General features: G+C 59.6%; 53 protein-coding genes (2 of these 53 only partly in view). 26 read left to right on the plus strand and 27 right to left on the minus strand.

Annotated elements, in window-relative coordinates:
• The 8 genes from AC07YV_RS03660 to ffh form a co-directional block, all read right to left on the minus strand.
• A protein-coding gene (locus AC07YV_RS03660) for a homoserine dehydrogenase (RefSeq protein ID WP_008053502.1) crosses the window boundary here: on the minus strand, positions 1–1,167 show its 5' portion. 138 nt of this gene lie to the left of the window's left edge; 1,167 of the gene's 1,305 nt are visible here — the first part of the coding sequence; it begins with the start codon at positions 1,165–1,167; its stop codon lies off the left edge, out of view.
• A gap of 133 nt (positions 1,168–1,300) precedes the next feature.
• Entirely contained in the window at positions 1,301–2,032 is a 732-nt protein-coding gene (gene dsbC, locus AC07YV_RS03665) for a bifunctional protein-disulfide isomerase/oxidoreductase DsbC (RefSeq protein ID WP_102698466.1), read from the minus strand.
• A gap of 252 nt (positions 2,033–2,284) precedes the next feature.
• Positions 2,285–3,181 carry a site-specific tyrosine recombinase XerD gene (gene xerD / locus AC07YV_RS03670; protein WP_102698467.1) on the minus strand — a complete coding sequence of 299 codons (897 nt, stop codon included), beginning with the start codon at positions 3,179–3,181 and terminating at the stop codon, positions 2,285–2,287.
• 98 nt (positions 3,182–3,279) lie between these two features.
• The gene (gene rplS, locus AC07YV_RS03675) at positions 3,280–3,630 is read right to left on the minus strand and encodes a 50S ribosomal protein L19 (protein WP_003175895.1); all 351 of its coding nucleotides are present in this window, start codon (positions 3,628–3,630) and stop codon (positions 3,280–3,282) included.
• 45 nt (positions 3,631–3,675) lie between these two features.
• On the minus strand, positions 3,676–4,428 hold the full coding sequence (gene trmD, locus AC07YV_RS03680) for a tRNA (guanosine(37)-N1)-methyltransferase TrmD (RefSeq protein ID WP_007897583.1): 753 nt from the start codon (positions 4,426–4,428) through the stop codon (positions 3,676–3,678).
• Positions 4,429–4,430: 2 nt separating this feature from the next.
• Positions 4,431–4,967, minus strand: coding sequence for a ribosome maturation factor RimM (rimM, locus tag AC07YV_RS03685; protein WP_007972729.1), 537 nt, complete (start codon positions 4,965–4,967; stop codon positions 4,431–4,433).
• Between the two features lie 5 nt (positions 4,968–4,972).
• Positions 4,973–5,224 carry a 30S ribosomal protein S16 gene (rpsP, locus tag AC07YV_RS03690; protein WP_007972721.1) on the minus strand — a complete coding sequence of 84 codons (252 nt, stop codon included), beginning with the start codon at positions 5,222–5,224 and terminating at the stop codon, positions 4,973–4,975.
• A 250-nt stretch (positions 5,225–5,474) separates the two neighbouring features.
• The gene (ffh, locus tag AC07YV_RS03695) at positions 5,475–6,851 is read right to left on the minus strand and encodes a signal recognition particle protein (RefSeq protein WP_102698468.1); all 1,377 of its coding nucleotides are present in this window, start codon (positions 6,849–6,851) and stop codon (positions 5,475–5,477) included.
• A 210-nt stretch (positions 6,852–7,061) separates the two neighbouring features.
• On the opposite strand from ffh, the gene AC07YV_RS03700 reads away from it, so the two are divergent.
• From AC07YV_RS03700 to AC07YV_RS03715, 4 genes are all read left to right on the plus strand, one after another.
• Positions 7,062–7,874, plus strand: coding sequence for a cytochrome C assembly family protein (locus AC07YV_RS03700; RefSeq protein ID WP_015096706.1), 813 nt, complete (start codon positions 7,062–7,064; stop codon positions 7,872–7,874).
• 12 nt (positions 7,875–7,886) lie between these two features.
• On the plus strand, positions 7,887–9,119 hold the full coding sequence (locus AC07YV_RS03705) for a transporter associated domain-containing protein (protein WP_102698469.1): 1,233 nt from the start codon (positions 7,887–7,889) through the stop codon (positions 9,117–9,119).
• Between the two features lie 290 nt (positions 9,120–9,409).
• The gene (locus tag AC07YV_RS03710; RefSeq protein WP_102698470.1) at positions 9,410–10,726 is read left to right on the plus strand and encodes an MFS transporter; all 1,317 of its coding nucleotides are present in this window, start codon (positions 9,410–9,412) and stop codon (positions 10,724–10,726) included.
• 230 nt (positions 10,727–10,956) lie between these two features.
• Entirely contained in the window at positions 10,957–13,803 is a 2,847-nt protein-coding gene (locus tag AC07YV_RS03715) for a valine--tRNA ligase (RefSeq protein ID WP_102698471.1), read from the plus strand.
• Between the two features lie 209 nt (positions 13,804–14,012).
• On the opposite strand, the gene AC07YV_RS03720 is transcribed toward AC07YV_RS03715, so the two are convergent.
• Complete coding sequence (locus AC07YV_RS03720; RefSeq protein ID WP_102698472.1) at positions 14,013–14,408, minus strand: hypothetical protein; 396 nt, start codon at positions 14,406–14,408, stop codon at positions 14,013–14,015.
• 231 nt (positions 14,409–14,639) lie between these two features.
• On the opposite strand from AC07YV_RS03720, the gene rlmF reads away from it, so the two are divergent.
• A complete protein-coding gene (gene rlmF, locus AC07YV_RS03725; RefSeq protein ID WP_102698473.1) occupies positions 14,640–15,671 on the plus strand; it encodes a 23S rRNA (adenine(1618)-N(6))-methyltransferase RlmF in 1,032 nt (343 codons plus the stop codon).
• A gap of 125 nt (positions 15,672–15,796) precedes the next feature.
• Here the strand turns inward: rlmF and AC07YV_RS03730 are convergent, their stop codons facing one another.
• Positions 15,797–16,291 carry a DUF3757 domain-containing protein gene (locus AC07YV_RS03730; RefSeq protein WP_494990264.1) on the minus strand — a complete coding sequence of 165 codons (495 nt, stop codon included), beginning with the start codon at positions 16,289–16,291 and terminating at the stop codon, positions 15,797–15,799.
• Positions 16,292–16,535: 244 nt separating this feature from the next.
• A complete protein-coding gene (locus tag AC07YV_RS03735) occupies positions 16,536–16,817 on the minus strand; it encodes an HU family DNA-binding protein (protein ID WP_007905514.1) in 282 nt (93 codons plus the stop codon).
• Between the two features lie 396 nt (positions 16,818–17,213).
• Between AC07YV_RS03735 and yejK the strand changes: the two genes are divergently transcribed.
• On the plus strand, positions 17,214–18,218 hold the full coding sequence (gene yejK, locus AC07YV_RS03740; protein ID WP_008018580.1) for a nucleoid-associated protein YejK: 1,005 nt from the start codon (positions 17,214–17,216) through the stop codon (positions 18,216–18,218).
• Positions 18,218–18,568 (plus strand): glutaredoxin family protein, encoded by a 351-nt coding sequence (locus AC07YV_RS03745; RefSeq protein WP_102698474.1) that lies wholly within the window; start codon positions 18,218–18,220, stop codon positions 18,566–18,568. Before yejK ends, AC07YV_RS03745 begins: the two co-directional genes overlap by 1 nt.
• Positions 18,569–18,670: 102 nt before the next feature.
• On the opposite strand, the gene AC07YV_RS03750 is transcribed toward AC07YV_RS03745, so the two are convergent.
• From AC07YV_RS03750 to AC07YV_RS03765, 4 genes are all read right to left on the minus strand, one after another.
• Positions 18,671–19,606, minus strand: coding sequence for a glutathione S-transferase family protein (locus tag AC07YV_RS03750; RefSeq protein WP_102698475.1), 936 nt, complete (start codon positions 19,604–19,606; stop codon positions 18,671–18,673).
• Positions 19,607–19,690: 84 nt separating this feature from the next.
• A complete protein-coding gene (locus AC07YV_RS03755) occupies positions 19,691–19,975 on the minus strand; it encodes a GIY-YIG nuclease family protein (protein WP_007972703.1) in 285 nt (94 codons plus the stop codon).
• 40 nt (positions 19,976–20,015) lie between these two features.
• Complete coding sequence (locus AC07YV_RS03760; RefSeq protein ID WP_007972702.1) at positions 20,016–20,486, minus strand: nuclear transport factor 2 family protein; 471 nt, start codon at positions 20,484–20,486, stop codon at positions 20,016–20,018.
• Positions 20,487–20,596: 110 nt separating this feature from the next.
• Positions 20,597–21,220, minus strand: coding sequence for a response regulator (locus AC07YV_RS03765; protein ID WP_102698476.1), 624 nt, complete (start codon positions 21,218–21,220; stop codon positions 20,597–20,599).
• Positions 21,221–21,578: 358 nt separating this feature from the next.
• Here AC07YV_RS03765 and AC07YV_RS03770 point away from each other — a divergent pair, with 358 nt between their 5' ends.
• The 5 genes from AC07YV_RS03770 to AC07YV_RS03790 all read left to right on the plus strand — a co-directional run bounded on the left by AC07YV_RS03770 (position 21,579) and on the right by AC07YV_RS03790 (position 27,506).
• On the plus strand, positions 21,579–22,295 hold the full coding sequence (locus AC07YV_RS03770) for a fimbria/pilus chaperone family protein (protein WP_102698477.1): 717 nt from the start codon (positions 21,579–21,581) through the stop codon (positions 22,293–22,295).
• A gap of 140 nt (positions 22,296–22,435) precedes the next feature.
• Positions 22,436–24,904, plus strand: coding sequence for a fimbria/pilus outer membrane usher protein (locus AC07YV_RS03775; protein WP_102698478.1), 2,469 nt, complete (start codon positions 22,436–22,438; stop codon positions 24,902–24,904).
• Between the two features lie 10 nt (positions 24,905–24,914).
• A complete protein-coding gene (locus AC07YV_RS03780) occupies positions 24,915–26,057 on the plus strand; it encodes a DUF1120 domain-containing protein (RefSeq protein WP_102698479.1) in 1,143 nt (380 codons plus the stop codon).
• 83 nt (positions 26,058–26,140) lie between these two features.
• Positions 26,141–26,764 (plus strand): DUF1120 domain-containing protein, encoded by a 624-nt coding sequence (locus tag AC07YV_RS03785; protein WP_102698480.1) that lies wholly within the window; start codon positions 26,141–26,143, stop codon positions 26,762–26,764.
• A gap of 91 nt (positions 26,765–26,855) precedes the next feature.
• A complete protein-coding gene (locus AC07YV_RS03790) occupies positions 26,856–27,506 on the plus strand; it encodes a DUF1120 domain-containing protein (protein WP_102698481.1) in 651 nt (216 codons plus the stop codon).
• Positions 27,507–27,515: 9 nt separating this feature from the next.
• Here AC07YV_RS03790 and AC07YV_RS03795 read toward each other — a convergent pair whose 3' ends face one another.
• The 6 genes from AC07YV_RS03795 to AC07YV_RS03820 form a co-directional block, all read right to left on the minus strand.
• Entirely contained in the window at positions 27,516–28,820 is a 1,305-nt protein-coding gene (locus tag AC07YV_RS03795; RefSeq protein ID WP_102698482.1) for a CynX/NimT family MFS transporter, read from the minus strand.
• On the minus strand, positions 28,810–29,469 hold the full coding sequence (locus tag AC07YV_RS03800) for a FadR/GntR family transcriptional regulator (RefSeq protein WP_102698483.1): 660 nt from the start codon (positions 29,467–29,469) through the stop codon (positions 28,810–28,812). The genes AC07YV_RS03795 and AC07YV_RS03800 overlap by 11 nt, the downstream gene beginning before the upstream one ends.
• 248 nt (positions 29,470–29,717) lie before the next feature.
• Positions 29,718–30,482, minus strand: coding sequence for an amino acid ABC transporter ATP-binding protein (locus tag AC07YV_RS03805; RefSeq protein WP_007972685.1), 765 nt, complete (start codon positions 30,480–30,482; stop codon positions 29,718–29,720).
• A 10-nt stretch (positions 30,483–30,492) separates the two neighbouring features.
• Positions 30,493–31,590 carry an amino acid ABC transporter permease gene (locus tag AC07YV_RS03810; protein ID WP_102698484.1) on the minus strand — a complete coding sequence of 366 codons (1,098 nt, stop codon included), beginning with the start codon at positions 31,588–31,590 and terminating at the stop codon, positions 30,493–30,495.
• 10 nt (positions 31,591–31,600) lie between these two features.
• The gene (locus AC07YV_RS03815) at positions 31,601–32,782 is read right to left on the minus strand and encodes an amino acid ABC transporter permease (protein ID WP_102698485.1); all 1,182 of its coding nucleotides are present in this window, start codon (positions 32,780–32,782) and stop codon (positions 31,601–31,603) included.
• A 65-nt stretch (positions 32,783–32,847) separates the two neighbouring features.
• Positions 32,848–33,879: an amino acid ABC transporter substrate-binding protein gene (locus AC07YV_RS03820; protein ID WP_102698486.1), complete on the minus strand. Its 1,032-nt coding sequence runs from the start codon at positions 33,877–33,879 to the stop codon at positions 32,848–32,850.
• A 469-nt stretch (positions 33,880–34,348) separates the two neighbouring features.
• On the opposite strand from AC07YV_RS03820, the gene AC07YV_RS03825 reads away from it, so the two are divergent.
• The 5 genes from AC07YV_RS03825 (at position 34,349) to AC07YV_RS03845 (ending at position 39,684) form a co-directional block, all read left to right on the plus strand.
• A complete protein-coding gene (locus AC07YV_RS03825) occupies positions 34,349–35,005 on the plus strand; it encodes an alpha/beta hydrolase (protein WP_102698487.1) in 657 nt (218 codons plus the stop codon).
• 110 nt (positions 35,006–35,115) lie between these two features.
• Positions 35,116–36,606 (plus strand): ATP-dependent RNA helicase RhlB, encoded by a 1,491-nt coding sequence (gene rhlB / locus AC07YV_RS03830; RefSeq protein WP_102698488.1) that lies wholly within the window; start codon positions 35,116–35,118, stop codon positions 36,604–36,606.
• Positions 36,607–36,729: 123 nt separating this feature from the next.
• Positions 36,730–37,674: an ornithine cyclodeaminase family protein gene (locus AC07YV_RS03835; protein ID WP_102698489.1), complete on the plus strand. Its 945-nt coding sequence runs from the start codon at positions 36,730–36,732 to the stop codon at positions 37,672–37,674.
• Between the two features lie 150 nt (positions 37,675–37,824).
• Positions 37,825–38,952 carry an NAD(P)/FAD-dependent oxidoreductase gene (locus AC07YV_RS03840; protein WP_102698490.1) on the plus strand — a complete coding sequence of 376 codons (1,128 nt, stop codon included), beginning with the start codon at positions 37,825–37,827 and terminating at the stop codon, positions 38,950–38,952.
• Between the two features lie 90 nt (positions 38,953–39,042).
• Positions 39,043–39,684, plus strand: a complete 642-nt coding sequence (locus AC07YV_RS03845) for a helix-turn-helix transcriptional regulator (RefSeq protein ID WP_007972668.1) — start codon at positions 39,043–39,045, stop codon at positions 39,682–39,684.
• A 130-nt stretch (positions 39,685–39,814) separates the two neighbouring features.
• Here the strand turns inward: AC07YV_RS03845 and AC07YV_RS03850 are convergent, their stop codons facing one another.
• From AC07YV_RS03850 to AC07YV_RS03875, 6 genes are all read right to left on the minus strand, one after another.
• Positions 39,815–40,591 carry an ABC transporter substrate-binding protein gene (locus tag AC07YV_RS03850; protein WP_007972666.1) on the minus strand — a complete coding sequence of 259 codons (777 nt, stop codon included), beginning with the start codon at positions 40,589–40,591 and terminating at the stop codon, positions 39,815–39,817.
• Positions 40,592–40,897: 306 nt separating this feature from the next.
• Positions 40,898–41,350, minus strand: a complete 453-nt coding sequence (gene moaE, locus AC07YV_RS03855; protein WP_015096731.1) for a molybdopterin synthase catalytic subunit MoaE — start codon at positions 41,348–41,350, stop codon at positions 40,898–40,900.
• Positions 41,351–41,353: 3 nt separating this feature from the next.
• Entirely contained in the window at positions 41,354–41,596 is a 243-nt protein-coding gene (gene moaD / locus AC07YV_RS03860; RefSeq protein ID WP_075945584.1) for a molybdopterin converting factor subunit 1, read from the minus strand.
• Positions 41,593–42,066, minus strand: a complete 474-nt coding sequence (gene moaC / locus AC07YV_RS03865; RefSeq protein ID WP_007972660.1) for a cyclic pyranopterin monophosphate synthase MoaC — start codon at positions 42,064–42,066, stop codon at positions 41,593–41,595. Before moaC ends, moaD begins: the two co-directional genes overlap by 4 nt.
• A gap of 232 nt (positions 42,067–42,298) precedes the next feature.
• Positions 42,299–43,693, minus strand: a complete 1,395-nt coding sequence (locus AC07YV_RS03870; RefSeq protein WP_007972659.1) for a PhoH family protein — start codon at positions 43,691–43,693, stop codon at positions 42,299–42,301.
• Positions 43,694–44,028: 335 nt separating this feature from the next.
• Positions 44,029–45,153 carry a polysaccharide deacetylase family protein gene (locus AC07YV_RS03875; RefSeq protein ID WP_102698491.1) on the minus strand — a complete coding sequence of 375 codons (1,125 nt, stop codon included), beginning with the start codon at positions 45,151–45,153 and terminating at the stop codon, positions 44,029–44,031.
• A gap of 269 nt (positions 45,154–45,422) precedes the next feature.
• Between AC07YV_RS03875 and yaaA the strand changes: the two genes are divergently transcribed.
• From yaaA to AC07YV_RS03920, 9 genes are all read left to right on the plus strand, one after another.
• Positions 45,423–46,202 carry a peroxide stress protein YaaA gene (gene yaaA / locus AC07YV_RS03880; protein WP_102698493.1) on the plus strand — a complete coding sequence of 260 codons (780 nt, stop codon included), beginning with the start codon at positions 45,423–45,425 and terminating at the stop codon, positions 46,200–46,202.
• Between the two features lie 810 nt (positions 46,203–47,012).
• Positions 47,013–48,329: a nucleotide sugar dehydrogenase gene (locus AC07YV_RS03885; RefSeq protein WP_102698494.1), complete on the plus strand. Its 1,317-nt coding sequence runs from the start codon at positions 47,013–47,015 to the stop codon at positions 48,327–48,329.
• 151 nt (positions 48,330–48,480) lie between these two features.
• The gene (gene alg8 / locus AC07YV_RS03890) at positions 48,481–49,962 is read left to right on the plus strand and encodes a mannuronan synthase (protein WP_102673382.1); all 1,482 of its coding nucleotides are present in this window, start codon (positions 48,481–48,483) and stop codon (positions 49,960–49,962) included.
• A gap of 36 nt (positions 49,963–49,998) precedes the next feature.
• On the plus strand, positions 49,999–51,168 hold the full coding sequence (locus AC07YV_RS03895) for an alginate biosynthesis protein Alg44 (RefSeq protein ID WP_102698496.1): 1,170 nt from the start codon (positions 49,999–50,001) through the stop codon (positions 51,166–51,168).
• A gap of 15 nt (positions 51,169–51,183) precedes the next feature.
• The gene (gene algK / locus AC07YV_RS03900; RefSeq protein ID WP_102698497.1) at positions 51,184–52,686 is read left to right on the plus strand and encodes an alginate biosynthesis TPR repeat lipoprotein AlgK; all 1,503 of its coding nucleotides are present in this window, start codon (positions 51,184–51,186) and stop codon (positions 52,684–52,686) included.
• Positions 52,683–54,167 (plus strand): alginate export family protein, encoded by a 1,485-nt coding sequence (locus AC07YV_RS03905; RefSeq protein ID WP_102698498.1) that lies wholly within the window; start codon positions 52,683–52,685, stop codon positions 54,165–54,167. The genes algK and AC07YV_RS03905 overlap by 4 nt, the downstream gene beginning before the upstream one ends.
• A 26-nt stretch (positions 54,168–54,193) precedes the next feature.
• Positions 54,194–55,774 carry a mannuronan 5-epimerase AlgG gene (gene algG, locus AC07YV_RS03910; RefSeq protein ID WP_102698499.1) on the plus strand — a complete coding sequence of 527 codons (1,581 nt, stop codon included), beginning with the start codon at positions 54,194–54,196 and terminating at the stop codon, positions 55,772–55,774.
• A 10-nt stretch (positions 55,775–55,784) separates the two neighbouring features.
• Complete coding sequence (locus AC07YV_RS03915; RefSeq protein ID WP_102698500.1) at positions 55,785–57,233, plus strand: alginate O-acetyltransferase; 1,449 nt, start codon at positions 55,785–55,787, stop codon at positions 57,231–57,233.
• Positions 57,234–57,241: 8 nt separating this feature from the next.
• Positions 57,242–57,671, plus strand: the 5' end (the start) of a protein-coding gene (locus AC07YV_RS03920) for a mannuronate-specific alginate lyase (protein ID WP_102698501.1). The gene runs 692 nt beyond the window's last position; the window shows 430 of its 1,122 coding nt (coding positions 1–430); the start codon lies at positions 57,242–57,244; its stop codon lies beyond the right edge, outside the window.

Below are 57,671 nucleotides of genomic sequence, written 5' to 3' on the forward strand. Positions count from 1 at the left end.
CTCCTCGGCTTCCTTCTGCATGATCGACTCGATGTTGATGCCGCGTTCCGAGAGGATGCTCGCGACCTGAGCCAATACGCCCGGATGGTCCTTGGCCTGAATGCGCAGGTAATAGGCGCTTTCACAGGCTTCGATCGGCAGGATCGGGTGAGCCGACAGCGAATCCGGCTGGAACGCCAGGTGCGGCACGCGGTTCTCCGGATCGGACGTCATGGCGCGAACCACGTCCACCAGGTCGGCGATCACCGACGAAGCGGTCGGCTCCATGCCGGCGCCAGCGCCGTAGAACAGGGTCGAACCGGCAGCATCGCCATTGACCATCACCGCGTTCATCACGCCGTTGACGTTGGCGATCAGGCGATCGGCCGGGATCAGCGTCGGGTGCACGCGCAGTTCGATACCGGCCGCGGTGCTGCGCGCCACGCCCAGGTGCTTGATGCGGTAACCCAGCGCTTCGGCGTAGTTCACGTCAGCAGTGGTCAGCTTGGTGATGCCTTCGGTGTAGGCCTTGTCGAATTGCAGCGGGATGCCGAACGCGATGGAGGCGAGGATGGTCAGCTTGTGAGCAGCGTCGATCCCCTCGACGTCGAAGGTCGGATCGGCTTCGGCGTAACCCAGAGCCTGGGCTTCGGCCAATACGTCCTCGAAGGTGCGACCCTTCTCGCGCATTTCCGTCAGGATGAAGTTGCCGGTGCCGTTGATGATGCCGGCCACCCAGTTGATGCGGTTGGCGGACAGGCCTTCGCGGATCGCCTTGATCACCGGAATGCCACCGGCCACCGCCGCTTCGAACGCAACGATCACGCCTTTCTCGCGTGCCTTGGCGAAAATTTCATTACCGTGAACAGCAATAAGCGCCTTGTTCGCGGTGACCACATGCTTGCCATTCTCGATGGCCTTGAGTACCAGCTCGCGGGCAACGGTGTAGCCGCCCATCAGCTCTATAACGATGTCGATCTCAGGGTTCGTGGCCACTTCGAAGACATCGTTGGTAATCGCAATACCGGTCGTTTGGAACTGAGGCTTTGGCGTGCGAATGGCAATTTGTGCCACTTCGATCCCACGCCCGGCACGACGAGCAATTTCCTCGGCGTTGCGCTGAAGTACGTTGAAGGTACCGCCACCGACGGTCCCTAACCCACAGATGCCTACTTTGACCGGTTTCACTGTGAACTCCCCATAAAACGGCCGACTCAAGGCCGGCCGTGAAAACAGCCGCATGCTCGCGGCTCTCTATTAATGGCCCGGCGATGTCGCTGCCGGACCATGATCGTCAATGGCTGCCCGTGACGATGCGAATTTACTTCGCGCCCAGCGCCAGTTTGGCGACTTGTGGCGCAGGCTGGTAGCCCGGAATGACCTGTCCGTCGGCCAAAACGATGGCCGGTGTGCCGTTCACGCCAATCGACTGGCCAAGAGCGAACTGCTTGGAAACCGGGTTATCGCACTTGGCGGCCTTGATTTCCTTGCCATCGACCATTTTGTCCATGGCCGCTTTCTTGTCTTTCGAGCACCACACGGCTTGCAGTTGCTCGTCACCCGGCGAGCCCAGGCCCTGGCGCGGGAACGCGACGTAACGCACTTCGATGCCGCGCTTGTTCAGCTCCGGCACTTCGGCGTGGAGCTTGTGGCAGTACGGGCAGGTGGTATCGGTGAATACGGTGATGTGCGACTTGGTTTCGCCAATGGCCGGGTACACCACGGTTTCTGCAACCGGAATATCGTTGATCAGCTTGGAAATGCCCAGGCGCTCGGTCTTCTCGGTCAGGTTGACCGGCTTGCCGTCCTTGAGATCGAACAGGTAGCCCTGAACCACGTACTGGCCGTCGGCGCTGGCGTACAGCACACGGCTGCCCTTGAGCTTGACTTCGTACAGGCCGGGCATCGGGCTGGCGGTGATGGTCTCTACCGGCACTTCGAGCTGGAGGTTTTCCAGGCTTTTACGAATGGCTTTGTCGGCCGCGTCATCGGCGACGGCAAAGGTGCTGACCAACGCAATGGCTGCGGCGGCGAAAATCTGGGTCAGACGCATGAGAACTCCTGAAGGCGAACATATGGGACGATCAGAACGCCCGTGCCGAAACACCGGGTCATAACCACCCATCGTGCAAACCGGTCAAGCCTATCACATAAGGTTCGCATGACCGAATGCGCCTGACGCAAGACATTTTGACCTCAACGCATGAAGCTCCCTGTAGGAGCTGCCGAAGGCTGCGATCTTTTGATCTGAAAAAAACAAATCAAAAGATCGCAGCCTTCGGCAGCTCCTACAGGGGGAACACCGTCATCCGCGGGGATGATGCTTGGCGTGAAGGTCTTGCAAGCGGGCGCGGGCGACGTGTGTGTATATCTGGGTGGTCGACAGATCGCTGTGGCCAAGAAGCATCTGCACCACCCGTAAATCGGCGCCATGGTTGAGCAGATGCGTGGCGAAGGCATGGCGCAAGGTGTGCGGCGACAGCGACTTGCCAATCCCGGCGACCTTGGCCTGATGCTTGATCCGGTGCCAGAAGGTCTGGCGCGTCATCTGCTCGCCACGCTGACTGGGAAACAGCACATCGCTGGGACGCCCGCCAAGCAGTTCGCTGCGGGCATCACGCATGTAGCGCTCGACCCAGACAATCGCCTCCTCGCCCATCGGCACCAACCGCTCCTTGCTGCCCTTGCCCATCACGCGCAGCACCCCCTGGCGCAGGTTGACCTGCTCCAGGGTCAGGCTGATCAGCTCCGTCACCCGCAGACCACAGGCATAAAGCACTTCGAGCATCGCCCGATCACGCTGGCCGATGGCTTCGCTGAGGTCCGGTGCAGCCAACAGCGCGTCAACGTCTGCTTCCGACAAGGATTTGGGCAATGGCCTACCCAGTTGCGGCATATCGATGCGCAGGGTCGGATCGACGACGATCAGCTTTTCCCGCAAAAGATAGCGATAGAAGCCACGCACGCCAGAGAGAAACCTTGCCGTTGAACGAGGCTTATAGTTTTGCTCCAGGCGCCAGGCCAGGTGATCGAGGATCAATTCGCGTCCGGCGTTGATCGGCTCCAGGCCTTTTTCCTGCAGCCAGCCATTGAACAGAGCCAGGTCACTGCGATAGGCATCGCGGGTGTTATCGGAAAGGCCTTTCTCCAGCCAGAGGGCGTCGAGGAACTGGTCTATCAGGGGATGATCAATGGCGGGCATAAAGGCTCAGGCAAGACCGGCAACACGGTCAACGAAGATAAATCGCAGGCAACAAAAAAGCAGCCCGCAGGCTGCTTTTTTTGCATCGGAAGCTGGACTTAAGCCAGTTTTTCCTTGATGCGAGCTGCTTTACCCGACAGGTCGCGCAGGTAGTACAGCTTGGCTTTACGTACGTCACCGCGACGCTTGACAGCCATGCTGTCGATTTGCGGGGAGTAGGTCTGGAAAGTACGCTCTACACCAACACCGTTGGAGATTTTACGAACGGTGAATGCACTGTTTACGCCGCGGTTACGCTTGGCGATAACAACACCTTCGAACGCTTGCAGACGCGAACGGTCGCCTTCCTTCACTTTCACCTGAACGACAATGGTGTCGCCCGGGGCAAAGGTAGGGATCTCTTTGGTCATCTGCTCTGCTTCGAGTGCAAGGATGATTTTGTTAGTCATGCTGTGCTCCTAAGGTAAATCGTCGGATCTACCATCGATACGTTGTTAACTATCGTCCCGCTCGCGGATGTATTCCTCGAGCAGCTTCTTCTCTTCTCCAGAAAGCGAGCGGCTTTCCAGAAGATCGGCGCGTCGTTCAAAGGTCCGACCAAGGGACTGCTGTAAACGCCAACGCCGGATGTGCGCGTGATTGCCACTTAGCAATACGTCGGGAACACGCTGATCCGCATACACCTCCGGTCGGGTGTAGTGCGGGCAATCCAGCAAACCATCCGTAAAGGAATCTTCCTCGGCGGAGTCCGCATGCCCTAAAGCTCCAGGCAGCAGTCGTGTAACCGCATCGATCAGGACCATCGCCGGCAGCTCGCCGCCAGACAGGACATAGTCGCCAATCGACCACTCTTCATCGACATGAGCATCAATAAAACGCTCGTCAATGCCTTCATAGCGGCCGGCAATCAGGATCAATGCATCCAGATTCGCCAACTCGCGTACCGCCGACTGAGTCAGCTGGCGGCCTTGGGGCGACAGATAAATTACCTTCGCCGCCTCCCCGGCTGCTGCCTTGGCCTGAACCAGAGCATCTTCCAGGGGCTTGATCTTCATCACCATGCCCGGACCACCGCCAAACGGGCGATCGTCCACAGTGTGATGTCGATCCGTCGTGTAGTCTCGCGGATTCCAACAGGTGAGCTGCAAGAGCCCCTGTTTCACCGCACGACTGGTGATGCCGTACTCGCTGATGGCAGAGAACATCTCGGGAAACAGACTGATCACTTCTACGCGCAAGTTAGCCACGCTTAGAAATCCGCGTCCCAATCCACCTTCATCTCGCCTGCCGCCAGGTCGACAGCCAACACGCATTGCTCGGTATAGGGCAACAGGCGTTCGCGATCATCCAGGCTGCCAGCGCAAGGCTTGACCACCATGACATCGTTCGAGCCGGTCTCCAGCAGGTGATCGATCTTCCCGAACAGTTGCCCGAGGGTGTCGATGACCTTGAGACCTTCCAGCTGGTACCAGTAGTACTCGCCGTCGGTGAGTTCAGGGAACAGGTTGCGCGGCACGCAGATCTCATAACCGGCCAGAAGACGAGCTTCTTCACGATCATCGAGACCCTTGAGCTTTGCGACCAGGAACTTGTCATTCCCGCGTCCGCTGACCAGCTCTACCTGCTTTACATTGCCATCACGCTTGAGCGTCCAGGTTTTGTAATCCAGCAGGTTCTTAATCGGATCAGTAAAGGAGTACACCTTCACTTCGCCGCGAACGCCGTGAACAGAATAAATCTTGCCGATAACGATCAAATCATCAGCAACAGCTGGCGTCGCGTTCATATTGCTCAGGCCGCAGCCTTAGCAGATTCCTTCAACAACTGAGCAACGCGCTCAGAAGGTTGTGCACCAACGCTCAGCCAGTAGGCTACGCGCTCTTGGTTCACGGACAGACGAACTTCCTGACCACGGGCAACAGGGTTGAAGTAGCCAACCTGTTCCTTGTGCGAACCGTCGCGCGGGTTGCGGCTGTCGGTTACGGTCAAGTGGTAAAACGGGCGCTTTTTGGAGCCGCCAAGGGCAAGACGGATTGTTAGCATGTGAACATCGTTCCTGTAGTCGGTGCTGCAAATCTAAAGGCACAGCGGGCATGGGTGCCCGAAAGGCCGCATATTCTAAGGAATATCCGGACTTTTGCAAATGACTTTTTCCAGCGGTCTATCGGCCGCCATGCAGATTTGCTATAGAGCCGTCGTTGAAAACGGCCGGTCAGCTCCCGCCAAGTGCGGGTTTGCTGTGTATCCCACGTCCGTGTGGGGCTGCGCCGACCTGATGGCCGGCGCGAATTCTTTACATCTTGGGCATGCCGCCGCCGGGCAACATACCGCCCATGCCGCGCATCATCTTGGCCATTCCGCCTTTTGCAGAGAACTTCTTCATCATCTTCTGCATCTGCTTGTGCTGCTTGATCAAGCGGCCGATGTCCTGCACCTGGGTGCCGGAACCCATGGCGATCCGGCGCTTGCGCGAACCGCTGATCATCTCGGGATCGCGGCGCTCGGCCGGGGTCATGGAGTTGATGATGGCTTCCATCTGCTTGAATTGCTTCTCTGCCGCACCCTGGGCGTTGCCCATTTGCGCCAGGTTCACGCCACCCATGTTCGGCAGCTTGTCCATGAGCCCGCCGAGGCCGCCCATGTTCTTCATCTGTTGCAGCTGATCGCGGAAGTCTTCGAGGTCGAAGCCCTTACCCTTCTTCAGTTTCTTGGCCAGCTTGTCGGCCTTGTCCTTGTCGAGGGTCGCTTCCGCCTGCTCGATCAGGCTGAGCACGTCGCCCATGCCGAGGATGCGCGAGGCGATACGCTCAGGGTGGAACGGATCGAGCGCTTCGCTCTTCTCGCCCATACCGATGAACTTGATCGGCTTGCCGGTGATGGCGCGCACCGACAGCGCGGCACCGCCACGGGCGTCGCCGTCGACCTTGGTCAGGATCACGCCGGTCAGCGGCAATGCATCGCCGAAGGCCTTGGCCGTGTTGGCGGCGTCCTGGCCGGTCATGGCGTCGACCACGAACAGGGTTTCGACCGGGTTGATCGCAGCATGCAGGGCCTTGATCTCGCCCATCATCTCTTCATCGATGTGCAGGCGACCGGCGGTATCGACGATGACCACGTCGATGAATTTGAGTTTTGCTTCCTTAATAGCCGCGTTGGCGATGTCGACCGGCTTCTGGCTCAGGTCCGACGGGAAGAAGGTCACGCCGATGTCGTTGGCCAGGGTTTCCAGCTGCTTGATCGCCGCCGGACGGTAGACGTCGGCGGACACGACCATGACCGACTTCTTCTTGCGCTCTTTAAGGAAGCGCGCGAGCTTGCCGGCGGTGGTGGTTTTACCAGCGCCCTGCAAACCGGCCATGAGGATGACCGCTGGCGGCACTGCGCTCAGGTTCAGGTCTTCGTTGGCCGCGCCCATCAGGCTTTCGAGTTCGGCCTGGACGATCTTCACGAAGGCCTGGCCCGGCGTCAGGCTGCGCGACACCTCGGTACCGACGGCACGCTCCTTGACCGAATTGACGAAGTCCTTGACCACCGGCAGGGCGACGTCGGCTTCGAGCAACGCCATGCGCACTTCACGCAGGGTGTCTTTGATGTTGTCTTCAGTCAGCTTGGCCTTGCCGGTGACATGGCGCAGCGTCTGCGAGAGACGGTCGGTTAAGTTTTCAAACATTGCGCGATCCTTTCAGGCCCTGTGTAGACCGGGATAATGGCGGCCCGGACCGGACTAAACGTGTGCTCGGCGAGCCTGCGGCGTGGGCAGGTCGCGGATTATAGCGAAGACTGTGGCCGGCGGACACCTCGCCGTCGGGTTGCGCGGTCTTTCGTGTGGCAGGGGTTCTATGCCAAACTCAGCGACTTTCGGGCTTGCCTAACAGGATTTATGCTCCCCTTGTCACCCAGCTTGCTAACGACCCTCGCCGCCGCCTGCTTGTATGCCGCTGCGACCATTTACCAGGGCACTCACCTGGCGTCCGGCGCCAAGGTCAACAAACGCCTGCTGGTCATGCTCGGCGTGCTCGCCGTCTTGGCCCACAGCGTCAGCCTGCTCACCCACCTGCTGACCCCGACCGGCCTGGCCCTGGACTTTTTCAGTGCCGCCAGCCTGATTGCCGTGGCAGTCATCGCACTGACCCTGCTGGCCTGCTCGCGGATTCCGGTAGAGAACCTGCTGGTCCTGCTGTTCCCGCTTGGGGCCCTGACCGTGATGCTGGCGCACTTTGCCCCCGCCGGCACGGTACAGGTCATCGATGAGGAGCCGGGCATCCTCGCCCACATCCTGCTTTCGATTCTGGCCTATGGCATGTTCACCATCGCGGTGTTCCAGTCCTTGCTGCTGCTGGTCCAGGACCACCAGCTCAAGCACAAGCACCCCTCCGGGCTGATCAAGAACTTCCCGCCGCTGCAAACCATGGAAAGCCTGCTGTTCGGTTTTCTCTGGGCCGGCTGGACGCTGTTGTCGCTGTCGCTGATTTCCGGCTGGCTGTTCGTCGAGAACCTGTTCGCCCAGCATCTGGTGCACAAAACCCTGCTGGCCTGCCTGGCCTGGGTCGTTTTCAGTGTGCTGCTGTGGGGGCGCAATCGCCTCGGCTGGCGCGGGCACAAAGCCATTCGCTGGACCCTGGCCGGCTTTTGCCTGCTGATGCTGGCGTACTTCGGCAGCAAGCTGGTTCGTGAATACATCCTGCATATCTGACGGGCGGCATTAATGGACGACTTGCCCATAGGGCCGATGCTCGCGGTAGTGACCCTGCTGGTTTTATGGTCGGGGCTGTTTACCGCCATCGAAGCGGCGCACCAGCATTTGCTGGCCCAGCGCACCGCAACGCGTTCCAGCGACAAACCGGTGGCGAAACTCAGCTTCCCCCTGGCCAGCCTGATTTTTTGCAACACACTGTGCCGCGCACTTGTGGTGGTCATCAGCACCTTGCTGGCCATTTTCACCTGGGCCGAGAACGGCCCGTGGGTCGCCTGCCTCGGGGCGGGCGCCATGTTGCTGGTGTTTTCCGACTACTTGCCACGCACCCTCGCCGCTCGCTATCCGGATGCGATCCTGGCCCAGGGCAACAACCTGCTGCGGCTGCCGCTGAAAATCATCTATCCCGCAGCATGGCTGCTCACCAGCATCAGCCGCTTGCTGACGCGCCCATTCGTCCGTAAAGCCAAAGTGGTGCAACAGAGTGAGGATGAAGCACTGACGGAGCGGCATGCGCCCTCCGAAACCGTAAGCCGCCCTCACCCGCTGCCAGGCATCCACGCGCTGGACAACATCACTGTCAATGACATCCTGGTACCGCGCAGCGATGTGGACGGCATCAATCTCGATGACTCCATCGAAGAAATCATCGAACAATTGCGCCACAACAAGCGCACGCGCCTGCCGGTGTTCCACAGTGATATCAACCAGGTCGAAGCCGTTCTCAACACCCGGCACATCCTGCACTTGCTGCCCGATGCGAGCCTGACCAGGGAAGCCTTGCTGGCAGCCAGCCACGAGCCGTACTTCGTGCCGGAAAGCACCCCGCTGCAGCTGCAATTGCTCAACTTCCACAAACAGCAGCGACGCCTGGGCATGGTGGTCGATGAATACGGCGAAGTGCTGGGCATCGTCACCCTGGAAGACATTCTTGAAGAGATCGTCGGCGAGTTTGAAAGCCAGCACAGCCTGGACAACCCGCACATTCATCCGCAAGCCGACGGACGCCTGGTGATCGACGGAGCCGCGTCCATCCGCGAACTGAACAAGAGCCTCGGCTGGCACCTGCCCAGCGATGGCCCGAAAACCCTGAACGGCTTGGTCACCGAGGCGCTGGAAACCATTCCGGACTGCCCTGTATGCCTGAAAATCGGCCGCTATCGACTGGAAATTCTCGCTACTGAGGAAAACCGTGTCACGCGGGTGTTGATTTGGCAGACCAGCTCGATGCCTGTGGTGATCTAAAACCTGACACCCCATTCCTGTGGCGAGGGAGTTTGCTCCCGCTGGACTGCGCAGCAGGCCTAGTCTTTTGCGGCCGCTGCGCGCCCGAGCGGGAGCAAGCTCCCTCGCCACATAAAGCCATAGCCCAATCCAGCTACTTGTTTGATCGTTAGCCACCTTCCTATAATCGAACCGCTTACCCAAGCCCCGCCACACCTGTGCCACCCGCACTCTGCGTTAAGCCCACATCCCTGGGTTCTCGACCATAATAATTCGCTCCACTGGGGCACATGACTGTCAGGGATCACCGCATGACGACCAGCACGACTTACAGCGACTCCACACCTGCACAACCGACGAACTCCGCTACCCGCGTGGCCACTGCAAGCTTCATCGGTACCGCCATCGAGTTCTACGATTTCTATGTCTATGCCACCGCCGCGGCGCTGGTGATTGGCCCGGTGTTCTTTCCGCAGACATCTGGTACCGCCCAGATGCTGTCGGCGTTTCTCACGTTCGGCATCGCCTTTCTCGCCCGCCCCTTGGGTTCGGCCCTTTTCGGCCACTTTGGCGACCGTATCGGCCGCAAGTCGACCCTGGTTGCCTCGCTGCTGTTGATGGGCGTGTGCACCACGCTTATCGGCGTGCTGCCCGGTTATGACAGCATTGGCGCCTGGGCACCGATCCTGCTGTGCGTCCTGCGCTTCGGCCAGGGCCTGGGGCTGGGCGGCGAATGGGGTGGCGCGGCATTACTGGCCACGGAGAACGCGCCGAAAGGCAAGCGCGCCTGGTTCGGCATGTTCCCGCAGCTGGGTCCATCCATTGGCTTCCTGGCGGCCAACGGCCTGTTCCTGACCCTGGCCGTGGTGCTGGACGATGAACAGTTCCGCTCATGGGGCTGGCGTATTCCGTTCCTGCTCAGTGCCGCGCTGGTGATGGTTGGCCTGTACGTGCGCCTCAAGCTGCATGAGACCCCGGTATTCGCCAACGCCATGGCGCGCCAGGAACGGGTGAAGATCCCGCTGTTCGAGCTGTTCGGCCAATACTGGGTGCCCGTCTTGCTGGGCGCCGGCGCGATGGTGGTGTGCTACGCGCTGTTTTACATCTCCACGGTATTTTCCCTGAGCTACGGCGTTGCAACACTCGGCTACAGCCGCGAAACCTTCCTCGGCCTGTTGTGCTTCGCGGTGCTATTCATGGCTGCCGCCACCCCGCTGTCGGCCTGGGCCAGCGACCGTTACGGGCGCAAGCCGGTACTGATCGTCGGTGGCGTGCTGGCGATCCTGTCCGGCTTCCTCATGGAACCGCTGCTGACCCAAGGTTCCACCTGGAGTGTGGCGCTGTTCCTGTGCATCGAACTGTTTCTGATGGGCGTGACATTTGCGCCCATGGGCGCGCTGCTGCCGGAGCTGTTTCCGACCCACGTGCGCTACACCGGTGCGTCGGCGGCCTACAACCTGGGCGGTATCGTGGGTGCCTCCGCAGCGCCGTTCTTCGCCCAGAAACTGGTGGCCATGGGCGGTCTGAGCTACGTCGGCGGTTATGTGTCCGGGGCCGCGGTGCTGAGTTTGATTGCGGTGCTGTGCCTGAAGGAAACGCGGCATAACGATTTGAATCAGGTCGTCTGACAGATCGCTTTCGCGGGCAAGCCCGCTCCCACAGGATCAGTGTCGATCACAAAATAGTGGTTCGACATAAGACCTGTGGGAGCGGGCTTGCTCGCGAAGGGGCCCTCCCAGACAAAACACCCACCACAACTTTTCCCCCGCCCATTGTCACCTCGCTCTACGCGCATCGGCTCATCCCCGCTATACTTCCCGGCTTTTCCTGAATAAATGCCAATAGGGTCCCGCCGCGCATGGATAAGACCTACCAGCCGCACGCCATTGAAACTTCCTGGTACAACACCTGGGAGTCAGAGAATTACTTCGCCCCGCAAGGCGCGGGCGAGTCCTACACCATCATGATCCCGCCGCCGAACGTCACCGGCAGCCTGCACATGGGTCACGGCTTCAACAACGCGATCATGGACGCCCTGATCCGTTTCCGCCGCATGCAGGGTCGCAACACCCTGTGGCAGCCGGGTACCGACCACGCCGGTATCGCCACGCAGATGCTGGTAGAGCGTCAGCTCGAAGCCAAAGGCCAGAGCCGCCATGACCTGGGCCGCGAAAAATTCCTCGAGAAAGTCTGGGAATGGAAGGATGAGTCCGGTGGCAACATCAGCCGTCAGATCCGTCGCCTCGGCTCGTCCGTCGACTGGAGCCGCGAGCGCTTCACCATGGACGACGGCCTCTCGGAAGCCGTTAAAGAGGCTTTCGTACGCCTGCACGAAGACGGCCTGATCTACCGCGGCAAGCGCCTGGTCAACTGGGACACCAAGCTGCACACGGCGATTTCCGACCTCGAAGTGGAAAACCACGACGAGAAAGGTTTCCTGTGGAACCTGAAATACCCGCTGGCCGACGGCGCCAAGACGGCTGAAGGCAACGATTTCCTGATCGTCGCGACCACTCGCCCGGAAACCATGCTCGGCGACTCCGCCGTGGCGGTGAACCCGAACGACGAACGCTACAAAGCCCTGATCGGCAAATTTGTCGAGCTGCCACTGGTTGGCCGCCGCATCCCGATCATCGCCGACGATTACTGCGACCCTGAATTCGGCACCGGCTGCGTGAAAATCACCCCGGCCCACGACTTCAACGACTACGAAGTCGGCAAGCGTCACAACCTGCCGCTGCTGAACATCTTCGACAAGAACGCCACCGTTCTGCCGGCCTGCCAGGTGTTCAACCTCGACGGCACGCTGAACGAGACCATCGACGGCAAGATCCCGGCCGAATACGCCGGTCTCGATCGCTTCGAAGCGCGCAAGCAGATCGTGGCCGCGTTCGACGCTGCCGGCCTGTTGGTCAGCGTTGACGATCACGCCCTGAAAGTGCCGAAAGGCGACCGCTCCGGCACCGTCATCGAACCGTGGCTGACCGACCAGTGGTACGTGTCCACCAAGCCTTTGGCCGAGCCTGCGATCGCCGCCGTTGAAGACGGCCGCATCCAGTTCGTACCGAAACAGTACGAAAACATGTACTTCTCGTGGATGCGCGACATCCAGGACTGGTGCATCAGCCGTCAACTCTGGTGGGGCCACCGCATTCCGGCCTGGTACGACGAGTCGGGCAAGGTCTACGTCGGTCGCGACGAAGCCGAAGTGCGTGCCAAGCACAACCTCGGCCCGGACGTTGCGCTGCAACAGGACAACGACGTTCTCGACACCTGGTTCAGCTCGGGCCTGTGGACCTTCTCCACCCTCGGCTGGCCGGAAAAAACCGAGTTCCTGAAGAAATTCCACTCCACCGACGTCCTGGTAACCGGCTTCGACATCATTTTCTTCTGGGTTGCCCGGATGATCATGCTCACCATGCACCTGGTGAAAAACGAAGACGGCACGCCGCAGGTTCCGTTCAAGACCGTGTACGTTCACGGCCTGGTGCGTGACGGCCAGGGCCAGAAGATGTCCAAGTCCAAGGGCAACGTCCTGGACCCGCTGGACATCATCGACGGTATCGAGCTCGAAGCCCTGGTGCAGAAGCGCACCTCCGGCATGATGCAGCCGAAACTGGCGAAGAAGATCGAGAAGCAGACCCGCGACGAGTTCGCCGAAGGCATCGCCAGCTACGGCACCGACGCCCTGCGCTTCACCTTCTGCTCGCTGGCGTCCACCGGTCGCGACATCAAGTTCGACATGGGCCGCGTCGAGGGCTATCGCAACTTCTGCAACAAGATCTGGAACGCCGCTCGTTACGTACTGGACAAGGGCGAAGACTGCGGCCAGAACGGCGAAGCCTATGAGCTGTCGCTGGCTGACCGCTGGATCATTTCGCAGCTGCAACGCACCGAAGCCGAAGTGACCCGCCAACTCGACCAGTTCCGTTTCGACCTGGCTGCACAAGCGCTGTACGAGTTCATCTGGAACCAGTACTGCGACTGGTACCTGGAACTGTCCAAGCCTGTGCTGTGGGACGAAAACGCTCCGGTTGAACGCCAGCGCGGCACCCGTCGCACCCTGGTGCGCGTACTGGAAGTCGCCCTGCGCCTGGCGCACCCGTTCATGCCGTTCATCACCGAAGAAATCTGGCAGCGCATCGCGCCGCTGGCCGGTATCGAAGGCAAGACGATCATGCTGCAACCTTGGCCGGTGGCCAACGAAACACGCATCGATCAGGCGGCCGAAGACGACATCGAATGGCTCAAGGGCCTGATGCTCGGCACCCGAAACATCCGTGGCGAAATGAACATCGGTCCGGGCAAACCGCTGCCGCTGTTCCTGAAGAACGTCAGCGCCGAGGATCAGCGTCGTCTGACCGAGAACGAAGCCCTGCTGAAGAAGCTGGCGCGCCTCGAATCGATCACCGTGCTGGCTACCGGCGAAGAAGCGCCACTGTCCGCTACCGCACTGGTCGGCGAGATGGAAGTGCTGGTGCCGATGGCCGGCCTGATCGACAAAGGTGCGGAACTGGCGCGTCTGGACAAGGAAATCCAGCGTCTGCAAGGTGAAGTGCAACGAGTCGGCGGCAAGCTGTCCAACGCCGGTTTCGTCGACAAGGCGCCCGCCGAAGTCATCGAAAAGGAACGCGCCAAACTGGCCGAGGCCGAACAGGCCCTGGGCAAGCTGGCCGAGCAGCATGCGCGGATTGCCAGTCTGTAAACACCGCTAGGTGATATAGGGCACCCGATAGGCAAATGCCAGTCAGTTAAACTGACTGGCATTTTTTTTGATCGGATACTTCGGGGATTTGAACCTGATTGCCCGAGGATAAATGCGCTTTCCCGTCTATGCAGCAAGACATGGTTCGCGGCCGAGAGATGCAAAATCGGCGAAATATTTTTTGGGTTCCCCGAGCGACCAGCATAAATTTAGAACCTACAACTACCACCGCCAGGAAAGAGAAAATGAGCCCGAGTTAGAACAGTCGTAGAGTTACCGCCATTAATGGTGAGAGAGGCACGAACCGAACCATCTTCAACATATTTAACACTTTCCTCCCATGCTGCAATCTTTAAAACCACCCCATCCCTAATATTCTCCGGAGTTAGAAAGTGATTCAACGATGTCTTTGTTTCGGGAATTGGGTCGGAGCCATCCACCTTATTACTCCCCTCAAAATCAAGCTTGAGCACAGCATTGTTCTGCGCCCCTTCCAGCGACCCTACGCGCACTTCGAGCCACATACCCTGATCCGCCGGTATAAAAGAACCACAGTAAAGTTCAGAGTCGATCGTATGCAAAAACTCAACAGTAGGATTAATCATTTTATATCTCCAAGATAACACACCCATTTATATGAAGGATATTTGTATCAACAAGCGTTACCAAGACAACTTAATTAAAAACAATAAAAAACCATAAACCTACTGTCATACCTGACAGTTAGCTATACCCATTAGCAATAAGCACGTTCAAATCCAGACAAAACAACCCGTCAGTTTTCAGATGTGGGACAATGCCCGCCACTTTTAGCCATACCCGAATCGACCACCGCCATGACCGCCCCCCGCACACCAAAACCTGCGCGCAAAAAGCCTGTATCCGCGCCTGCGGCCAAAGCCGCGGCGCCGCGTGAGAAGGCCAGCCTGCACCCGCGCAATCGCCATCAGGGTCGCTACGACTTTCCGGCGCTGATCAAAAGCACGCCGGAACTGAAAAAATTCGTGATCATCAATCCGTACGGCAAGGAAAGCATCGACTTTGCCAGCCCGGAGGCCGTGCGGGTGTTCAACCGGGCGCTGCTCAAGTCGTTCTATGGCATCGCTCACTGGGACATTCCCGCCGACTACCTGTGCCCGCCAGTGCCAGGCCGTGCCGATTACGTGCACTTCCTCGCCGACCTGCTGGCCAGCGGGAATGACGGAGCGATCCCCCGTGGTGCTGCCGTGAAGGTGCTGGACATCGGCATGGGCGCCAACTGCGTGTATCCGCTGATTGGTTACAGCGATTATCGCTGGCAATTCCTTGGCTCCGACATCGATGCGACCGCCATCGCCGCGGCAAAGGCCATCATTCAATCCAATGGCCTGAACAAGGCGATCCAGGTACGCCAGCAGAGCAATCCCAAGCAGATCCTCACAGGCCTGCTGGAGAGCGCAGAGCGGTTCGACCTGACCATGTGCAACCCGCCATTCCACGCCTCGCTGGACGAGGCTACGCGGGGCAGTACGCGCAAATGGCGAGCCCTGGGCAAGGCCGATCCGAAACGCAAGCTGCCGGTGCTGAACTTTGGCGGGCAGGCGGCGGAACTATGGTGTGAGGGCGGGGAAGTGCGTTTCGTCACGCAACTGGTCAGCGAGAGCGTGCAGGTGGCGCAACAAGTGCTGTGGTTCAGCACGCTGGTGTCGAAAGCGTCGAACCTGCCGGCGATCCAGACGGCCCTGAGCAAGGCCGGCGCGCTGGATAGTCGAGTGGTGGAAATGGGTCAGGGACAGAAGCAGAGCCGCTTCGTCGCCTGGACCTTCCAGACCCAGGCGCAGCAACAGGCCTGGCGTCAGGCGCGATGGTCGAAAGCTACAGCCGAGTAAAAACCCGGACGCACAAAAAAGCCGTGTCGGGATGACTCCTGTACACGGCTTTTTTACAAGCCTTGGCGGTGAACGGTGACGCTCAGGCCCGCAACCTTAATCTATCGGATAACTTTCCTGGCAACTCAGCGCTTTGTTGTACGAACAACTTCTTTGAACGCACAGGCCCGCGCCTCCTTGCTATCGCAGTAATACTGACCCAGCCATTCCTCCCATGGCCCATTGGTATCAATACTGACGACAGTTCCCTCTCGCTTGTACCGCATATCCAGTTCGCCTCCATTTTTCAGCATGTAACCGCAACGCAGAATTTCACCGGCAACAGTGCCACCCTCGGCAGCTACGCGAGGTGCGAATATCGCCAGTTCGAACTCACCTACCGGCCCACGACCGGTTTGCGAAACACCGTACCATTCCCCGTCGCCACTGGCTGTCGGGGCTTTATAGGCACCAGCTGCCAACTCCTTGATGTCAGCAGGGCTTGGGCAGTACTCGGTCACATTGGCCAACGCCTGACCGGACACCAGAAACGATACGCACATCAACAACTGTTTAACTTTCATAAAAACGTCCCTGTAACGAACAACTGAAATTTGGTTTTGGCTTTTACGCAAAGCCATGCGCTACGCCTTATCGATACTACCGACCCAAGGCGCACACTCAACTATCAGTTCTGTAGGAGCGTTCGCTTTATACAGGGAGAAAAGTGTTATTCAGAACAAACGAGCTATCCCGATGAAATGCGCGGTAACAACTGCCGCCATAAAGAAATTATTGCCAAAGTTTACTTTGCGTAAACTTTGTCAACGCCCATAAAAAAACCGTGCCCGGATCGCTCCGGCGCACGGTTTCTCTTAACAAGTCTTACTTGTTAACAGCGTCGGTCAGGCCTTTGGCCACAACCAGCTTGATCACTTTCTTGGCAGCGATTTCGATGGCAGCGCCAGTCGAAGGGTTACGGCCGGTACGGGCAGGACGCTCAGTCACTTTCAGTTTGCCGATACCTGGCAGAGTGATTTCGCCGCCGTTTTCCAGCTGATCGGCAACGATTTGGCCCAGTTGGTCCAGAGCGTTACGCGCGGTGGTTTTCGGCGCGTCGATAGCTTCAGCGATGTCGGCGATCAGTTGGTCTTTAGTAAGAGCCATTTAGTGTTCCTTCCCTATCAAATTCATATGGATTGCAGAGTGCAATGTCAGCCATCGAGCCCGATCTTCTGGATCTGGCACCCTCGGCCAAATAACCTCGGGATCGGGGTTATAGATACCGAAATCAGGGTTTGGTTCGACCTGACAAATGCTGACTGCACGCTTAACGCAGTGACTTCGCGCAAGACCGGGCAAAGCTAGCACACAGACGTGGAAATATCCGCCTCTAGCTACCCATTTGGTCAGCTTTATTGCGCTAAAACAGGAAAAAAACGCATAAGCGCCGTCGGTCGCCTGCCAATTGCCCTTCGCACCGCGCCAAAACCAGTGGTTGCGGTACACTGAGCGCTTTTTCGGGGGAGCACGCCCTCCTCTCCTCATTCAGCCGAGAAGCCCATGCCGATCCGTCATTGCATCGTCCACCTGATCGACAAAAAACCCGACGGCACACCTGCAGTTCTCCACGCCCGTGACTCCGAACTGGCCGAGTCCGCGGCCATCGAGAACATGCTCGCCGACCTCAACGAAAGCTATAACGCCAAACAGGGTAAAGCCTGGGGCTTGTTCCATCCGGAATCCGGTGCATTTCCGTTCAGCGGCTGGCTGAAGGAGTACCTCGAGGGCGGCCAGGATTTCACCGCGTTCAGCCGCGTGGCGGTCGAGCACCTGCAAAAACTGATGGAAGAATCGAACCTGTCCGTCGGCGGCCATGTGTTGTTCGCACACTATCAGCAAGGCATGACCGACTACCTGGCCATCGCCCTGCTGCACCACAGCGAAGGCGTGGCCGTGACCGATGAACTGGACGTGACCCCGTCCCGTCACCTGGACCTGGGCCAATTGCACCTGGCGGCGCGGATCAACGTTTCCGAATGGCAGAACAATAAACAATCCAAGCAGTACATTTCGTTCATCAAAGGCAAGAACGGCAAAAAGGTTTCGGAGTATTTCCGAGACTTCATCGGCTGCCAGGAAGGTGTCGACGGTCCGGGTGAAACCCGCACCCTGCTCAAGGCCTTCAGTGATTTCGTTGAAAGCGAAGACCTGCCGGAAGACGACGCCCGCGAGAAGACCAAGACCCTGGTGGATTACGCCAGCAGCCAGGCCAAGCTTGGTGAGCCGATGGGCCTGGAAGAATTGTCGGGGCTGATCGACGAAGAACGCCCGAAGGCCTTCTACGATCACATTCGCAACAAGGACTACGGCCTGTCGCCGGAAATCCCGGCCGATAAACGCACCCTGAACCAGTTCCGTCGATTCACTGGCCGCGCCGAAGGCTTGTCGATCAGTTTCGAAGCGCACCTGCTGGGCTCGAAGATCGAGTACGACGAAGAAGCCGGCACGTTGATCATCAAGGGCCTGCCCACTTCGCTCACCGATCAGCTGAAGCGTCGCAACTGATGCTCGGCGGCGTCCTGAAAAAATTCCTGCTGATCCTGCTGGTGGTCGTGGCTTACCAGAACTGGGGCAAGATCGAGCGGGTGTTCAACCCTTCGCAAGTGGTGCCAGCACAGACGCAGGCCCGGGCCAACGTCGTGCTCTACGCCACCGAATGGTGTGGTTACTGCAAGCTGACCCGGCGCTTTCTCGATCAGAAAGGCATTCCGTACAAGGAGTTCGATATCGAGAAAGATGCCGTCGCGCGCAAGGACTATGAGGCCTTGGGTGGCGGAGGGATTCCGATCATCGATGTGAACGGAACCCTGATTCGCGGGTATGACCCGGATGCGATTCTGGCCGCACTGAAGTAACCCAAAGATCAAAAGATCGCAGCCTTCGGCAGCTCCTACATGAGATTGGTGTAGGAGCTGCCGAAGGCTGCGATCTTTTCGTTTTTGCTATCAACAGAAATGTCAGCAGGCTTCGATACGGAAACCAAACCGCGGGAAGTGCACATGCACCACGCCGCCACGCTCATCCTTGCGCCGTAAGATCAATTCTTCGCTGCCGGCAAACAGCAGCTCTCCCGCGACCGGATCAACGCCGTAGTCCGTGGCGGCGATCACCACCTGCTGACCCGCCGTGAATCCGTTGGGATCGACGAACTGTTCATCCGGCAATGCCGCTGGCGTGGAGCTGCGCGCCACCTCCAGCGCCTCTTCGGACGTCATCTCGCTGGAGGCGCCATGACCAAAGCCCAATACCCGAGAGTGCCACGCATTGACTGCCGGGTAAGCTTCGACCAGCGGAGCCGTCACCGCTGTGGCCTTGAGGAACCAAAGGCAATGGGCCAGGGCAAAGTCGGCAATCGACGGTTCACCGAACAGGAAATCACCCTCTTCACGCTGCAACTGCAGCTCCAGCCGCGACATGATCGTTGGCCACTGATGTTTGGCCTGCTCGGCCGACAATTTTGTCGCGCTACCACCACTGAACAAACCGGCGCGGTCGGCCAGGAACGCCTTGATCGCCTCCGGCGATAAATTGCCAAAGCGCACCGCTATCGATTCCGGCTGGAACACCAGGCTGACCACGTGCTGGAACACAACAGAGTCAGCCCAGGCTGCAAACGCCGCGGTGATCATTTCCTGACCTTCCGGAAAGAACGCGGGCAAGGCTTTTTCCTGTTCCAGTCGCCGGGCAATCAATGCCGTATCGCAATAAATATCTGCACCGACCTGCAACACCGGTGTCTTGCGGTAGCCACCGGTCAACGCCGTAAGGTCCGGCTTTGGCATCACTGGCGAGATCTTCACCGAGCGCCATGACAAGCCCTTGAAGCCCAGCAGCAGGCGGGCCTTCTCGGCAAAGAGGGACGTCGGGTAATGATGCAGAATCAACTCGGACATGCTCGGCTCCGCCGCACAAATTAGGAATCCGCAGCTTAGCGCGCAATCGGTTGGCAGCCTACAGATGTGCCTGATGGGAGCCGATCAGCCAGATTGATAAGACGCTACCAGACATTCCTTGGCGCTTTTGCGCAGTTTCTTGATCAGCCGTTCCTGGCGCAGCGCATCGCTTTTGTCGCGACAAAGTTCGGTGTAGACCAGCGCCATGGCCGGGCTGGAAAGAAAGAACCGTGCACCCTTGCCACTTTGATGCTTGGCGAAGCGGCGCACGGGATCATCGCTGACCCCGCAATAGAGCGAACCATTGGCTGCGCGAACGAGGTAGACGAACCAGGGCTTGCTGACGGGAGACTCGCTTGGGGTGGTCACGGCACGATCAAGGCTTGAAAGGAAACGAGCCGTGATCTTATCAGCGACCAGCCTGAAATGCCTTCAGCCCCTTCAATGCCTGGGCGCGAACGGCGTTGCGCACCAGTGGCGTCCAGCCCAGCAGCAGACCTTTGAAGCCCAATGCCTGACGTGACCAGGTCCAGAGATCAAAGCTGTCGTGATGCTCGCAGATCCTGCCGTCGCGGAAGATAAAACGCGCCTGGATGTCGTTGACCACGGTGTTGCCGGTCTGGCTGAACAGGTAGGTCGCCACCCAATGGGCGCCACCGGTGCGCCCGTCGGCGTGAACATGATCGAAGGTCAGGGAAAAATCCTTGGCCCGAGTCGTCAGCATGCGCCACATGTCACCGGCATCGCGACCGCGAAGCTCACCGAACGCCGGGTCACTGAACACCACGTCATCGGTGTAGCAGGCAGCCATGGCTTCGGCATCCAGGCGCTGGAAAGCCTGGTAGAAACGGGTGATCAAGGCGCTATGGGCTTCACTCATCTGCGGGTTCCCCTGGGTTTGCATAATGATTTCGAAAGAATGCCCGCACGATAGTCTGCAAATGCATCGAACACTATCGGCATTCACGACGAAAATAACGCGATGACTATTCAGCTCATTCCGCTGTCCCGGGCGTAGGAAAAAAGATCAACGTCCGTGGAAATACCTAACCGGTGCATGGCCATTTTCTTTTGTTTACTGATGGTCGACACGCTGCGATTGAAGTGAACGGCGATTTCGCTGACGGTCATGCCACTGGCGAGCATTCTGACCACTTCGTGCTCCTTGGCTGACAAGGGTAATTCATGAAACTGATCCCGGGTATTGGCCAACAGCGTGCGCAGGGACTTGCTGAGGTAACGGCGCCCTTCCTGCACCGCATTGATTGCCAGGTGCAACTCCGTCGCCGATGCGGTTTTGGCGACGATGCCCATCACCCCTAGCGCCAGTGCAGCCCTTGCCGTCACCACACTGGTAAACATGGTCACCAGAATGATCGGCAAGGTCGGGTAAAGGCGCTGAATCTTACTCAACATTTTCAAGCCATCGGCCTGCTGCCCTCCCGGCATGGAGAAGTCGGTGATCAGCAGTTCGCAGGAGGTACTTGAAAGCAGACTCATCAAGTTGTCGACACTGTCGGCCTCGCCGACGATCACGCATCGTCGACTGGCGTTGATGAGTATGCGCAGCCCGACACGAACGACGGAATGGTCGTCAGCAATAACGACTCGCATTGTGGGAAACCTCCTGCTGGTGGCGCAAAAGCGCGGAAAGTAGCGCCGTTCCTGCCCCTTCCACAACGCCTCAAAAAACCCTCTGACGTCGCCCCCCCAATGTATTCAATGGGCTAACTCTTTGCCCATCTAACAAATAGAAGGTTCCTACATTGCAGTGCGCTGAAGACTACGCAGGAGGACTACACCAAAAAAGAGTCCTCTTAGAAAACGCTGCGTAGTCCGCAACACTCCTTCATACACGCCCGCTCTCTTTTCGTATTAGTTGCATACCACCCAGTGACTTCGACCGATAGATTGAATCTTGTCCGCACCACCCCGGCATTTACTTTTTACGAAACGCTCAACGAGACACGTCATGACGATGTTTTCAACAATCACACGCCGCCTGCTCAATTCCGGCATCGGCACACTCGCTCTCCTGCTGACCGTACAGGCCCAGGCCGATGGCATGGTGCCGAATACTTCCGTTGTCATCGTCAACGAAGCTGATGGCGAAGCGTCCGTTACAGTAACCAACACTGATTCCACACTGGCCTTGATGCACGTCACCATCGAAGACATCCCCGAGGACACCGAGCCCCTGGCATTTGTCACGCCACCGCTGGCGCGCGTCGAAGCGTCGAAAACGCAATTGGTTCGGTTCATTCTTCAAGCGGAAAAACCCCTGCTCACCCAGCGTCTGAAGCGGGTGATCTTCGAAGGCATTCCCCAAGGCAAACCTGCAGTCGAAGCCGGACATGCCCGCGTGGGTGTGACAGTGCGCCAGAATCTGCCACTGATCCTTCACCCCAAAGGCCTGGCGCCTAATCGCACGCCCTGGACCGACCTGCAATGGTCGTTGAAGGACGCGCAACTGACCGTGCGCAACGATACGCCCTACGTGGTACGTCTGGGCCAGGAAGTGACATTGTTACCTTCTGCCGGCAACGTCCTGCTACCTAAAACCTATGTATTGCCCGGTGAACACATCAGTGTTCCGGTGCCATCAGGTGGCGCTACGCAAGTGCGTTTTCAGCCGGCCACCGTCTACGGTTTCAGCGTGCCTCACCATGAGGCGCCCATCAAACTCTGAAACCACAACCACTCCAAAGCGCCCTTTGAAGAACAGTGAGCGCTGATGTTTCAAGGCAACGGCCCTCTAGCCATTGCCAAGAGCGTGTCTGAAGCCAGAGCAAAACAGGCGCGCCCGCCGACCTCACCCAAGCGAACCCAATGAACACAGCATTAATTTACCGTGATGGCGAAGCCGTGCCCGCCATTCAAGCCGCTGCTCGCCCTCGTCTGTTACGGCGGCCGGCCCCTCTGGCGCTGCTGCTGACCAATGCGTTGATGGTACTCGACGCCCAGGGAAATGTTTCCTTGCCTGCTTCGTTCGACAAAAACACGTTGCTGCTGCGAGGGATTGACCCAGCGCTGGCCACGTCGCTGATGCAAGCGCCGCGATTCACGGCTGGAAAGCACCCGGTCACCCTCACGATCAATGGCCAGCGCCATGGTCGGGTAGACGTCAGATTCAACGGCGAGGGAGCGTTGTGCTTCGATCGCACCCTGCTTGATGCGGCCAGTCTGAATGTGCCCAGTCGGCTGCTGGGTGACAGCCAGTGCCACGATTTTCTCGGCACCTCGCCGCAGACCGTCATCGAACAGGATCCGGCGAACCTTGCCCTGGCATTGATCGTGCCCACCGACGCAATACGTTCCACTGCCCGGGATTTTTCCGGCTATCGAACCGGCGGCTTCGCCGGCATGCTCAATTACGACATCACCGGTCTGCACAGCCGTTTTGGCGATCGATCGAGTCGCTACGCTGCGGCCAACACCGAACTCGGTTTCAACGCCGGGGACTGGATCGTGCGCAGTCGCCAGGTGCAGAGCTGGCAGGACGACCGTTCTCGAACGACTCATATCGCCGCGTATGCCCAGCGCACGTTCGTCAGCCAGGAGGCCGTGCTGCAAGCGGGTCAGATCAACCTCTATAACCCGGTCCTCGCCGGCGCGCAGATCACCGGGGTGCAGATACTCAATGAGCACGCCTTGCAGGTGGAAGGACAAAACGCCGTCATCGAAGGCATTGCCCACAGCCAGGCGCAGGTCGAGATACGGCAGAACGGTTCGCTGATTCATTCGACGGTGGTTCCCGCCGGCCCGTTTGCCTTGAACAACGTGCGCCGCCTCAACAGCCGCTCCGATGTGCACGTCACGGTCAGGGAAGCCGATGGCAGCGAGCGCAGCTTTACCATTTCCGCGGCAATGCTCGGCATCGACTTGCCGGCGCCCGGTTATTCGCTAGCGGCTGGCCAGGTCCGCAGTACAGGCGCCGAACAGGGCGATGATCCCTGGGTGATCAGTGGCGGCTGGAGCGCTGCAATCGCTCCGCAAGCACTGCTCAGTGCAGGCCTGACTGGCGCGGCCGACTACCGCGCGGCAGGCGTCGGTGTGGGTCTGCTGCCCTCGCCCGGCACCCAGGTTCAAGCCACACTGACAGCGGCTGACGCCACTGGCAGCAAAGCCAGTCAGGGACTTCAAGCCGACCTTAATGTCAGCCACCGCTTGAGCGATCAATGGGCGCTCAATGGAGGAAGCGCCTACCGAACCTTTGGTTACCGTCATCTGGAAGAGGCGGTGTTCGACCGCACCTCCGACTTCAGTCAATCCCGTTACCGCGACCAACAAAGCGCCAGCCTCTCCTGGTCGCATCCCTGGCTAGGCGTTTTCAGTGGTGGTTTGAGCCGGTCAAACACGTTTGACGGCCAAAACAGCAGCCGTGCCATCGCCTCCTGGGGCACCCGCATTGCCAGCGTGTCGGTGTCGACGACCGCCGAATGGCAGATCAGCGGCATGAACCGCGCAGACAACAGTGTCTACCTGAATCTAAGCATCCCTTTGGGGGAGAACCGCCGGGCGAGTACCTGGGTGCGCAGTTCAGCTGGCGAATCCCGCAGCGGCGTGGGCTTGAGTGAGCAGATCGGCGATCAACTGGCGTATCGGGTCGGCGTCGAACGGGACACGCGCGACAGGCAGGTGCAGTCCACCGCCGGTGTTTCGCTGCTGCCGCGCTACACCCAACTGGACCTGAATTACACCCGCGCCGATGCCGAGCGCTCCAGCTATCAGGCCAGCGCCCGAGGTGGTGCCGTGCTGCACGGTGGTGGCCTGACGCTGTCGCCTTACCCGGTGAGCGACACCTTTGCACTGCTCTCGGTCGGTGACATGGGTGCCATCAAGGTAACGACGCCCAGCGGCCCGGTCTGGACCGACTGGCAAGGTCAGGCAGTGATCCCGCAAGTAGCGGCTTACGGCCGCAGCAAGGTGGAAGTCGACCCCAAAAGCCTGCCGCGCAACGTCGACATCCACAACGGGTTGGCGATGATTACTGCCGGTCGCGGTGCCGTCGACAGCGTCGAGTTCGGCATCAGCCTCACCCGCCGGGCATTGCTCAAGGTCACCACCGCCAACGGCGCGCCTTTGCCGCGCGGCGCCGCGGTGAACACCGCGGATGGCGAATTCATCACCCTGGTGCAGGACGGTGGCCTGGTGTTCCTGCCCAACGCCCTTGACTCCCGCAGGTTGTGGGTCACCGCGCCGGGGTTGGAGCGCTGCGAACTGAGCTTCGAATTGCCCCAGGACGTCGCCCCCCAGGCGTACTACGAAACGGCCCCCGCCAAGTGCCGAGCCCTATGAGGAGGACTTCATGAATCTATCCGGTTATTGGCTGCCGACCCTCGCGTCCCTGGCATTGAGCGGATTCACCCCGCTCGCCTCGGCGTCCGCTGACGACTGCCAATTCAACCTGAGCCAGCCCTTGCTCGATTACGGACTGATGAACCGGGCGCTTCGCCCTGATTCGGCACCGGAGCGAAACCTGGGCCAGCGTCAGCTGAGTCTGAGCCTGAACTGCTCACATCCCACCGACATGAGCCTGTTTTATCGGGCCCTGGCCGCGACTGCCGAACGTTTTCACTTTGCTGAACGCGGCAGCTATCAGATCCGTATTCGCGAAGCGGTGCTGGATGGTCAATCGGTAGCGATCGGGTTGATTGCCGGAGTCGGTCAATCGCCCGCAGAAACGGCGTCGAGCCTGATCTGGCGACCGGCGCACGGGATCGTTCCCGTACTCGGTGGCATGCCATTACAGGGCCGTCAATTCTCGGCGCAGCTTGAGCTGACTGCGTGGGTTCAAGAGCGCGGGCTGCAAGTGCGCGACGCGGTCACCTGGCAGGCCTCCGGTGTATTTGATGCAGTGGCTATCGGGCGCACCCCGGAGATCACTTTGCGTGCCCGTTTCGCTCCGGCGGCTTGTGAGCCGACGCTGTCCGACGGTGGCGTGGTCGACTTCGGCACGCTGTCCAGAAACGAGCTGAACACTGACACAAGCACTCGCCTGCCGCCCAAGTCCCTGACGTTGAGTGTCAACTGCGATGCACCCACCGCATTCGCCCTGACCATGCACGACAACCGCTCAGGCTCGGCGACGGTCAGCAGCGAAAGTGCCTACGGTCTGGGCACCGACTACCGCAACAACAAGATCGGCCTGTATTCAGTGAGCGTCGAACCGACCGGCGCCCGGGCCGACAGTTTTCCCAGGCTCTTTCAAACCCACTCCACTAGCGGTGGCGTGGCCTGGAATACGTCCAGCATCAACGCGCGCTCAATCGGAACAACCAGCTACCTGGGCTTTACCGACACTGTCGGCACTAGCTCGGGCCCGATCCCGATCCAGAACCTCAGCACCACCTTGACCGTCGACGCCGTGATTGCGCCGACCAACAGCCTGGATTTGAGCAGTGCCATCGACCTCGATGGCGCGGGGACGATCGAGATTATCTATTTGTAACACCCAACCCAATCCTGCTGGAAACGGGGCGAAACAGGCCTCTCGGACTAGCCAGGAAAACAACCACAGAAGTGAGTAAAAAAATGAAAAAGTACTTTGCAGCACTTTCAACCACCGCACTGATCTGCATCGCACCGCATGCCCTTGCGGCGTCGAGCACTCCCCTGACAGTCACAGGCAGCATCACACCGGCCGCGTGTGATATCAACTTGAGTAGTGGGGGGATTGTCGACATCGGCAAGAGATCGGTGAATGACCTTCATCCCACCAACAACACCTTGCTGAATTCAACAAAGATGCAACTGACCATGACGTGCAGTGAATCGATGCTATTCATGCTGAACCCAATCGATCACAGGCCAAATACTGCAGCAGGGCTAGGCGATTACTTTGGAGTGGGATTGACCCCTGACGATGAAAAACTCGGCTTCTTTGATATAAAGATCAACGAATCCACGGCAGATACAACCCAAGTACAGGCGATTGGCTCTTCTGATGGCGGGGCAACCTGGGTCAAACAAGACCGCATCATGAAAGACAAACAGTCATCGGTTGCCGCTCTGAGTGATCACGCCACGCGGATTGCAGTCCAGGATCTCACCATGGACCTGGAAATCAACACCTACATTGCCGGTACCAACTACCTGACCTTAGACAACGAAGTCCCTATCGACGGCCTCGCAACGATTGAGGTTTGGTACAAGTAAAGACATGACGCTGAACCGCTCGCAGCGTCAGCGAACGTGAGCGGTTCAGCGCCTGCAAGGACAACCCACTCAAATGAATGAGCATCCATGGATGAAAAATCACTTCGCAGCACTCTCGCTCACCGGGTTGATTGGCCTGGTGCCTCATGCCCTCGCCGCGTCGTCCGATGAATTGACCGTCAAAGGCCTCATCACCCCAGTGGCCTGTACACCCAGCCTGTCCAACAGCGGCCTCGTGGAATTCGGAAAAATCCCCCGGCGGGATCTGAATGTCGATAAGCGCACGCGGCTGCGTGACCAGACACTCGACTTCAGCATCCAGTGCACGGCCCCCCGCGCCTTCGCCCTGCTCATGCGTGACGACCGCGAGGGCTCGGCCATCGTCACCAGTCAGATTTATTACGGTCTGAACTACGACGGCAGCGGCAACAAAATCGGCTTGTACTCATTGAATTTCAATCCTGAAAATACGGTCGTGGACGACCTGTCGCAGGTCTTTCGCACCGATTCGACCACCGGTGGCGTGGCCTGGAGTACATCGAACAACCGCCCCATACCCATTGCTGCCAGGAGCTATCTGGGCTTCACCGACAGAGCAGGAAGCACCGCCGGCCCGATCGCCATCCGCCATCTGACAAGCCGGGTCATCGTCGAAACCGTTATCGCGCCAACCTCCGAGCTGGACCTGAGCACCGATGTACAAATCGATGGCTCGGCGACGCTGGAGATTGTCTACCTGTAGCGCCGTACCTCAGACTTTCTCGCTTTGTACTTGAACGTACAGCGAACGGCCGGCACCCAGGCCGGCGAGTATCGCACCCAGGCCGATGACGCCGAAGATCCAGCCCACTGCCGTCCAGCCACCGGTCCAGTCATGCACGAGACCGACCGCGAACGGCCCCATGGACGCCAGGGTGTAACCGAAGCCCTGGGCCATGCTCGACAGGTTCGCCGCGACGTGGGAGTCCCGCGAGCGCAGCACGATCAGGGTCAGGGCCAGGCTGAACGTGGCGCCCTGCCCCAACCCCAGCACGATCGCCCAGCCCCACAAGCCTTCGATCGGCGCATACAGGCAACCGAACAGACCGCCGAGGGTCAGGACCATCACGATCACGATCGCCAGGCGCTGGTCCTTGCCACGTGTAGCCAGCCATGGCGCGGCGAGGGAGCTGACCAGTTGCACGATCACCGAACCCGACAGCACCAGCCCGGCCTGGGTCGGGGTCAGGCCGCGACCGATCAGGATCGACGGCAACCAGCCGAACACGATGTAGGCCAGGGACGATTGCAGGCCCATGTACAAGGTCACCTGCCAGGCCAGCGGATCGCGCAGCAAGCCTCGAACGCGGTAGGCAACGTTGTGTGCGCCGTGTTTCTGGCCGACTTGCGGCAGCCAGAACAGCGCTGCCACCAATGCCGGAATAACCCAGAAGCCGAGGCCCAACGCCCAGCTCTTGTCGAAGTGCTCACTCAGCGGCACGGTCGCACCCGCCGCCATCGCCGCGCCCAGGCACAGGGCCATGGTGTAGACGCCGGTCATGGTACCGGCCTGTTTCGGGAAATCGCGCTTGACGATGCCTGGCAGCAACACACCGATCACGCCGATGCTGGCACCGGCCAGCACACTGCCGGCAAACAGGCCGATCCCACCGAATGAACTGCGCAGGATGATCCCGCCAGCCAGGGTCAGAAGAATCCCCAACACCACCCGCTCAGCCCCAAAACGTCTGGCCAGCAGCGGTGCCAGCGGCGCAAACAGGCCAAGGCAAAGCACCGGCAACGTGGTCAGCAATCCAGCCGCAGACGCCGACAAGCCGAGGGACTTCGAGACCTCGCTGAGCATCGGCGCCATGCTCGACAGCGCCGGGCGCAGGTTCAGCGCCACCAGAATCAGGCCCAGCAGCAACAGCCATGGCCGGCGCAGAACCGGGTGAGTTTGCTGGACTTGTTCGTCATCGGCCTCGGCGTCGATCAGCAGCTCTTCCAGCTCTGCCGAACGTTTTGCGGCTGTGGATAAATCACCGCGCGGTATCGACTTCTCGGTTTCAAGGTTCATTGATCAACTGCCTCGACAAGGATTTGGCCCGTTCCGGGTCGCGTTGTTCGACGGCATCGAGCAATTCGATATGCAGGTCGAACACTTCCTGGCGGCGCGGGACGATGCTCAGGGTCTGGCGCAACTGCGCGCCGACGATGCTGGAGAAATAGCGATACAACTCGCTGAGGGTCGGGTTGTGCGCGGCATCCACCAGGCGGCGGTGGAACACCAGATCGCAGGCGATGTAGGTGTCGAGATCGCCATGGTAGTGACTGCCGCTGACACCCAGCGCCTCGCGCAATGCCACCAGGTCTTCATCGGTGCGGCGCATGGCCGCCAGGCCGATGGCCTCGACTTCAAGGATGTGCCGGGTTTCCCGGGCCTGCTCAAGGGAGCAACGGGACAGCGCCTTCAGGGTATCGAGCGGATCGACCACCGCCCGCACATAACTGCCGTCGCCCTGGCGGATTTCGATCAACCCGGAAAACGCCAACACGCGCATGGCTTCACGCACGGTGTTTCGACTGATGCCCAGTTCCGCCGACAACTCGGGCTCGGTGGGCAAACGCTGGCCAACGACCCAGATGCCCTGGTTGATACGCAGGCGCAGTTGGTCCAGGGCCTGATCGACCAGGGATCGTTTTACCAATGGAGAGATTTCTGACATGGAATTCGCCCTCTCATCCAATCATAGGATGAATTTTTCTGACATGTTAGTCAGCTTCAGCGACCCACACAACCCCTGTAGGAGCTGCCGAAGGCTCGGGCCGCGTTCGGACGATCTTTTGACCTTGTCTTTAAAAAACAAAATCAAAAGATCGCAGCCTTCGGCAGCTCCTACAGGGATGGGCACAAAATCGCAGGCAAAAATAAACCCGGAACTCGGTCCGGGTTTATTTCAGTGCCTGGGTTCGATCAATGCAGGATCTGGCTCAGGAACAGCTTGGTGCGATCATTCTGTGGGTGGTCGAAGAAGTCGTTCGGCGCGGCCTGTTCGACGATTTCGCCCTTGTCCATGAAGATCACGCGGTTGGCCACGGTGCGGGCGAAGCCCATTTCGTGGGTCACGCAGAGCATGGTCATGCCGTCTTCGGCCAGGCCGATCATGGTATCCAGTACCTCTTTCACCATCTCCGGGTCGAGCGCCGACGTCGGCTCGTCGAACAGCATGATTTTCGGCTTCATGCACAGCGCGCGGGCGATCGCCACACGCTGTTGCTGACCGCCGGACAACTGCCCCGGGTATTTATGCGCCTGCTCCGGAATGCGTACGCGTTCCAGGTAGTGCATGGCGATTTCCTCGGCCTTGCGCTTGGGCATCTTGCGCACCCACATCGGCGCCAACGTGCAGTTCTGCAGGATGGTCAGGTGCGGGAACAGGTTGAAATGCTGGAACACCATGCCGACTTCGCGGCGGATCGCTTCGATCTGCTTGAGGTCGTTGGTCAGTTCCACGCCATCGACCACGATGCGGCCCTGCTGGTGTTCTTCCAGACGGTTGAGGCAGCGGATGGTGGTGGACTTGCCGGAACCCGACGGGCCGCACAACACGATACGCTCGCCCTGCTTGACGTTGAGGTTGATGTCTTTCAACACGTGGAACTGGCCGTACCACTTGTTCACGCCCTGCATCTGAATAATGCCTTCAGGGCTCACAGGCTTTTTATTTGCTTCGCTCATAAAAGAACTCCTAACGCTTGTGGCCTGTGTCGAGCTTGCGTTCCAGATGCATGGAATAGCGCGACATACCAAAACAGAAAATCCAGAACACCAGGGCGGCAAACACATAGCCTTCGGTGGCCATGCCCAGCCATTTCGGATCGGCGGCGGCTTGCTTGACGCTGTTGAGCAGGTCGAACAGGCCGATGATGATCACCAGGCTAGTGTCCTTGAACAGCGCAATGAAGGTGTTGACGATGCCGGGGATCACCAGCTTCAGGGCTTGCGGCAGAATCACCAGGCCCATGCTGCGCCAGTAGCCCAGCCCCATCGCCGCAGCCGCTTCGTACTGCCCCTTGGGAATCGCTTGCAGACCACCGCGCACCACCTCGGCCACGTAGGCCGACTGGAACAGGATCACGCCGATCAGGGCCCGCAGCAGCTTGTCGAAGTTCATGCCTTCAGGCAGGAACAGCGGCAGCATCACCGAGGACATGAACAGCACCGTGATCAGCGGCACACCGCGCCAGAATTCGATGAAGGTCACGCAGACCACCCGAATCGCCGGCATGTTGGAACGACGCCCCAGGGCCAGGACAATCCCCAGCGGCAGCGCACCGGCGATGCCGACGGTGGCGATCACCAGTGTCAGCATCAGGCCGCCCCACTGGCTGGTCGCCACGGCGTCCAGCCCCAATACGCCGCCATGCAGCAGGCACCAGGCAATGATCGGGTACAGCACCAGGAAGCTCAGCCCGTACACCGCCTTATGGTGAAAGCGCGAGATGAACAACGGCGCCACGCCAACGATCGCCAGCCACACCGTCAGGTCCACGCGCCAGCGCAGTACCGGCGGATAGTAGCCGTACATGAACTGGCCGAAGCGCTGCTGGATGAACACCCAGCAGGCGCCCTCCTTGGTGCAGTCGGCCTGGCTGGTGCCGACCCAGTTGGCATCGAGGATCGCCCACTGCAGGATCGGTGGTACCACCAGGTAGATGAGGTAGAACGCGAACAGGGTCAGCAGGGTGTTGAGCCAGCTGGAGAACATGTTCGCGCGCATCCACGCCACCGCACCGATGCTGCTGCTCGGTGGGGGCATGTCAGGTTTGAAAGTATGAGTGCTCATGCGCTTTTCCTTACCGCTCGATCAGCGCAATGCGCTTGTTGTACCAGTTCATCAGCAGGGAAATGCTGATACTGATTGCCAGGTACACGCTCATGGTGATCGCAATCACCTCGATCGCCTGACCGGTCTGGTTGAGCACGGTCCCGGCGAACAGCGAGACCATTTCCGGATAACCGATACCGGCCGCCAGCGAGGAGTTCTTCGCCAGGTTCAGGTATTGGCTGGTCAGCGGTGGAATGATCACGCGCAGGGCTTGCGGGATGATCACCTTGCGCAGGGTCGGACCGTTGCGCAGGCCGAGGGAATGCGCCGCTTCGGTCTGGCCGTGGCTGACCGACTTGATGCCCGAGCGCACGATCTCGGCGATGAACGCCGCGGTGTACACGGTCAGGGCCAGCGTGAGCGCCAGCAGTTCCGGGATCAGTACCCAGCCACCGACGAAGTTGAAGCCCTGCAGCTTCGGCATCTCCCAGTGCACCGGTGCGCCGAAAACCAGCGCGCACAGCGCAGGGATCACCAGGAATATCGCCAGGCCAACCCAGAACTTGTGGAATGGCACACCGGTGGCTTCAAAGCGTTTGGTGGCCCAGCGGCTCATCAGCACAATGGCGACGATGGCGACTACAACGCTGATCACAAACGGCCAGAAACCGTCCGCCATCAACGCCGCCGGCATGTTCAGGCCACGGCTGCTGACAAAGAAGGTATCGCCGAAGTTGTGACTGTTGCGCGGCCCAGGCATGGTCAGGAACACCGCGAAGTACCAGAACAGGATCTGCAGCAGCGGCGGAATGTTGCGGAAGACTTCCACATACACCGTCGCCACTTTGGCGATGATCCAGTTCTTCGACAGCCGCGCCACACCTACGATGAAACCCAGGATCGTCGCCAGGATCACGCCGATGAAGGTCACCAGCAGCGTGTTGAGCAGGCCGATGACAAACACCCGGGCGTATGTGTCCGCTTCGGTGTAGTCGATCAGGTGTTGAGCGATGCCGAAACCGGCACTGCGCTCCAGAAAGTCGAAACCGGAGGTAATGCCCCGGTGCTGCAGGTTGGTCTGGGTGTTATCGAACAGATACCAGCCCAGCGAGACCACCCCGATAACCGTGATGATCTGGAATACCCACGCACGCACTCGTGGATCGCTGAGGCTGAGCCTCTGCTTTGGTGCGCCGATTGAATTTTGCATGAAGTGCCCCGGAAATAATGGAACAGAACATCACCCGGTGGTTGGCCCACCGGGTGATAGAACCATCAGCGCACTGGTGGTGCGTATTGAATGCCGCCAGCGTTCCACAGAGCGTTCAGCCCGCGGTCGATTTCCAGCGGTGTGCTCTTGCCGAGGTTTTTCTCGAACACTTCGCCGTAGTTACCCACTTGCTTGACGATCTGCACGACCCAGTCTTTCTTCACTTTCAGGTCTTTGCCGTATTCACCGTCGGTACCCAGCAGACGGGCAACGTCAGGGTTCTTGGTGCCCTTGGCTTCGGCTTCGACGTTCTTCGAAGTGATGCCGGCTTCTTCAGCGTTGAGCATGGCGTAGCCAGTCCAGCGCACGATGGCCAGCCACTCGTCGTCGCCATTACGCACGACCGGGCCCAGAGGTTCCTTGGAGATGGTTTCCGGCAGAACCACGTAGTCCTTCGGCGAAGCCAGCTTGCTGCGCTGGGCGAACAGCTGGGATTTGTCGGAGGTCAGTACGTCGCAACGACCGGATTCCAGCGACTTGGCGCTTTCGTCGGAGGTGTCGAAGGTGATCGGGGTGTATTTCAGGCCGTTGCCGCGGAAGTAGTCGGAAACGTTCAGCTCGGTAGTGGTACCGGCCTGGATGCAGATGGTTGCACCGTCCAGCTCTTTAGCGCTTTTCACGCCCAGCTTGTTGTTTACCAGGAAGCCGATGCCGTCGTAGTAAGTGATGAAGCCCGGGAATTTCAGGCCCATGCCCGCATCACGGGAGCTGGTCATGGTGGTGTTGCGCGACAGAATGTCGATTTCGCCGGACTGCAGCGCGGTGAAGCGCTCCTTGGCGTTCAACTGGCTGAACTTGACCTTGGTCGCGTCGCCGAAGACAGCCGCCGCCACTGCACGGCAGTAGTCAGCATCGATACCGACGATCTTGCCGGTGGAATCCGGAACCGAGAAGCCTGGCAGGCCATCGCTGACGCCACACTGCACGAAACCTTTCTTCATCACTGCATCCAGGGTTGCGCCCGCCTGGGCAAACCCGCTGACACCGAGCGCTGCGGCTGCAGTCACGATAGCCAGGGTGGATTTCAACATCTTCATTCAAACCTCCAGTTTTGCTCTTGTTGTGTCGGAGCGTGAGTCCTGTCGCACCCTTTTGAGGCGTAGTCGACCCGTGTTGGCTTGTTTTTGGGTCAACCGACGTAAGACGTTAGCTATGAGTCTAGTAGGAGAAAAATCCACATCATGGAAAACTCGCTCTCACCAGTCGGCCGAACGGGCTGTAGCCCTTTCACGTTCGCGAAGCCCCGTATCGGCCTTTGGCGAACATCCATCACCGGATTCTTTTCAATCCCACTAACAACCTTGGCCTGATAGTGTTACCGACAGGCGTAGGATTTTTCATACCGAGTTCGCCATAGCAAAGCCCGTACCACACCGCTCGCCGAAGCGGTTCAGCTGCAGGTCAATAGCAAAACTTGTAACCTTGCGACATCTTCGTAACTGATCAACCAGACACGCACTCAGCCCTCGCACTCAATGAGAGCGCACGCACACTTTTGGAGCAGCCATGACCAACCCCTTGATTCTTGAACCCGTCAAGACCGCAGACGCCTGCGTTATCTGGCTGCACGGCCTGGGTGCCGATCGCTACGACTTCCTGCCAGTGGCCGAAGCCCTGCAGGAATCCCTGTTGAGCACCCGCTTTGTTTTGCCCCAGGCGCCGAGCCGTGCCGTCACCATCAACGGCGGATACGAGATGCCGAGCTGGTACGACATATTGGCCATGAGCCCCGCGCGCGCGATCAACCGCGAGCAACTGGAAGCGTCTGCCAACTGGATCATCGAACTGATCGAATCGCAGAAGGCCAGCGGAATAGACGCCTCGCGGATTTTTCTGGCCGGTTTTTCCCAGGGCGGTGCCGTGGTGTTCCACACCGCGTTTCTGAAGTGGCAGGGACCACTGGGTGGCGTCATTGCCCTTTCTACTTATGCACCGACCTTCAGCGACGAACTGCAACTGTCCGCCAGCCAGCAGCGCATTCCGGTACTGTCGATGCACGGCCAATACGACGATGTGGTGCAGAACTCGATGGGACGCAGCGCCTACGAGCACTTGAAGCATCGTGGTGTCACCGTGACATGGCAGGAATACCCAATGGGCCACGAAGTGTTACCCGAGGAAATTCGCGACATCGGCACCTGGCTCACAGAGCGCTTGCGTTAACCCTTGAGGTTCCTTTCTTTGTTTAAAAGGCCCCTTTGATCCATCCCACTACGCCGCGCCCGATTCTTGCATTACACTGGCCGGCGTACATTCCTTAACCAATTGATGAGATGACCGTGCTCAAAGCACTCAAGAAAATGTTCGGTAAAAGCGAGACTGAGCAACTCGCGCCAGTCCCCAGCGCTCCGTCTCACGCTCCCAGCCACCGCACCGACGGTAATCAGTCTGAACGGGCCGCCACCACGGCGGCACCCAAGCATGAGCCGAAGCCCGCGCCCGCTGCCCAGCCTGTGGCGATAGCAGCCCCGGAACAGCCGCTCAGCGAAATACCGAAACCCGCCAAACCGCGCCGCGAACCCAAGCCCAAGGCGCCGGTCATCCCATGGAAACTCGAAGACTTCGTTGTCGAGCCCCAGGAAGGCAAAACCCGCTTCCACGATTTCAAGCTGGCCCCTGAACTGATGCACGCCATCCAGGACCTGGGCTTCCCGTATTGCACACCGATCCAGGCACAGGTGCTGGGCTTCACCCTCGCCGGCAAAGACGCCATCGGCCGCGCCCAGACCGGTACCGGCAAAACCGCTGCGTTCCTGATCTCGATCATCACCCAGTTGCTGCAAACCCCACCGCCGAAAGAGCGCTACATGGGTGAGCCACGGGCGCTGATCATCGCGCCGACCCGCGAACTGGTGGTGCAGATCGCCAAGGACGCCGCCGACCTGACCAAGTACACCGGCCTCAACGTCATGACCTTCGTCGGCGGCATGGACTTCGACAAGCAGCTCAAGCACCTCGAAGCCCGCCACTGCGACATCCTGGTGGCCACGCCAGGCCGCCTGCTGGACTTCAACCAGCGCGGCGACGTGCACCTGGACATGGTCGAAGTGATGGTGCTGGACGAAGCCGACCGCATGCTCGACATGGGCTTCATCCCGCAAGTGCGCCAGATCATTCGCCAGACGCCGCCGAAGGCCGAGCGCCAGACGCTGCTGTTCTCCGCGACCTTCACCGAAGACGTGATGAACCTGGCCAAGCAATGGACCACCGACCCTGCCATCGTCGAAATCGAAGTCACCAACGTGGCCAACGAAAACGTCGAGCAGCACATCTACGCCGTGGCCGCTGCCGACAAGTACAAACTGCTCTACAACCTGGTCAACGACAATGGCTGGGAACGCGTGATCGTGTTCGCCAACCGCAAGGATGAAGTGCGGCGCATCGAAGAACGCCTGGTGCGCGACGGCATCAACGCCGCGCAACTGTCCGGTGATGTGCCGCAGCACAAGCGCATCAAGACCCTCGAAGGCTTCCGCGAAGGCAAGATCCGCGTCCTGGTCGCCACCGACGTGGCCGGTCGCGGCATCCACATCGACGGCATCAGCCACGTGATCAACTTCACCCTGCCGGAAGTGCCGGACGACTACGTGCACCGCATCGGACGGACCGGTCGTGCTGGCGCCGACGGTGTGTCCATCAGCTTTGCCGGTGAAGACGACTCCTACCAGTTACCGTCCATCGAGGAAAAACTGGGGCGCAAGATCAGCTGTGAAACACCACCGACGCATCTGTTGCGGGCGGTTGAGCGCAAGCGTCCACACTAAACGACGCTGAAAAGAGAAGCGCAGCCGGAAACGGACTGCGCTTTTTTTTCGCCCGGATATTGTGAGATACAACTAAAAGTCCATAATAGACAAATTAGTTTACTTTCAGTCCCGGAGCCGACCATGTCCAATACGCCCCAAGTGATCAACCAACACCAGGCTCGCGAGTGGCTGGCGCAGGTCGACGTGCCGCAGATCCTGCGCAAAATGTTCCGTGACCTGGCGGCCGGGCAAGCCGTGCAACCGGCACAACAACTGGTGGAATTTCCCCAGGGCGCCGGCGACTTCATCAACTATCTGGGGGTATTGGCCGAAGACGGCGTGTACGGCATCAAGACTTCGCCGTACATCGTCCGTGAGCAGGGACCCTTGGTGACTGCGTGGACTGTGCTGATGTCGATGCAGACCGGCCAGCCGCTGTTGCTGTGCGACGCGGGTGAACTGACCACCGCACGCACCGCCGCGACCACCGCCGTGGCGGTCGATGCCCTCGCGCCGCTGACTGCCAATCGCCTGGCCATCATCGGCAGCGGCAAAGTGGCCCAGGCACACCTGCATTACGTAAAAGACCTGCGCGACTGGCAGAGCATCAGCCTGTACGCGCCGAACCTGAGCGAGGATGCTCAAACCGTGAGCCTGCTGAAAAACATCGAGCCACGCCTGAACATCGTCGAGAGTCGCGAAGCTGCCGTGCAGGACGCCGACGTGATCATGCTCTGCACCTCATCCGCCGGTCCAGTGATCGATCCGTCGAGCTTGCGCAAACCGGCGCTGATCACCTCCATCAGCACCAACGCCCCGCGTGCCCACGAAGTGCCGCCGCAAAGCCTCAATGACATGCAGGTGTTCTGCGACTATCGCCTGACCACACCGGGCGCGGCCGGTGAAATGCTGATCGCCAGCGAACAACACGGCTGGGACAAGAGCGCGATTGTCGGCGACCTGCCGGACCTGCTCAGCGATAAAGTCCAGCGCCCCGGTTACGATCGGCATGTGTTTTTCCGCTCCATCGGCCTGGGTCTGGAAGACATTGCGCTGGCCAATGCGATCTATCGCCTGTCCCGCTGACACCACCACTCACCTGTGGGAGCGAGCCTGCTCGCGAATACGATCTTTCATTCAACATAGATGTTGACTGATCCGACGCTTTCGCGAGCAGGCTCGCTCCCACAGGAAATCTCTACACCATTGGCATTTACGCCCCATCAGGAGACGTTCATGAGCCAGGCAGACTTCATCATCATCGGCGGCGGTATCGCCGGCGCATCCACCGGTTTCTGGCTGTCGCAGCATGGCCGTGTGATCGTACTCGAACGCGAATCCCATCCGGCCTACCATTCCACCGGACGTTCGGCGGCGCTGTACACCGCCGCCTACGGCACCCCGCAGGTCCGCGCACTGACCCTGGCCAGCCGGGATTTTTTCGACAATCCGCCCAGCGGCTTCTGCGAACACCCGCTGCTGACGCCACGGGGCGAAATGACCGTGGATTTCACCGGCGACCCGGACGAACTGAACAGGCAATACCAGAGCGCGAAAGCCACGGTGCCGGAGATGCAATTGCTCAGCACCGACGAGGCCTGCGCGCTCGTGCCCATCCTGCGCCGGGAAAAAGTCCACGGCGCGATCTACGATCCGACCGCCACCGACATCGACACCGATGCCCTGCACCAGGGATACCTGCGCGGCATCCGCCGCAATCAGGGCGAAGTCCACACCGACGCCGAAGTCGTCAGCCTGAGCCGCGATGACCAGGGTACATGGCACGTCCAGACCGGCACTCAGACGTTCAGCGCCCCGGTCATCATCAACGCCGCCGGCGCCTGGGCCGACAAGATCGGCGAACTGGCCGGCGCCAGGCCCCTGGGCCTGCAACCGAAGCGTCGCGCCGCGTTCATCTTCGCCGGTCCGGAGGGCGTGGACATCCATCATTGGCCAATGCTGGTCAGCCTCGACGAATCCTTCTATATGAAACCCGACGCCGGGATGTTCCTCGGTTCGCCGGCCAACGCCGACCCGGTGGAGCCCCATGACGTACAGCCTGAAGAGCTGGACATCGCCATGGGCATCTACCAGATCGAAGAAGCCACGACCCTGACCATTCGCCGCCCGACCCGCACCTGGGCCGGCCTGCGCAGCTTCGTCAGCGACGGCGATTTGCTGTCCGGCTTCGATCCACAGGTGCCTGGGCTGTTCTGGGTCGCGGCGCAAGGCGGGTATGGCATCCAGACTTCGCCGGCCATGGGCCAGGCCAGCGCGGCACTGGTGCGCGGTGCAGCGTTGCCCGAGTCGCTCGGCCGTTTCGGCCTGAATGCCGACATGCTCTCCCCTGCCCGCCTCGGCTGAGCCTGATCCTCAGGTGACGTGCCCCCACGATTACGGCACACTTTCAGCGCCCCTTTGATGGGGCGCTGACGCTGCCTGGAGTTCCACTGTATGAACGCCCCCGAAAAAGACTCGGCCCTGGATGACACGTCCCTGGATAACTTCCACGCGATCGCCGACGCCATCGCCACGTTGTTTTTCCCCCACGCCGAAGTGGTGCTGCACGACCTGCGCACGCAAAAGGTCGACTACATCGCCAACAACCTGTCCAAGCGGGAAATCGGCGACGACTCGGCGCTGGAAGACATGCTCAGCGACGATGTCAGCGAACGAAACATCGGGCCGTACGAAAAGCTCAATTGGGATGGCCAGAAGATTCGCAGCCTCAGCACGGTACTGCGCGACAGCGAAGGACATCCGCTGGCGGTGCTGTGCATCAACCTGAATATTTCGCTGTTCGAGAATGCCAAGGCCGCTTTGGACCTGTTCCTGTCGCCGACCAAATTGATCCCGCAACCGGATGCACTGTTCCGCGATGACTGGCAGGAGCGGATTAACACCTTCCTCCACGCCTGGCTGCGCGAACGTCAGTTGAGCCTGAACCTGCTGACCCGCGACCACAAGCGTGAGCTGGTGCTGGCGTTGCACGCCGAAGGCGCGTTCAAGGGCAAAAGCGCGTCGAACTATGTGGCGAATGTGCTGAACATGGGCCGGGCGACGGTGTACAAGCATTTGAAGGAATTGAAGGGCTGAGCCCCAAGAGATGTATTGGCTGGCAGAGCCTCATCGCGAGCAAGCTCGCTCCCACAGTGTCCGAGTCGTGCGCAAGAGATATGTACACCACTGAACCTGTGGGAGCGAGCTTGCTCGCGATAGCGGACTATCAGTCGCCGTAGATATCCGACTTGAAATACTTCTCGGAAATCTTCTGGTACTCACCACTGGCACGAATGCCATCAATGGCCGTGTTCAACTCGCTGACCAGCTCAGTGTTGCCCTTGCGCACGGCAATCCCCGCCCCCTCGCCCACATACTTCGGATCTTTCAACTCCGGCCCGACAAAGGCGTAACCCTTGCCACGCGGCATCGACAGGAAGTCGTTGAGTGGAATGGTGTCGGCAAAAATCGCGTCGAGACGACCGGCCGCCAGGTCCATGTAGATTTCTTCGTTGTTGCTGTAGCGCTTGACGTTGATGCCCTTGGGCTCGAACACCTCGGTGGCGTAACGGTCCGTGGTGGTGGCGCGCTGCACGCCGACGGTCTTGCCCTTGAGGCTGGCGTACTGGTCATCCACCACCGCGCCGTCCTTCATCACCAGCCGCGACGAAGTGAAATAGTACTTGTGGGTGAAGTCCACCGACTTCTTGCGGTCTTCGTTGATGGTCATGGACGACAGCGCCATGTCGATTTTCTTCACCTTCAGGGAAGGAATCAGACCGTCGAACTCGCCTTCGACCCACACACACTTGGCCTTCATCTGCGCGCACAGGGCATTGCCGATGTCATAGTCGAAACCGACGATTTCGCCTTTGTCGGTTTTCGAAGCGAACGGTGGATACGCGGCTTCGATGCCGATACGCAGGGTTTTCTCGGCGGCGAACACAGAACTGCACGCCAATAGGCTCAGGGCCAGACCGGTGATGAGGGGGAACTTCTTCATGTTCGTTTTCTCGCGGTTGTTGTTGGTTTGGCAAGACAGAAGAAAAAGCTGAAACGGGGTGGAAACCTTTTTTGTACTTATAATTCCATCTTGGACTTTTATGTATTGCCCGTCAATCGGGCAAATGCAGACCGTGCCGGCCAATGGTCGGGTGATGAATCCAGGGGTGATTGGTTGAATCGAAAGGCCTCATCGCGAGCAAGCTCGCTCCCACAGGTTCTTCGTCGTACACAAAACTCATGTTCGACCAGATCCAATGTGGGAGCGAGCTTGCTCGCGATGACTGACTAAAGAACGCAGAAGGAACTACTGCTTCCAGCGATCTGCCGCCGCATGATCACTGTCACGCCCCTCGACCCAACGCGGCCCGTCGCTGGTGTTTTCTTTCTTCCAGAACGGCGCACGGGTTTTCAGGTAATCCATGACAAAGGCGCAGGCGTCGAATGCCGCCTGACGATGAGCGCTGGCCGCGCCGACGAAGACAATCGGCTCGCCCGGTTCCAGGGCGCCGATGCGGTGCAGTACTTCCAGCTTGAGCAGCGGCCAGCGCTGCTCAGCCTCGATGGCGATCTTGCCCAAGGCTTTTTCAGTCATGCCGGGATAGTGTTCGAGGAACATCCCGGCGACGTCCAGGCCGTCATTGAAGTCGCGCACATAGCCGACAAAGCTCACCACCGCCCCCACACCGACATTGGCGTCGTGCATGGCGTTGACCTCGGCGCCCGGATCGAACGGCGTGGACTGCACGCGAATGGCCATGGTTCAGCCTCCGGTCACAGTCGGAAAGAATGCCACTTCATCGCCCTCGCTGACCGGCTCGTCGAGCTGGCAGAGGTCTTCGTTACGGGCGCACATCAGGTTCTGCTCGCTCAATACCTCGGCACCGTCACGCTGGGCCAACAGCGCGCGGACATCGTCGACGGTGGCGAAGTTGCCTTCAACCTTTACCGAGTCCAGCCCCAGCGCTTCACGATAACGGGCGAAAAACTTCACGGTCACGTTCATGGCTGCTCCGCCTGGAAATGTCCGCTCTTGCCGCCGACCTTCTCCAGCAGACGCACACTTTCGATGGTCATGCCGCGGTCCACGGCCTTGCACATGTCGTAGATGGTCAGCGCGGCGACACTGGCGGCGGTCAGGGCCTCCATCTCGACGCCGGTCTGCCCGGACAGCTTGCATCGCGCCACGATGCGCACCGAATCGTCGCCTTCAGCACTGAGCTCGACCTTGACGCCGGTCAGCATCAGCGGATGGCACAGGGGAATCAGATCGCTGGTTTTCTTCGCCGCCTGGATGCCGGCAATGCGCGCCACGGCAAACACATCACCCTTGGGGTGGCCGCCGCTGACGATCATCTGCAGGGTCTCGGGCAGCATGCGCACCAGCGCTTGGGCCGTCGCCTCACGGAACGTCACGGCTTTTTCAGTGACGTCGACCATGTTGGCGCGGCCTTGGGAATCGAGATGAGTCAGCACGGGATTACTCCTGATCAGGAGCATCGATTGTAAACCTGTGGGTCAATTTTTCGCACGCACGATTATCGGATGGGCCCCTGTAGGAGCTGCCGAAGGCTGCGATCTTTTGATCTTGCCTTTAAAAGCAAAATCAAAAGATCGCAGCCTTCGGCAGCTCCTACAGGGATTGTTGTTCGGCATGAAAATGAAAAACCGGGCGGCTTTTGAGGCCGCCCGGTTTTGTGTGGAGCGATTACAAGTGCGATTCGGCGTATTCGGCCAGGATCGAACGTGGCACCCCTTGCAGGGTGATGTGCACCCCGTTCGGGAAGTCCTTGAAGCGTTCAGTGAGGTAGGTCAGCCCGGAACTGGTCGCGGACAGGTAAGGGGTGTCGATCTGTGCCAGGTTGCCCAGGCACACCACTTTGGAGCCGGCGCCGGCACGGGTGATGATGGTTTTCATCTGGTGCGGCGTAAGGTTCTGGCATTCGTCGATCAGGATCAGGCTCTGCTGGAAGCTGCGGCCCCGGATGTAGTTGAGGGATTTGAACTGCAACGGCACTTTGCTGAGGATGTAGTCGACGCTGCCATGGGTGCTTTCGTCATCCATGTGCAAGGCTTCGAGGTTGTCGGTGATGGCGCCCAGCCAGGGCTCCATTTTTTCCGCCTCGGTGCCGGGCAGGAAGCCGATTTCCTGGTCCAGGCCCTGCACGCTGCGGGTGGCGATGATGCGGCGATAACGTTTGCTGACCATGGTCTGCTCGATCGCAGCGGCCAGCGCCAGGATGGTTTTACCCGAGCCCGCGGCACCCGACAGGTTGACCAGGTGGATGTCCGGATCGAGCAAGGCGTACAACGCCAGGCTCTGATAGATATCACGCGGTTTCAGGCCCCAGGCCTCTTGGTGCAGCAGCGGTTCCTGGTGCAGGTCGAGGATCAGCAAGCGGTCCTCTTCGATCTCCTTGATCCAGCCGACAAAGCCCTGTTCATCAATGATGAATTCATTGATGTGCACCGCCGGCAAGTTGTCGATCAACTGCACCTGATGCCAGGTGCGGCCGTGGTCCTGACGGGTTTCGACCTTGCTCACACGGTCCCAGAAAGAGCCGGTCATGTTGTGGTAGCCATTGGGCAGCAAGGACACGTCATCGACCAGTTGGTCGGTGCTGTAGTCCTCGGCCGCGATCCCGCAGGCGCGCGCCTTGAGGCGCATGTTGATGTCTTTGGTGACCAGCACCACGGGCTTTTTCGGATCGCGTGTGTGCAAATCGATCAGTTGATTGATGATTTTGTTGTCATTCAGGTGCTCGGGCAGAATCAGGTTCGGCTCGGCATGCTTGCTCATCAGAATTGACAGCAAACCCTTGGGTCCGCTTTTGCCACGCTGGATCGGCACACCCTGCTCGACGTCCTCGGGTGAGGCATCGCCCAGGGTCTTGTCGATCAGGCGGATGGCCTGGCGGCATTCGGCGGCTACGCTGTGATGCCCGCTCTTGAGTTTGTCGAGCTCTTCAAGCACGGTCATCGGGATCGCGACGTGGTGTTCTTCGAAGTTGAGCAGCGCGTTTGGATCGTGAATCAATACGTTGGTATCGAGTACATAAAGGATTGGCTGGTTGGAAGAAGAGCTACGTCCGTGATCATCCATACTCGGTCACCTTTGTGGGAGCCATTCGACGCAATACCTTGACGGTGCTGCGCCTCGAAGTGACTGCCGAATACACCTGCGGGGACTCAAGTGTTCTGCATACATGCGGGGTCTTGGAAGACGCCACCTGTGTTGCAGGTTTCGGCGGTCTGTCTTCGTAATACTCCAAAACGTGTGACAGAAAAAAGTACTTTGACGCTTTTTTGAAATTTATTTTTCAGAGTGACCAATAACACTTGGCGGACTGCCATCACCCGTTTACAGTCGGAAGTCAACCTGCAACGAATCCTCCTGCAAAATCGCCAAAAACCTAATGTTTACTGGGTCTGGCCGTTTCAGCGAAACGCATCCTGGCAATCCTCCCAACCGATCCCGACCGGCGCCGTTTGCGTGACCAGCCACGGCAACGCCGTTTTCACCCCATCCTGCTTCACATTGAAATTGATGACCCCGTGCCGCCACAGCAGCATCAGGGTCAGCACCCGTTGCGCACTCGCATTGCCCTTGAGTTTGCCGGCGCCGTCCTGGGCGTCGATGTCCCACAGCGCTACCTGCAAACCCTGAGCCTTGAAGAAACCTTCGGCATCGGAACGGCGCTGGCCATCGGGCGGGCGGAACAGTGGCACGAAGTTCTCCGGCAGCTTGCTTTTGACCAGTTCGGCGCTGCGGCGCACCGAGTCCTGCCAGTCCTGCCAGTAACTGTGGGAGCGAAATTCCCAGCCTTGCACGCCGATGCACTGGGTCGAGTAGGTGCCTTGCAGGTGACTCACCGATCGCTCGGACAAACGGGCCTGGATGTCCTTGCCGAGGACGAAGAACGTCCCGCTCATGTTCGACTTGCGCAGGTACTCGGTGACCCAGGCGGTGTTGTCCGGCGCGGCGTTGGCAGCACTGTCGAAGGTCAGCAGAAACAGCCGGTCGTGCATCCCGTCGCCGGAGCGCTCATAGTCGCCAAAATGATCGACTTCACTGCTGGTTTGCGGGAACAGGGCGGCCTTGCGCAATTGTTCGTCCAGGTACTGGGTGTGGAATACACGACTCGGTTCGGCCCACTTGATGTAGTAGCTGTCTGCACTGACCTGGAACTTGGCAGCTTGTTCGCGCAGGGAGGGCATGTCCTCGACCAGAAAACAGAAGGAGGCGTCCTGGTCGCAACTCTGTTGGGCGTAGTTGTAGTTGGCCAGCAGCCGTTGCCACATATGCCCGCGAACCCGGTTGACCGACTCCAGGTTGATGGTGCGCAAGCCCAGGCGCTGGGCCAGGGCGGGTTCGTCCAGCGATTCGCTGGCCAACAGCACACTGGAAAACATCAGGATCTCGGCCCTCGACGCCACGTCGAACAGCGTTGGACTGCCGAGCTTTTCTGGCCAGGTGCTGCGATCAAGCGTCGCCACATCGCCCGGTGCCGCGAAGGCAGCGACGCTCAGTAGCCAGATCGAGATGAGAAAAGCGATACGCACTGGGATGTCTCCATAACAAAACCCGCGCGGCACTATAGCTGATCGCGGCCCTCATTCCCGCAGCAACCCCAATCTCCTGTGGGAGCGGGCTTGCTCGCGATGACGGTGCATCAGCCAACATCTTTTCCGAATGTCAGACCGCTATCGCGAGCAAGCTCGCTCCCACAGGGTTTGGTGCAAGGCCACCGGCCATCACCTATGGACGCGATAGCTGGAGTCAACGCCGACAACCCCCTAGAATCGCGGCCACGATTAAAGGAGACGACTTCATGCTGATGGTGATTTCACCCGCCAAGACCCTCGACTACGAAACACCGCCGGCGACCCAGCGCTTCACCCAGCCGCAGTACCTCGACCACTCCCAGGAGCTGATCCTGCAGTTGCGCGAGTTGTCCCCGGCACAGATCAGCGAATTGATGCACGTTTCCGACAAGATCGGCGGGCTCAACGCCGCGCGTTTCGGCAGCTGGACGCCCGCGTTCACCCCGGAAAACGCCAAGCAGGCGCTGCTGGCCTTCAAGGGCGATGTGTACACCGGCCTGAATGCACAAACCTTCAGCGAAGCCGATTTCGACTATGCCCAGCAGCATCTGCGCATGTTGTCCGGCCTGTACGGCCTGCTGCGCCCCCTGGACCTGATGCAACCCTATCGCCTGGAAATGGGCACCAAATTGCCCAACGCCCGGGGCAAGGACCTGTATGCCTTCTGGGGTACACGCATCAGCGAATGGCTGAACGAAGCCCTGGTCGATCAAGGCGATGACGTGCTGCTCAACCTGGCGTCCAACGAGTACTTCTCGGCGGTCAAGCGCAGCGCCTTGAACGCACGCATCATCAATACCGAATTCAAGGACCTGAAGAACGGCCAGTACAAGATCATCAGCTTCTACGCGAAAAAGGCCCGGGGCTTGATGAGCCGCTTCGTCATCGAAGAACGCATCAACGATCCGGCCACCCTCAAGCAATTCGACGTTCAAGGCTATCGCTACAGCGCTGAACAGTCCAAACCGGACAACCTGGTGTTTCTGCGCGATCACGCACCAGAGTGATGCAGAAGGTCGGCGCATGAGCGAACAACCCCTCATGCGCCGCCCTTTGATCGTCCGACAATTCCCCCTCCCGATCGCCAGCCTATTGGCGTCAAAAAACCATCGATCGTTTTCCTAACTTTAGTTTCACTCGACTTCAATCATTTTTTTGCGTAGTGGCACTGACTTTTTTTAACAGTAGTGGCAAAAAACTATCCGCCCCAATTATCCGCCTATATATAAAGGGCCAAACGGCAAGTGCTATCAATTTGAGAGCAGTGCCATCTTTCTCAATATTTCAAGAAATTTCAGATTTCACGATGAGCGGACTGGAACTATGTCCAAACGCGCCGTTCATACCACCGGTAACGAATCTCGCCGAGCCTGTACGAGATAACTTACGCAGATAAGCGATTCTTGTAGCGAAGTTGCAATAATAACTTGCGCTGACTAATCACTGATTTGAACAACAGCGAGCGGACAGGAGATAACGCGGTATGACTATCCCCTACAAGGCCACGGCAGCGCCCCTATAAACGTGCTCACCCGAGCACCCAACCGCTTGATCTACGGGCTTTCGGCCTGACATCGAGCGTGCAAGGCCGTTGCACCTGCATCCTTCGAAAGGAGGATCGGCTGCATAACAGGGCAAATCATAACAACAAGGCCTAGTTGCGCACCCCTTGAGTGCATTTATTTAGACACTCGTAACTTATATGCCAGCACAGGGCGTTGCTGCGCCTGTAAGGCGCACTTGCGAGTGCACTAAAACACGCTGAACACCATTAACTCCGGCCATCTAATGGCTTGATCAATACAGAGGTAATTGCGATGCGCATCAGCATATTTGGTTTGGGTTACGTTGGCGCAGTATGTGCCGGTTGCCTGTCTGCACGGGGTCATGACGTCGTTGGCGTCGATGTGGCCAAAGACAAGATCGATATGATCAATGCCGGCAAATCGCCGATTGTTGAACCAGGCCTGGGCGAACTTCTGGCCCAGGGCATCCAGACCGGTCGCCTGCGTGGCACCACCAACTTCGCCGAGGCGATTCGCGACACCGACCTGTCGATGATCTGCGTGGGCACGCCGAGCAAAAAGAACGGCGACCTGGAACTGAACTACATCGAGGCAGTGTGCCGCGAAATCGGTTTCGTCCTGCGTGACAAGACCACCCGCCACACCATCGTCGTGCGCAGCACCGTATTGCCGGGCACCGTGGCCAACGTGGTCATCCCGATTCTCGAGGACTGCTCGGGCAAGAAGGCCGGTGTTGATTTCGGCGTGGCCGTGAACCCTGAGTTCCTGCGTGAAAGCACTGCCATCGCCGACTACGACCAGCCGCCAATGACCGTCATCGGCGAGTTCGACAAAGCGTCCGGCGACGTTCTGCAATCGCTGTACGAAGAGCTCGACGCACCGATCATCCGCAAGGACATCGCGGTCGCCGAGATGATCAAGTACACCTGCAACGTGTGGCACGCCACCAAGGTCACCTTCGCCAACGAAATCGGCAACATCGCCAAGGCGGTCGGCGTCGACGGTCGCGAAGTGATGGACGTGGTCTGCCAGGACAAGACCCTCAACCTGTCCCAGTACTACATGCGCCCGGGCTTCGCCTTCGGCGGCTCGTGCCTGCCAAAGGACGTGCGTGCACTGACTTACCGCGCCGGCTCCCTGGACGTGGAAGCACCGTTGCTCAACTCGCTGATGCGCAGTAACGAATCCCAGGTGCAGAACGCTTTCGACATCGTTTCCAGCCACGACAAACGCAAAGTCGCCCTGCTGGGCCTGAGCTTCAAGGCCGGTACCGACGACCTGCGCGAAAGCCCGCTGGTTGACCTGGCGGAAATGCTGATCGGCAAGGGCTACGACCTGAGCATCTACGACAGCAACGTCGAGTACGCCCGCGTTCACGGCGCGAACAAGGACTACATCGAGTCGAAGATCCCGCACGTCTCGTCCTTGCTCAACGCCGACTTCGACGCGGTGATCAACAACTCCGACGTGATCATCCTCGGCAACCGTGACGAGAAATTCCGTGCCCTGGTGCAGGACGTACCACACGGCAAGCAGGTGATCGACCTGGTGGGCTTCATGTCCAAGGCCACCAGCGTCCACGGTCGCACCGAAGGTATCTGCTGGTAAGCCCCCTGTAGGAGCGAGCTTGCTCGCGATGCACCTGAGAACACCGCTGGGTATCAGATACCCAGCGTCATCGTTGGCGACCATCGCGAGCAAGCTCGCTCCTACAGGTTTGTACGCCGGCGTTAACCCGAGATCTAGACGGATGCAGATTATGCACAGGCTAAAGCACGGCCTACTCCAGGCCGCCGGTTGGCTGTTCTACCTGAGTTTACTGATGGGCCTCGCCATGGCGTTGCCCGTGTCCACGTTCGACTCCGAGTCGAAGGACTTCATTTTCCTGATTGGCGCCGTGGGTATCTGGCGCTACTCGATGGGTGCCACCCACTTTGTGCGCGGCATGATTTTTCTGTACATCGTCTACCCGCACCTGCGGCGCAAAGTGCGCAAGCTGGGCAAAGCGGCTGACCCGTCCCACGTGTTCCTGATGGTCACCAGTTTCCGTATCGACGCGCTGACCACTGCGCAGGTCTACAGCTCGGTGATCCGCGAAGCCATCGACTGCGACCTGCCGACCACCGTGGTCTGCTCAATCGTGGAGATGTCCGATGAGCTGCTGGTCAAAAGCCTGTGGAACCGGATGAACCCACCGGCCCGGGTCAAGCTCGACTTCGTGCGCATTCCCGGCACCGGCAAGCGCGATGGCCTGGCCTACGGCTTCCGTGCCATCTCCCGGCACCTGCCGGATGATCGCGCCGTGGTCGCAGTGATCGATGGCGACACCGTGCTCGGCGAAGGCGTGGTGCGCAAGACCGTGCCGTGGTTCCAGTTGTTCGGCAATGTCGGTGGCCTGACCACCAACGAATTCTGCGAAGTGCGCGGCGGCTACATCATGAGCGAATGGCACAAGCTGCGTTTCGCCCAGCGTCACATCAACATGTGCTCGATGGCCCTGTCCAAGCGCGTGCTGACCATGACCGGGCGCATGTCGGTGTTCCGTGCCACCGTGGTCACCAACCCGGAATTCATCGCCGACGTGGAAAGCGACTCGCTGCAACACTGGCGCCTGGGTCGTTTCAAATTCCTTACCGGCGATGACAAATCGAGCTGGTTCAGCCTGATGCGCCTGGGCTACGACACCTTCTACGTGCCCGACGCGGCGATCAACACCGTTGAACACCCGCCGGAAAAGAGCTTCATCAAGGCCAGTCGCAAACTGATGTTCCGCTGGTACGGCAACAACCTGCGGCAGAACTCCCGTGCCCTGGGCCTGGGGATCAAACGCCTCGGCATGTTCACTTCGGTGGTGCTGTTCGACCAGCGCGTGTCGATGTGGACCTCGCTGCTGGGCCTGACCGTGGCGTTGATCGCCAGCTTCAAGTACGGCACCGCGTTCATCCTGGTGTACCTGCTGTGGATCGGCATCACCCGGTTCATCCTGACCTTGTTGCTGTCGTGCTCCGGACACCGGATCGGCCCGGCCTACCCGGCGATTCTCTATTACAACCAGATCGTCGGCGCGCTGGTGAAGATCTACGTGTTCTTCCGCCTCGACCAACAGTCCTGGACTCGCCAACCCACGTCTCTGACCCGTGATCTCGCCAGCTTTCAACGTTGGTTCAACACCTGGTCGTCTCGGACCATGACCTTCTCTGCCGGCAGCATTTTTGTCGCCGTGCTGCTGTTGATGGTCTGACCGAACTCGCCTGAATTAACTAGGAAAACGCCCCTTATGAATACCGCCGTCAACGCCAACGTAGTGCACGAATCCGAAGCCCAGCGCCAACACGCCCGCGTGAAAATCCCGGCCAAGTTGCGTTTCTTCGGCCCTGACCGGACACCGGTCGAAGCCCGGGTGATCGACCTGTCCGCCGGTGGCCTGGCGTTCAATGCCGGTCAGTTGCCGCTGAAAATCGGCGACGTGTACAAGGCCCGCCTGCAGTTCGTCATCGACAACCTCGGCCTGGCCATGGACGTCGAGTTGCAGGTCCGCTCTTTCGATCGCGAGACCGGACGCGCCGGCTGCCAGTTCCAGAACCTGGAACCACGGGACATCTCGACCCTGCGCCACCTGATCACTTCGCACCTGGCTGGCGACATCGTCAGCGTCGGTGAAATGCTGGCGACCCTGCAGCGCGACAACTTCACCAAGGCGCGCAAGATGAAGGACGGCGGCCACGGCATGACCGCGTTCGGACGCCTGAAAGCCGTGACCTTCAGCCTGGGGATCTTTGTGGTGGGTGTTGCCGCCTTCGGCTTCGTTTTCAAATCGGTGTATGGCATGTACTTCGTCAGTCACGCCCAGGCCGGTCTGGTCAGCGTACCGGGCGTGAACATCACCATGCCCCGCGACGGTACCGTACAGAGCCTGGTGAAAGCCGACGGCGTGGCCGCCAAGGGCGCACCGCTGGCGACCTTCAGCACCAGCATGCTCGACGTGCTCAAGGGCCATCTGGACGAAGACCAACTGCAACCGGCCAAGGTTGAAGAACTGTTCGGCAAGCAGATGACCGGCACCCTGACCTCGCCTTGCGATTGCACCGTGGCCCAGCAAATGGTCGCCAACGGTCAGTACGCCAGCAAGGGCGACGTGATCTTCCAACTGGTCCCGCGGGGCGGCGAAGCCAATGTTGAAGCGCGCTTCTCCTATCGCCAGTTCGGCGACGTACGCCCGGGCACTTCGGTGCGCTTCCAGATCGCCGGCGAAGACAAGAGCCGCACCGGCAAGATCGTCAGCAGCACCAGCCTGAAAAGCGCCGACCTGTCGTCGGACATCCGCGTGCTGATCCAGCCGGACGAAACCCTGGACAGCTCCCTCGCCGGCCGCCCGGCGGAAGTGAGCAGCGACCGTGGCCCGAACCTGAACTGGCTGATCGACAAAGCCATGGCTGTCGGTCTTTAAGTCGAGGACATGCCTGTGACTACTCCAACCCTCAACACGCTGCCGAGCCTGTGGGAGCGAGCTTGCTCGCGATGGGATCGACGCGGTTTGTCTGATGCACCGAGCCAGCCGCATCGCGAGCAAGCTCGCTCCCACAGGGGATTTGCGTTCTGTTCGCTAGCCCTGGCGGTCAGCCTCAGCGGCTGCGCCGGCCTCCCCGACCAGCGCCTGGCCAACGAAGCGCTCAAGCGCGGCGATACCGCCACCGCTGCGGCAAACTACCGGCAACTGGCAGACCTGGGCTACAGCGAAGCACAGGTCGGCCTGGCCGATATCCAGGTCGACAGCCATGACCCGGCGCAGATGAAACAGGCCGAGGCGACTTACCGCGCCGCGGCCAGCGTTTCGCCGCGCGCCCAGGCACGCCTCGGTCGCCTGCTGGTGGCCAAGCCCGGTTCCACCGAAGCCGAGCAGCACGAAGCCGAAACCCTGTTGAAAAAAGCCGCCGCCGCGGGCGAAGGCAACACCCTGATTCCACTGGCGATGCTGTACCTGCAATACCCGCACAGCTTTCCCAACGTGAATGCCCAGCAGCAGATCAGCCAATGGCGTGCCGAGAACAAACCGGAAGCCGGCTTGGCGCAAGTGCTGCTCTATCGCACCCAGGGCACCTACGACCAGCATCTGGACGACGTGGAAAAGATCTGCAAGGCCGCGCTCAACACCAGCGACATCTGCTACGTCGAACTGGCCACGGTCTACCAGAAACAGGCCAAGCCAGAACAACAGGCCGAGCTGATCAAGCAGATGCAAGCGGCTCACGCTCGCGGCAGCGTTTCGGCGCAGCGCGTCGACAGCGTCGCCCGCGTGCTCGCCGATGCGACCCTGGGCAAGACCGACGAGAAGACCGCGCAATCGCTGCTCGAACCGATCGCCCCGGGCTACCCGGCGTCGTGGGTCACCCTCGCGCAGTTGATCTACGACTTCCCGGAACTCGGCGACGTCGACCAGATGATGAAGTACCTGGACAACGGCCGCGCCGCCGACCAGCCACGCGCCGAGTTGTTGCTGGGCAAGCTCTACTTCGAAGGCAAGCTGGTGCCGGCCGACGCCAAGGTCGCCGAGGAGCATTTCCAGAAAGCCGTCGGCCGCGAAGTCGCCGCCGATTACTACCTCGGCCAGATCTATCGCCGTGGCTACCTGGGCAAGGTCTATCCGCAGAAGGCCCTCGACCATCTGTTGACCGCTGCGCGCAACGGCCAGAACAGCGCCGACTTCGCCATCGCCCAACTGTTTTCCCAAGGCAAGGGCACCAAGCCTGATCCGCTGAACGCCTACGTCTTCAGCCAACTGGCCCTGGCCCAGAACACGCCGCAAGCCACCGAGCTTGCGCAAACAATCCAAACGCAATTGCCGCCCGACCGGTTGGCCCAAGCCCAACGCCTGTTGAAACAAGAACAGGCCGTGCGCGGTGCCCTGAGCCCGAACACGCCGGAACTGCATACCCTGCAAGAAGAAGTCAGCGAGGAATCCCAATGAAGTTGAATCCATTCATGAAGGCTGGCATCGGCCTGACATTCGCGCTGATCTGGTCTTGCCCGACGCTTGCGGCGATGACTGAAGAAACCAAGAACTTCGGCCTGGACGTGAAAATCACCGGCCAGTCCGAAGACGACCGTGACCTCGGCACCCAGCGCGGCGGCGACGTCAACGGCCTCGGCCTTGACCTGCGCCCGTGGGTGTATGGCGAAAGCGGCGCGTGGAGCGCTTACGCCATGGGTCAGGCGGTGACGTCCACCGACATCATCGAGACCGACACACTGCAAGAGTCCGAAGGCACCGAGAACACCAGCAACAATGACCGCCAGACCAAGAAGAACTACCTGGCGATGCGCGAATTCTGGGTTGGCTACAGCGGTTTCACGCCCTACCCCGGCGAGATCCTGAAGTTCGGTCGTCAGCGTCTGCACAACGACGACGGTCAATGGCGCGATACCAACATCGAAGCCCTGAACTGGACCTTCGACACCACCTTGTTGCGCGCCAACGCGGGTGTCGCCGAGCGCTTCAGCGAGTACCGCACTGACCTGAAAGAACTGTCCCCCAAGGACAAGGATCGCCTGCACGCCTACGCCGATGCCGAATACCAATGGACACCGGGTCACTGGGCCGGCATTCGCGGTCACCACACTCACGATGACGGCAAGCTCGACTATCCGGAGCCGGGCGTACCTTCCGATTCGCTGGACAAAAAACAGAATGGCGACATCAGCTGGCTGGGCTTGCAGGCCAACAGCGATGCCTACAACTGGCGCAACACCAATACCTTCAACTACTGGGGCAGCATCACCGGCATGAGTGGCGACCGCGACACGGTCAACCCGCTGAACGCTGATGGCACCGCTCCCGCACAACCCAAGAGCAGCGGCGATGTCGATGGCTGGGCCACCGACCTGGGCGTGCGCCTGCGCCTCGATCCGCAATGGCAAGTCGGTGCGGCCTACGCCCGGGCCAGCGCCGATTACGAACAGAACGGCCTGGAAAGCAACCGCTCGAACTACACCGGCACCCGCTCGCGCGTGCACCGTTTCGGCGAAGCCTTCCGTGGCGAAATGAACAACATGCAATCGGCCACGCTGTTCGGTTCGTGGATGCTCAACGACGAGTACGACGCCAGCCTGATCTACCACAAATTCTGGCGCGTCGACGGCAACAAACCGATCACCAGCGACGGCATCGACGCCGTGCAAAACAACACCGACGACGTGACCGGCGCCGTGTTGTCCAGCACCTCCCTGCCGCTGAACGATGGCGAAAAAGACCTCGGTCAGGAAATGGACCTGGTGGTCACCAAGTACTTCAAGCAAGGCCTGTTGCCGGCGTCGATGAGCCAGGCGATCGATGAGCCTTCGGCCCTGGTGCGCTTCCGTGGCGGCGTGTTCAAGCCAGGCGATGCGTACGGCAAAGAAGTCGATTCGTACATGCATCGCGCGTTCATCGACGTGGTCTGGAAATTCTGATGCAGAGCGCGAAGGGAGTCCCCGACATGAACAGTGCCAAGAAAGGTTCCTTGACCTTGCTGGCCGGCGCGATGCTACTGGCAAGTGCGGCTGCCTTCGCGACTGTGGAGCCCGCTGCGCCCGCCAAGCCGGCCACTGTTGCCAAGGAGCTGCAACAAGCCAAGACCTACACCGTCAGCAGCGCACCGACCGCACCGCTGGAACTGGCCAAGCCGAAACTGCCGGACGTTTCCGGCTACACAGCCGAGGCCATCGCGAAAAAAATCGTGCGTAGCAAGGCCGGCAAGATCAGCGTGCGCCGGATGATGCAGGAGGACGCCCTGAAGGACTTCATCGGTGGCGACAACAAGATGGCCGAGTGGGTGGTGCGTCAGCACGGCATCCCCCAGGCGATCTTCGTCGACGACGGCTACATGAACCTCAAGGACCTGGCGAAAAAAGTCCCCAAGCAGTACTTCAGCGAAACCTCGCCAGGTGTGTTCCTGTCCCGCTTGCCGATCGTGGTCGGTCGTCACGGCATCCTCGAAATCGACAAGCAGACCCAGGAACTGCGCCTGTCCCAGGAGGGCGGTGCGTTCCTGGTCAACGACGGTCAGTTGTTCGTACGCGATACCAAAATCACTGGCTGGCGCGAGAAGGACAACGGCCCGGCGACGTTCAATTCGCCGAAGGAATTCCGTCCGTTCCTGCTGTCCTGGGGCGGCACCGAGACCTACATCGCCAACAGCAAGATCGCCAGTTTCGGCTACGCCAACAGTAAATCCTACGGCGTGAGTATTTCCCAGTACACGCCGAACATGGCCAAGGTGCTCAAGCGTCCTGAGCCGACCGGCTGGATCGTCGGCTCCGAGTTCTCGGACATGTGGTACGGCTTCTACTGCTACGAAACCCGCGACTTCGTGGTCAAGGGCAACACCTACAAAGACAACATCGTCTACGGCATTGACCCGCACGACCGTTCCCACGGTCTGATCATTGCCGACAACACGGTGTACGGGACCAAGAAGAAGCACGGGATCATTATTTCCCGTGAGGTCAACGACAGCTTCATCTTCAACAACCGCAGCTACGACAACAAGTTGTCGGGCCTGGTGATCGACCGTAACAGCGTGAACAACCTGATTGCCCACAACGAGATCTACCAGAACCACACCGACGGCATCACCCTCTACGAGAGTGCGGACAACCTGTTGTGGGGCAACAAGGTCATCAGCAACCGTCGCCACGGCATCCGCATTCGTAACAGCGTGAACATTCGCCTGTACGAAAACGTCGCCATGGCCAACGGCCTGACCGGCGTCTACGGCCACATCAAGGACCTGAGCAACACCGACCGCGACATCAAGCTCGACCCGTTCGACGCCCAGGTGTCACTGATCGTGGTCGGCGGTGAGCTGGCGGCCAACGGCAGCGGCCCGCTGTCCATCGACTCGCCGCTGAGTGTCGAGTTGTATCGCGTGTCCATGCTCGCACCGACCAAATCCAGCGGCATCAGCTTCACCGGCATCCTTGGCGAGCGCCAGGATGAAATTCTCGACCTGCTGGTGCGCCAGCAGAAAGCCGTGCTGATCGACCCCGTCGAACGCCAGACCGAAATGCGGGACTGAGGATAATCTTATGCACCCACACTTGATCAAATTACTCAGCCTTTCGGCCCTGACCGCCGGCATTCTCGCGGCCAGCGGCGGCGCGCGTGCCGATGAAGTCCAGGCTCCAAAATTTACTGCCGAACCGTGCTGCAGCCTGTGTCCGGCCGCCCACGACGCGAAGAACTACACCACCCGTTATCAGCAGAACTTCACCACGCTGGTGCAGGCCCAGGGCGACTGGCTGTTCCGTACGCAGGAAGACTTGCGCACAGAATTCGACACCACGCCCGCCGGCTACAAACGCATGAAACAGCTGCACGATGCGTTCAAGAGCAAAGGTGTGGAACTGGTTGTCGTGTACCAGCCGACCCGTGGCCTGGTGAACCGCAACAAGCTCAACCCGGCGGAGAAAGCCAGCTTCGACTTCGACAAGGCGCTGCGGAACTACAAGTCCATGCTCGGCCGTTTCGCGCAGATGGGCTACGTCGTTCCGGACCTGTCGCCGCTGACCAACGAGTCGTTGCCAGACACCCTGCCCGCCCACGATTTCTACTTCCGTGGCGACCAGCACTGGACCCCGTACGGTGCCCAGCGCACGGCGAAAATCGTCGCCGAGAAGGTCAAGCAATTGCCTGAATTCGCCGACATTCCCAAGCGCGAATTCGAGACCAAAAAATCGGGTCGCATGGGCAAGACCGGAACATTGCACAACATGGCCGGTCAACTCTGTGGCACCAGCTACGCGATCCAGTACATGGATCAGTTCACCACCGAGCCGAAGGGCGAAGCGGGCGATGGCGATCTGTTCGGTGATTCCGGCAATCCGCAAATCACCCTCGTGGGTACCTCCCACAGTGGCAAGAACTACAACTTCGCCGGTTTCCTCGAAGAGGCCATCGGCGCCGACATTCTCAACGTGGCGTTCCCCGGCGGCGGCCTGGAAGGTTCGATGCTGCAGTACCTGGGCAGCGACGAGTTCCAGAAGAACCCGCCGAAGATTCTCATCTGGGAATTCTCGCCGCTGTACCGCCTCGACCAGGAAACCATCTACCGCCAGATGATGGCGCTGCTGGACAACGGTTGCGAAGGCAAGGATGCGCAGATGTCCGGCAGCGCCACGCTCAAGCCGGGCAAAAACGAGTTGATGGTCAACAGCAAGAACATGGACCTGCGTAACGCTAGCCACCAGGTCGACATCCGCTTCGCCGATACGTCGGTGAAAACCCTGCAAGCCACCCTCTGGTACATGAACGGTCGCCACGAGGACATCAAGATCGACAAACCGGAAACCTCCGAGACTGACGGGCGTTTCGCTTTCGAGTTGCGCACGGACGAAGACTGGGCCTCGCAGAACCTGCTGGCCGTTGAAGTCCAGGGCCCCGAAGCCGGTGCCGCGCCTCAGAAAGTCGAAGCGAAAATTTGCAAACGCAACGTATTCCCGGGCACCGAGCAGCGTACTGCTTCGGTCGGGCAATGAGGTCTGCTATGCGCAATCCGAAATTATCAACACTGTTGGCACCGACGCTCTTGAGCCTGGCGATGTTCGCCGGGGCCACGCAAGCGGCGGCGCCATTGCGTCCGCCACAGGGTTACTTTGCACCGATAGAGAAGGTCAAAACCGGCGACAAGAGCGAAGGCTGCGATGCGATGCCGACGCCTTACACCGGCTCGTTGCAATTTCGCAGCAAGTACGAAGGTTCGGACAAGGCCCGCTCGACCCTGAACGTGCAGTCGGAAAAAGCCTTCCGTGAAAGTACTGCCGACATCACCAAGATCGAGCGCGGCACCAGCAAGCGCGTGATGCAGTTCATGCGTGACGGTCGCCCGGAACAACTGGAATGCACGCTCAATTGGTTGACCGCGTGGGCCAAGGCCGATGCCTTGATGTCCAAGGACTTCAACCACACCGGCAAGT

It is taken from the genome of Pseudomonas sp. GW456-E7 (genome assembly GCF_059424105.1).

What these genes read in the sequence shown, in the direction of transcription:
- dsbC (WP_102698466.1), bottom strand. Translation starts at nt 2,032, where the DNA reads ATGCGTCTGACCCAGATTTTCGCCGCCGCAGCCATTGCGTTGGTCAGC.
- xerD (WP_102698467.1), bottom strand. Translation starts at nt 3,181, where the DNA reads ATGCCCGCCATTGATCATCCCCTGATAGACCAGTTCCTCGACGCCCTC.
- rplS (WP_003175895.1), bottom strand. Translation starts at nt 3,630, where the DNA reads ATGACTAACAAAATCATCCTTGCACTCGAAGCAGAGCAGATGACCAAA.
- rimM (WP_007972729.1), bottom strand. Translation starts at nt 4,967, where the DNA reads ATGAACGCGACGCCAGCTGTTGCTGATGATTTGATCGTTATCGGCAAG.
- rpsP (WP_007972721.1), bottom strand. Translation starts at nt 5,224, where the DNA reads ATGCTAACAATCCGTCTTGCCCTTGGCGGCTCCAAAAAGCGCCCGTTT.
- ffh (WP_102698468.1), bottom strand. Translation starts at nt 6,851, where the DNA reads ATGTTTGAAAACTTAACCGACCGTCTCTCGCAGACGCTGCGCCATGTC.
- AC07YV_RS03700 (WP_015096706.1), top strand. Translation starts at nt 7,062, where the DNA reads ATGCTCCCCTTGTCACCCAGCTTGCTAACGACCCTCGCCGCCGCCTGC.
- AC07YV_RS03705 (WP_102698469.1), top strand. Translation starts at nt 7,887, where the DNA reads ATGGACGACTTGCCCATAGGGCCGATGCTCGCGGTAGTGACCCTGCTG.
- AC07YV_RS03710 (WP_102698470.1), top strand. Translation starts at nt 9,410, where the DNA reads ATGACGACCAGCACGACTTACAGCGACTCCACACCTGCACAACCGACG.
- AC07YV_RS03715 (WP_102698471.1), top strand. Translation starts at nt 10,957, where the DNA reads ATGGATAAGACCTACCAGCCGCACGCCATTGAAACTTCCTGGTACAAC.
- AC07YV_RS03720 (WP_102698472.1), bottom strand. Translation starts at nt 14,408, where the DNA reads ATGATTAATCCTACTGTTGAGTTTTTGCATACGATCGACTCTGAACTT.
- rlmF (WP_102698473.1), top strand. Translation starts at nt 14,640, where the DNA reads ATGACCGCCCCCCGCACACCAAAACCTGCGCGCAAAAAGCCTGTATCC.
- AC07YV_RS03730 (WP_494990264.1), bottom strand. Translation starts at nt 16,291, where the DNA reads ATGGCTTTGCGTAAAAGCCAAAACCAAATTTCAGTTGTTCGTTACAGG.
- AC07YV_RS03735 (WP_007905514.1), bottom strand. Translation starts at nt 16,817, where the DNA reads ATGGCTCTTACTAAAGACCAACTGATCGCCGACATCGCTGAAGCTATC.
- yejK (WP_008018580.1), top strand. Translation starts at nt 17,214, where the DNA reads ATGCCGATCCGTCATTGCATCGTCCACCTGATCGACAAAAAACCCGAC.
- AC07YV_RS03745 (WP_102698474.1), top strand. Translation starts at nt 18,218, where the DNA reads ATGCTCGGCGGCGTCCTGAAAAAATTCCTGCTGATCCTGCTGGTGGTC.
- AC07YV_RS03750 (WP_102698475.1), bottom strand. Translation starts at nt 19,606, where the DNA reads ATGTCCGAGTTGATTCTGCATCATTACCCGACGTCCCTCTTTGCCGAG.
- AC07YV_RS03760 (WP_007972702.1), bottom strand. Translation starts at nt 20,486, where the DNA reads ATGAGTGAAGCCCATAGCGCCTTGATCACCCGTTTCTACCAGGCTTTC.
- AC07YV_RS03765 (WP_102698476.1), bottom strand. Translation starts at nt 21,220, where the DNA reads ATGCGAGTCGTTATTGCTGACGACCATTCCGTCGTTCGTGTCGGGCTG.
- AC07YV_RS03770 (WP_102698477.1), top strand. Translation starts at nt 21,579, where the DNA reads ATGACGATGTTTTCAACAATCACACGCCGCCTGCTCAATTCCGGCATC.
- AC07YV_RS03775 (WP_102698478.1), top strand. Translation starts at nt 22,436, where the DNA reads ATGAACACAGCATTAATTTACCGTGATGGCGAAGCCGTGCCCGCCATT.
- AC07YV_RS03780 (WP_102698479.1), top strand. Translation starts at nt 24,915, where the DNA reads ATGAATCTATCCGGTTATTGGCTGCCGACCCTCGCGTCCCTGGCATTG.
- AC07YV_RS03785 (WP_102698480.1), top strand. Translation starts at nt 26,141, where the DNA reads ATGAAAAAGTACTTTGCAGCACTTTCAACCACCGCACTGATCTGCATC.
- AC07YV_RS03790 (WP_102698481.1), top strand. Translation starts at nt 26,856, where the DNA reads ATGAAAAATCACTTCGCAGCACTCTCGCTCACCGGGTTGATTGGCCTG.
- AC07YV_RS03795 (WP_102698482.1), bottom strand. Translation starts at nt 28,820, where the DNA reads ATGAACCTTGAAACCGAGAAGTCGATACCGCGCGGTGATTTATCCACA.
- AC07YV_RS03800 (WP_102698483.1), bottom strand. Translation starts at nt 29,469, where the DNA reads ATGTCAGAAATCTCTCCATTGGTAAAACGATCCCTGGTCGATCAGGCC.
- AC07YV_RS03805 (WP_007972685.1), bottom strand. Translation starts at nt 30,482, where the DNA reads ATGAGCGAAGCAAATAAAAAGCCTGTGAGCCCTGAAGGCATTATTCAG.
- AC07YV_RS03810 (WP_102698484.1), bottom strand. Translation starts at nt 31,590, where the DNA reads ATGAGCACTCATACTTTCAAACCTGACATGCCCCCACCGAGCAGCAGC.
- AC07YV_RS03815 (WP_102698485.1), bottom strand. Translation starts at nt 32,782, where the DNA reads ATGCAAAATTCAATCGGCGCACCAAAGCAGAGGCTCAGCCTCAGCGAT.
- AC07YV_RS03820 (WP_102698486.1), bottom strand. Translation starts at nt 33,879, where the DNA reads ATGAAGATGTTGAAATCCACCCTGGCTATCGTGACTGCAGCCGCAGCG.
- AC07YV_RS03825 (WP_102698487.1), top strand. Translation starts at nt 34,349, where the DNA reads ATGACCAACCCCTTGATTCTTGAACCCGTCAAGACCGCAGACGCCTGC.
- rhlB (WP_102698488.1), top strand. Translation starts at nt 35,116, where the DNA reads ATGACCGTGCTCAAAGCACTCAAGAAAATGTTCGGTAAAAGCGAGACT.
- AC07YV_RS03835 (WP_102698489.1), top strand. Translation starts at nt 36,730, where the DNA reads ATGTCCAATACGCCCCAAGTGATCAACCAACACCAGGCTCGCGAGTGG.
- AC07YV_RS03840 (WP_102698490.1), top strand. Translation starts at nt 37,825, where the DNA reads ATGAGCCAGGCAGACTTCATCATCATCGGCGGCGGTATCGCCGGCGCA.
- AC07YV_RS03845 (WP_007972668.1), top strand. Translation starts at nt 39,043, where the DNA reads ATGAACGCCCCCGAAAAAGACTCGGCCCTGGATGACACGTCCCTGGAT.
- AC07YV_RS03850 (WP_007972666.1), bottom strand. Translation starts at nt 40,591, where the DNA reads ATGAAGAAGTTCCCCCTCATCACCGGTCTGGCCCTGAGCCTATTGGCG.
- moaE (WP_015096731.1), bottom strand. Translation starts at nt 41,350, where the DNA reads ATGGCCATTCGCGTGCAGTCCACGCCGTTCGATCCGGGCGCCGAGGTC.
- moaD (WP_075945584.1), bottom strand. Translation starts at nt 41,596, where the DNA reads ATGAACGTGACCGTGAAGTTTTTCGCCCGTTATCGTGAAGCGCTGGGG.
- AC07YV_RS03870 (WP_007972659.1), bottom strand. Translation starts at nt 43,693, where the DNA reads ATGGATGATCACGGACGTAGCTCTTCTTCCAACCAGCCAATCCTTTAT.
- yaaA (WP_102698493.1), top strand. Translation starts at nt 45,423, where the DNA reads ATGCTGATGGTGATTTCACCCGCCAAGACCCTCGACTACGAAACACCG.
- AC07YV_RS03885 (WP_102698494.1), top strand. Translation starts at nt 47,013, where the DNA reads ATGCGCATCAGCATATTTGGTTTGGGTTACGTTGGCGCAGTATGTGCC.
- alg8 (WP_102673382.1), top strand. Translation starts at nt 48,481, where the DNA reads ATGCACAGGCTAAAGCACGGCCTACTCCAGGCCGCCGGTTGGCTGTTC.
- AC07YV_RS03895 (WP_102698496.1), top strand. Translation starts at nt 49,999, where the DNA reads ATGAATACCGCCGTCAACGCCAACGTAGTGCACGAATCCGAAGCCCAG.
- AC07YV_RS03905 (WP_102698498.1), top strand. Translation starts at nt 52,683, where the DNA reads ATGAAGTTGAATCCATTCATGAAGGCTGGCATCGGCCTGACATTCGCG.
- algG (WP_102698499.1), top strand. Translation starts at nt 54,194, where the DNA reads ATGAACAGTGCCAAGAAAGGTTCCTTGACCTTGCTGGCCGGCGCGATG.
- AC07YV_RS03915 (WP_102698500.1), top strand. Translation starts at nt 55,785, where the DNA reads ATGCACCCACACTTGATCAAATTACTCAGCCTTTCGGCCCTGACCGCC.